This is a genomic window from Vibrio sp. S9_S30, from assembly GCF_014694455.1.
GTDB lineage: Bacteria > Pseudomonadota > Gammaproteobacteria > Enterobacterales > Vibrionaceae > Vibrio.
This window is the reverse complement of the sequence record NZ_JAAUWT010000024.1, coordinates 1-47,013: the sequence shown is the minus strand read 5'-3', so window position 1 is coordinate 47,013 and position 47,013 is coordinate 1. Positions and strand designations below refer to the sequence as shown.

Sequence of the window (47,013 nt, the reverse complement as noted above, 5' to 3'; positions counted from 1 at the left end):
TGTTCGAATAACGTTTGCCATTCTTGGTTGGTTCGTCGTTTGACCATTTCAAGTCTCCTTTGAGTTGGAGACTTGATCTTATTATTCGAGACGGATGATTAGAACGCGGGGTTCATGATGCGCTTACATTCATCGTACCCTCATGCCTAAACGTCGCTGCTAAACAACCCACTGGAAGTTGCACAAAAAGCCCTAATTAACCGTGGTTCAATTCTTTTCTGAGTGACGTCACCCAAGCTAGGATGATGGCAAGCTGGGTTTACATCGCCGTGACAGGGGGGTTGGGTTGTATTTCGGGGTGTTTACCTACCCAAATTAACCCGAGCATTGCCAAAATAGCGCATATAAGCATGAGGATGCCTAACGGTAATTGGTTACTGGCGGGAAGGATTGATGCCGCTAGAGTCGCAATACCGGCTCCAAAATTTTGCATTCCACCTAAGAGTGCTCCTGCCGTCCCAGCGTGAGACGAGTATGGTATTAATGCACCTGTTGTTGCTGCGGGAAACAAAATACCGGCTCCCAGAAAATAGACGGTTGCTCCACCGACTAAGGTAACTGCGGTAGTTTGGTCGTTTAGCCCAGGAAGCAATACAATGACGGAGCCAATCACCGCGGCAACCATCCCGTATATTAGAGCCTGATTTTCGGAGCTTTTTTGTGCAATGACGCTCGACAGCCCCGCGCCTGCTAAGTACCCGGGAATGGGGGCTATAAACAGTAAGCTAACAACGGTCGCGGGCAGTTTTAGGGTGCCTCCCAACAGCACGCCCGCAGCAGCTTCAAATACCGCAACCCCTGCGAACATAGCGATGAGGCAGGCTAAATAGCCTTGAAAGCGACGGTTTACCAATACGTGTCGATAGTTTTCCCAAACTGGTGCGGCATTTCGTCGTTCTTCAGGCAGTGTTTCTTTGAAACTTGTCAGCATGGTAATCAAAACGGCGGCAGCAAACAGAGCAAGAAATAAATAGCTGTTTCGCCATCCAGCCGTTTCTGTTAAGTAGCCGCCCAATAAAGGCGCAAGTAAAGGACTAAAGATAATGCACATGCTGATTAGGCTATTTGCTTTGTGTAAGTCTGTGCCTTCGAAGCAGTCTCTTGTTAGTGTACGCGCCATCGTTCCACCACATCCAATTCCTGCTCCTTGAATAAAGCACCCGAGTAAGAATAGCGTGTAATCGTGGGCAAACAGAGTCATGAGTGTCCCTATCAAATAGATTACGAGACCAGAGATTATGATGGGTTTTCTGCCTATTCGGTCAGATAGGGGACCGTAGATAAATTGTGATAGACCATAAGGAATGAGAAAGCACGCCATAACCGCTTGCAGTGCCGCAGGATTAACGACGAACTCTGCTGCCATGTGACCAATTGAAGGAACATACATGGTCTGGCTCATTTGACCAACAGCAACAAGAATGGCGATTAAAAACGTCAATCGTACCAAGGGCACTGGAGAAGACATCTTTACTACTCCTAATAAGAGAGGCGAAAAAATCAGGACGTAAAAGAAAAAAGGTCTTATTTTTTCTTATCCATTTCAATTTAGAGTGGGAAGCAATGTAGTATCCCGATTGGGTCGAGATGTTAAGAGTAAATTGCGTGGTTAACAAGAGGGAATGAAAGGGAAATACACGATACTTTTCTATGTATTGGATTAGAAAATATAATGAATAATGGGGCTGTGTAAGCGTTCATGGAGCAGGGTAAGCTCTCGGTATTCGCCAAACTACTCTGCCCACATGATTTCTATTGGGGTACCCACTTCTACGAGCTCCATAAATTCGTCCATTTCATCATCCGTTATGGCGATGCAGCCTTCTGTCCAATCAAATTGTAGAAGTCGATTCTTTGGGTTGTTTCCGTGAACCATGATGAATCCGCCGGGATCGACACCTAGCGCTTTCGCTCGGGCTTTGTCTTTTGCATTTGGATAGCTGATGTGCATCGAACGGTGAAAGGCCGAATCTTCTTTTTTGTAATCGAGTATATACCGTCCTTCAGGGGTTTTTTGATCGCCTTCTTGCTGCTTATGCCCTTTCGGTGAGCCTCCCAATGCAATGTGATATTCTTTGACGATCATCCCCTTGTTTAGCAGATACATTTTACGCTCCGACTTTACAACTTTGACAAGGTCAACAGCAGAAAACGCTATAGAAGAAAGAGTTAGACTTAAAAGAGAAAGACAGATAAGGGCGTATTTTCTGATCATTGCTGATGATGCAAGTTTGTGTATATTAAGCGTAATTTACTCCAAGTTTCTGAAGTCAGCGAGGAATATTTTGTACTCCTCGCAGGGTATATTCAATTCACATTCGCTTGTCAGTTTAAAGCTTTCTCGTTTAAGAGCCTTCTCGTTTCAGAGCTTTCTCCTTTAAAAGCCTTTTGTTTACAAATCTTTCGTTTAAAAGCTTTTGTTTGAAGAGTGTCCGTTTAAGATCGATCGAATGTAGGGGAAAAGGTCGCTGGCGAGCATGCCGACTTGCCCTTCTTTTTGTGCGCAGTGATCGGCTGCATTACTGTGTAACCAAACACCTAAGCACGCTGCGTCGATGATATTCAGTTTTTGACCAAGCAAACTCCCAATGATTCCGCTTAGTACATCGCCCATTCCGCCCGTTGCCATCCCAGGGTTGCCTTGGTTGCATACCCAAAATGTATCGCCACCATAAATAATCGTACCAGCGCCTTTCAAAACCACCACTCCGCCGTATTTTTCATACAGTTCTTTGGCGGCTTGGAATCGGTTATCTTCCACGTCTTGTATGGAGCAATTTAGTAGTCGAGCGGCTTCACCAGGGTGAGGAGTGATAATGCGTTGTTGATCTTTATTGGGTTGAGCAGCCAAGAAATGCAATGCGTCTGCATCCAGTACTTTCGGGAGCGCTAAGCGGTGGAAAAGGTGGAAAAGTTCATTCCCCCAAATATGCTGACCTAACCCCGGACCAAGCACCAATGTATCGGCCCATTGCAGTGATTCGTTGACGAGGTGTTTATTGCCCATATGTGGGTCGATCATGATTTCTGGGTAGGCTGCCAAGAGCGAAGGGGCATTCTCTTTATAGGTAATCACTTTGGTTAGCCCAGCCCCAGTACGGGCACAAGCCGCACTGGCAAGCGTGATTGCACCGCCCATGCCGTGTGCTCCTCCGACGAGCAGGACACGACCAAAGTTGCCTTTGTGGCTATTGGGCTTGCGGTGCGGTAACGTATCTTTCAATATCTGACCGCCAATCACCTTATATTGCGTAGGGACGCTTTGCTGGAAGTAGTCGTCTGTGCCTAGGCTGTCGTAAGACAGAGTGCCAGTAAAGTTTTTCCCTTTTCCTGTAATCAATCCATGTTTTAAACCGACAAACGTAACGGTATATGCTGCTTCGACAGCAGCACCCAGTGCTTCACCGGAGTCTGCGCACAGCCCAGAAGGTATATCGATTGAAATGACGGGGGCGGGGTGGCGGTTTATTTGATCAATAACTTCAGCATATTGGCGTCGCACGTTGCCAGACAACCCTGTGCCCAGCATCCCATCCACAATAAGATCGAGCTCTTTTGGGCATGATGAACTCGGCGATAATATTTCACCCCCTACGCCCAACCAACCTTGTTGCGCGGTGAGGGCATCTCCCGTCAACCTGTCTGAATCTCCGACATGCCATAACATCACATCATGACCAAACAACTTTGCTAACTTTGCGACAACATAGCCGTCGCCACCATTATTGCCTGTTCCGCACACAACCAGCAGTCTGCTTGCTGTTTTATATTTGTCGCTTATCAAACGAAATACCGCTTTACCAGCACGCTCCATCAGCTCGTACATTGGAATACCAAGCTTTTGTGCAGCCAGCCTTTCACCATCACGTATTTGAGTGGTGGAATAAATAGATATGTGATTATTATTCATTGTCCTAGCCTGTACTTTTAATAGGGGTATTGCTGTTGTGTTGCCAGAGTGTAAGCCATCCCTTGACGTCTTTATTATGTAAAATGCACTTATAATGAGACACCTAAGGTAGGCGATTAGAATTCCATCAGGTACTCGAACGCTATTATTAGAATAGTCTGTATTAGACAACTAAGCGGAAGTAAACATCATGTTCCATGGTGTCGGTTGCTATTGCTTGGATTACAGAGCCTTTAAACATTCAAAAGCCAGTAGGCTCACGCTACTGGCTTTTGAAAAATTATGCTGATCTCTAAGTAAGTACGCTTTTAAATACCTACTTCATATTCCAACGGTCGTCTATCCATCCGCCAGCTTGCTCGTCAAAATGAGCGCCAACGAATCGATGCTGTGATTCCATGTGTTTTTCTTTTTGTGGGTCTCTTTCTAGGATTTGTCGTATGTAATTTGCCATAGGATCATCATGTGGTTGCTCTTGGTTCCGTGTAGCGACTTCTTTGATCATTTGAAGACGGAAGGCTGAACTGACTCTTTTCATAATGATGGCTCCTATATTTAGTGTTTGACGAAGCGATTATTGCTAATCGGAACAACAACGGGTATAGAAAACTTTAGGAGCCACATAACAGAGCGTCAAACTTGTTTTTAGAACATTTCAGGCGAGCAATATTCCTGTATGGTCACTCTCTGTGATTTGAGCTCATGATTTTATTTTTAAAGCGCAAGAAGCTTTTAAATCGCCTATTTTTTGGGTGATACATCATGTTATGTGATGTGTTTTTCATGCCTTTCCATTGAGACTTAGAAACATTCGTTATGTGTTTGGTTTTCTACTAACGTGTTAATATCCCCCACCTAATCATCACTCCTGATGGGAATACCCCTTCAAATAGCAAGGTAACTATGCATACGCTCGATCAATTGAATGCCTTTGTTGAGGTATATGAAAGTGGCTCGTACAGTGCGGCGGCGAAAAAACTAAAAAAAGACAGAACGACAATAAGAGAGTTGATCAAAGCATACGAAGATGGCTTGGGCTTAGAGCTCTTTTCAATTATTGGGCGAAAAGCCGTTCCTACTGAGTATGCGGTTAAGCTGATTAACCAAGCTCGAATTGTGATTATTCAGAACCAATCTTTAGTGCAGTACGGGCATTCTTTATATGAAAAGGGGGTCGATGAACTGAAAATTGGTTATGAGTCCAGCTTCCCAACAGATTTCATTGAAAAAATAGAAGAGCTATCGTTGCTACATTACCCCAACCTTCGTGTGCATTGGATCGTCAGCAGTCGCCTAGAGTGCTTGGATGCTCTGATGTCTGGAGATATGGATTTTGCTTTGTTATCGAGCAGAGGAATGGTCTATGCAGAAAATCCCGTGCAGTTTACACACTTAGGCTATGTGCCATTTGGGCTGTATGTCGGGAAAGAATCCAAGTGGACGACGAAAAAACGGATATCCATGGATGATATTCACAACAGCATTCAGTATCAACTGGAAGAGCGAGGTAACGATAGTTTGATACAACCCTTTGCTAACCATACAAGAAAGGTGAATGATTTCAGCTTGTTGCTTTCTTTTCTGCGCAAGAATGGTTGGGCTTATCTACCGCAACATAGAACTCGATATTGGGTTGAAAAGGGAGAGTTAATTAAAAAGGAAAGCGCTTTGCTTGCCAAGGACTACAAAATTCCGTTCAGCGTATTTACTCGAGTGGGGTCTGAAAACTTACCTGTACACGTAACAGTCAATCGTTGGTTTTATGAATATGCCTCAATGTATCTTGACTAAGTGAAGGCACTTTGGATAGAAGGGCATGTTAGTTGGTAAAAACATAAGCAAGCCTATTTGGATTAAAAAAGCACACATAAATTGAATGTAGCCACCTCAATATGCGTGCTGATTTAACTTATTGATATTTAAAGGTATAACTTATGATTTTGGGAAGGTTAATCAACTGAAATGATTAACGTTCATCATTACTGTCCAGCAAACTTGTAAGTCAACCCCAATTCAACAGACCAGCCAAAGCTACGCTGAACAATTGGACTATCATCGTCGTGGCTCTCCATTCGAGCCTTGCTAATGATCACCAGTTTCTTGGAAAAATCATACAATCCAATGACCCCAGCCTGATACACATAGCTGCTTGATGCATCGTACTTCATTAAGCCGGAAGCATTGGATTCCGAAGTGCTAACACCATAGAGGTGCTGAGACAGTTTTTTGTCTCGCCAATCGAGTTCCACATAAGGCGTTAAAGTAAAACGACGCATCGGGGTGTTGAATGTTTTACCTAGATGAACTTGAATCTCCTTACCACCGTGTACCGACATGACGTCTTGCAAGTAGGTGATCCGAGCACCTGGTGTCCCCAGTGTGATGCCAAGCTCCAAATTACCCTCTCGTTCATTGATTCCATTTGGAATCGTATCGAACGTATTGGAAACTTGGGCAAAACGCCAATTTCCTGATACACCTACATATGGCAGTAGCTGAAAGTTAGCCAAGCTGCCATCAATAAAACCACGATCACCGTAGTAAAATAGCGTAGGTGTGACACCTAATTTCGCTGAATCTTCTGTCGAATAGATCGACTGCCCAAACGTTCCGCTTGCGCCAATAATTCCATACTCCTCGACGGGCTCCATGGCTAGTGCAGAACCCGATACCAATGCTAATGAGAGTGCGACAATATTTTTCATAATTTACATCCATGGTCTTTTAACAGGCATATAGAACCGTTTTTTGCTTATTTTCTTTCACAAGCGGCAAATGAATTGTGTATTCAGGCAAGTTAAGCAAAAACAATGCCTAGAGTTTGATAATTGACATAAACATCTTGATGTAATGTGAGTATAGAAGTGAAATGAAATCGAGAAACCATTCACTCCTCATATCGACCGTTTGTCGCATTCTAAAGAACCGATTGTCCGAGCGCATTAAAGTAGCTGCATCAACAACAGAACGGATATTGGTTATGAAAGTCTTGAAAACTGCACTTGTTATTTCGTCACTTCTTTTTGCGGGAATGCCGCAAGTTGTCGCCAACCCATCCAATGAATTAATTGATGAATACAATCAAGCTGCCGAAGGCGATACCGACAAAGTGGCGCTTGTCTATGAGCAGTTAAATCAATTGATTCAAAGTGAAGGCGCAAAACCTTTAAGCCTTGTTTACCTAGGCAGTACACAAACCTTGCAAGGGCGTGATGCGTGGATGCCATGGAACAAAATGAAATATGTGGAGCAAGGATTAGTCACGATAGATAAAGGATTGAATCTAATCGCTTCACAATCTATCCCACTCGATTCTCAGCCAGTGATTCAAGGACTGCCAGATACCTACTTAGCCAGAGCCTTGTCTGCGGCAACGTTTAGCCAACTGCCGGATATGTTCAACCATTTCGACCGTGGCTACGACTTGTTTATTGATTTATTGGATGAGCCTCAATTTCAGCAGATGCCATTTGAAGCCACGTCTTGGATTTACACGTTTGCCATTGAAACCGCCATTCGTGCTGAAGATATCGACCGTGCAAAGACATGGTTGGCGCTGATGAAGCAGAAAAATGCTTCTGATCCCGAAACCCTAAAAGCCCAAGCTTTGTTACAGAAAGTGTAAGGGGGATAAAGTGATTCGTTTTAATCAAATAAAGAAGAACTATCAACTTGGATTGATCGATGTTCCGGCTTTAAAAGGCGCGACGGGGCGTATTAACCAAGGTGAGATGCTCGCACTTTGCGGTCCCTCAGGCTCAGGAAAAAGTACGTTGCTTAATATTTTGGGTTTGCTTGACACCGATTACTCGGGTGAGATTGAGTTTGGTGGTGAACCGTTACCAAAAGCAATGCAAGAAGCCGCCCGTATTCGCCGCTTTGAAATGGGGTTTATTTTTCAGCGTTTTAACTTGGTTCCTGTTATGACCGCACTGGAAAACGTCATGTACCCTTTGAGGCTGGTGGGGTACGCCAAACACGAACAACATGAATTGGCGACGAACATGTTAGAGAAGGTCGGGTTGGCTGAGTTCATTCATCATCGTCCTGATCATCTGTCTGGCGGACAACAACAGCGTGTGGCTATCGCTCGTGCGCTTGTGAACAAGCCCAAACTCGTTATTGCGGATGAACCGACCGCCAGTTTAGACAGCGAAAGTGCCACGCTAGTGATCGATATCATGAAGTCTTTAGGCAAGGAGTTCGGTACCACCTTTGTTATCGCCACACACGATCACAGAATGGCGGATCGCTGTGACAGGATCATTGCGTTGTTTGATGGAAACATTGAAGAGGAGGCACTCAAATGGGTCAGTTAGCCACATCGCTTTCAACATTGCGTATGTTTGAAGAGTTACGCCATGCGATTTTGAACCTTCGTCGCAATGGTCGTCGCAGCGCACTTTCTATCTTTATCGTTGCTATTGCTGTATTTGCCATGGTGAGCGCGGGCGGATTTGGCCTATTTACCTATCAGTCGCTCAAAGAGTCAACCGCACGGGATACTGGGCACCTCACACTGAGTCAGCCCGGCTATTTTGAAGAAGATGAAGAAATGCCACTGTCCAATGGGTTATCCGATACTCAGACGCTTGTCGGAAAAATCATGTCCCTAGATGAGGTACGTTCGGTTCAGCCACGTGTTTATTTTACGGGTTTGATTTCCAATGGAAATAAATCGACCATCTTTGTTGGTAATGGCGTGAATGAGAAAGAATTCGATCTGAAAGGGCCTTTTCTCGATGTTCGACAAGGCAGAACGCTGTCTAGCCCTCTTTCTAGTCGCTATAACCCTGAAGAGCCTCAAATTATGTTGGCGCATGAATTGGCTCGAAATCTAAAGGTAGACGTTGGTGATTGGGTGACGCTGCTTGCCACCACAAGTGATGGCGCGCTTAACGCTTTGGATTTTATGGTTCACGGTATTTACTCAACAGGCATACCAGAATTAGACAAGCGTCAGCTGTATCTTCATATCCATTCTGCTCAAGCGCTTTTGGTGTCTGAAAAAATCAGCACTTTATCGGTTTTTCTTTTTGAAACAGAGCAAACCTCATCGGTGCAAGCACAAGTGCAGTCCTTGATAGATAACACCTCATCCGAACAAGCCCTCCAACTCACACCGTGGCAGGAAAGGGCATTCTTTTATAAGAAAGTTAAAGATCTGTACGATCGGATCTTTGGCATTATGGGATTGGTGATGGGGCTTGTTGTGTTTGTTTCTCTGTTTAATACCATGACGATGTCGGTAACAGAAAGAACACGCGAAATCGGTACTTTGTCGGCGCTTGGTACGTATTCTAGCGAGATTATCTCTGGCTTCATAAAAGAGGCAGGGCTGCTGGCGCTCTTTGGAAGCATTTTAGGGGTCATTGGCAGCATAGCTATTTGGTTATTGCTCCTTGTTGTTGAGATTGAAATGCCGCCACCTCCTGGTCACAGTGAAGGTTACCCGTTGCAAATCAACCTTTCCCCTGAGATCGCAATATATTCAACACTTGGTGTCATGATCATTTGCATCCTTGCCGCCTATCTATCTGCTCGTAAGGGCGCAAACAAACCCATTACTGAGGCTTTGGCATATGTATAAGTTTACTTCTAGAATCGCATTGGTTGGCATGATCAGCGTGGCAGGGCTATTGCTTGTGACAGAAGAGGTGCTTGCGACAGATAAGGTAATTTCGACAGATAAGGTAATTTCAATGTCGGCAGACAAGCTACATGTGACCGATGAAGCACAGGCCAAGATTGACTTAGCAACAGTTGACGCAGCAACAGTTGACGAACAAGTCATTGGCGCACAATCACCGGACGTAAAAATAATGCTCAAAAAAGCGGATGAATATCGCATGGAAGACGAGTCATCCAAAGTGGTGTCTGTTGTTCATTTATTCAAAAACAATGAAAGGGAAAAGACGCACCAATACCACGTGTATACGCGCCCTCAACGGCAGTCTCTCGTGATTTTTAAATCTCAAGTAGAAGCGGGACAAAAAATGTTAATGCTGGAAGACAACTACTGGCTAGTGATGCCAAAGAGTCGTCGTCCTATTCGAATCACACCCATGCAAAAATTGTTAGGAGAAGCGTCTGTTGGCGATATATCAACTCTGACGTGGAGCGATGACTATCAAGGAGTATTCGAGCAAACGGAAAGCCTGATCAAGCCGGATGGCAATACCGTTGAGAGCAATAAGCTGTTTTTGACGGCCAAAACCAAAGGGGCGAGCTATCACACCATCGAGCTATGGCTTGAGCCTGAAACCGATTTTCCCATCAAAGCCAATTTGATATTAACGTCGGGGAAACTCGCGAAAGAAGCTTGGTTTACCAAAGGTGAGCGCAAAGGGACGGCGGCGGTTGTGGCCATGACGTTAATGGATAAGATTCAGCCGCACAAAAAAACACGGATAGAATACAAAGAAATTTCCGCTTTTGAGCTTGAAGAGAAATATTACAATCCGCCATATTTAGTGCGAAATAATGTGTCGGAGTTGTAACGTGACTCGTCTAAATCTCGTCTCGATCGCTTTTTTAGTCTCAGGTTCTTTGAACGCGTCTGAGCTTAGTGCAAATTGGGATTGGACAGTGAGTACAGATTCCATTTCGCCGCGTTCAGGCTCGCCGCTTTTTTCTGAGGAAGCCGCTAAAGAACAAAGCTTGGATGCCTTGCTGGCGTTAGAGTTAAATCGCGCTTCATTGACTGGTGCATTCGCGTTGCTGGCTGATGACCTTTATCAGTCCCAAAGCGCATCAAGCAATGAAAATCACATTATTGTGCGGGAGCTGTTCTGGCAGGGAGAATTGGAACTTGGTGGGGAATATTGGGATTTCACCATAGGGAAAATTCGACAAGACTATGGTGTGGCTTATGGCTACCGCCCTTTGGATGTCTTTCATTCTTATCGTCGCAACCCTGTTGGTATTCAGGTTGAAGAAGGGGTTGGGCTATTGAGCCTTTCTCATTATGGGGCGACAGGGGAGTGGGCTCTGCTTGCCACTACTTCCTCCATGGCTCAACAGAAAGGCAATGATCTGCAAGAAGCCTCTAAGCAAAATGGGGTTGGGGCTCGATTTTATGGTTTGAAAGGCGATAGTGAGTATCAGCTGGTCGCCTATTATGACACCGTGCGTCAAGGTCTTGTTGGCGGCAGCTGGGTGACGGTTTTCGGGCAAGAGTGGGAATGGCACTCTTCGGCAGTGGTTCAACGCAAACACATGACATACGTACAGCCAGATACGCATTTCTCACCTGTAGAAATTGAAGAAAAAGCCAGCGCCTATCAAGTGTTAACAGGGCTAACTTGGAGTGGTTATTCAGGTCATAGCGTGATAGCAGAATATTGGTTTGATAGCCGAGCTTGGAGTGGCAGAGAATGGCAAAACGCATTCGAGAGTGCGAGTTCTTTACGAAACGACTATGCCCAAGACGGGTTAGCAAACTCCTACGCTTTGGGTCTTTCAGGAGCAAACTTGGTTCAGCATAACGTGATGCTTCACTGGACATTGGATACCCAAAATTGGCAGGGGACACATTGGGATAATGCCCCGTCGTGGTTTGAAAAAATCACCCCTAGCTTCGATTTCATTGCTTCACCAGAAGACGGTGGCGTGATTGCCACACCCAGAATTGGTATTGAGTGGTATGACGACGGTAATACCCGTTTTGAAACAGAACTAGCCGCCCGTTTTTATGACGGGAAATCGGGCTCGGTCTATAAGAATTTACACACTAGCCATATGATTTTGTTAAATTTGAAGGGAAAATTTTAATGGTTACAGAATTCGGTGTGCTCCGAAATGAATGGGTTAAGAGCGTCACTTTTACATCATTATTTTGCTTGATGATCGCGACCGTCACGTTCTACGTTTGGGATGCGCCATTTTATAAACACCTATTGATCAGCTTTGGCTACGGCTACAGTGCGGTATTGGGAGCAAGAATCGTCACACTTATCGCGCCAGAGCTTTCACCACGGTTGGTGAATGTATTGTCATTAGTGGTTTCCATGTTGGGGGGGAGTGCAAACGCCTACTACTGGCTCAATGTATATTCAAACTTTTCTGCGTATGAATATTTAAAGCCCACGATTATGCTGGCTTTAGTCTTTTCCACGTTTTGTATTTATTTCTTTTATTTCTACGACCAAAACACTCAGACTAAGCACGAGCTCGAAAAAGCTCGAAGAATCCAAGCCGATCAAGAGAAAGCACTGGTATTGGGTGAGCTGAAACAACTGCAAAGCCAAATTGAGCCGCATTTCCTATTCAATACATTAGCGAACATTAACGTCTTGATAGAAAGTGATCCTGAACGAGCAAGGGAAATGCTTTCTCGTTTAACCGATCTGCTACGTGCAACGCTGCGGAAAAATAGAACGCAACTCGTACCGTTGGAACATGAGCTGGATTTGCTTTCTGCTTATCTAGGTATTCAACAAATCAGGTTGGGTGAACTCATGAGTTACAATGTTACAAAGAGTGAGTCTACTGAAGCGTTAATGGTGCCGCCCTTCTTATTGCAGCCACTCGTCGAGAATGCGGTTGTACATGGATTAGAACCGAGTATAAACCGTGGACATATTAATGTAAGTGCTACGCAAAACCAGTTTGAAATTATTCTTGAAGTGAGCGATAACGGAGTAGGGCTAGTCAGCAATAGCTCTTCAGGCGGACATGGGATTGGATTGCAAAATATTCGCGCTCGCTTGAAAACGTTATTTGGTGACGATGCGAAGCTCGCGGTCATTCAAAATGACCATCATGGTATCACTTCTCGAATCACTATTAATAAGTTGGCACTTGAAGCGCTTCTTAAATCGTAGTTTGGCGTTAGGATTGGGTATGGTAAAGAAAGTGAAAGCGGTTATTGCCGATGATGAACCGCTGTTGCTTCATCACCTTCAGAAAATGTTGTCCGAAGTGTGGCTGGAGCTTGATATCGTCGCGAAAGTCCAAGATGGCAACAGTGCGCTTGACGCCATACTTGAGCATCAGCCGGAAGTGGTTTTTTTGGATATTAGAATGCCAGAACTGGATGGGATATCGCTGGCAGCCAAACTGAATAAATTACAATATCCTCCTCTCATTGTGTTCACCACCGCTTATGATGAATATGCCGTTAAGGCGTTTGAACTAAGTGCTTCTGATTATTTACTAAAGCCTCTAAATGAAGAACGTTTACTCAAAGCCTGCCGTAAGTTGCAAACGAAGCTTGAGGAGCTCCAACCTTCGCAACCCGATCTGCGGTTATTATTCGAGCATCTTAAAGAGCATACCAATGCTACACCGAACTACCTGCATTGGATAAAAGCATCGCTAGGAGATGAGATCCACCTCGTATCTATTGATGATGTGGCGTATTTTAAGTCGGAAGACAAATACGTTTCTGTATATTGTAGAAAGGAAGACGATAGGTTTGATGAATATGTCATTCGGATGTCACTGAAAGAGCTCCTCGACCAGTTGGACCCGAATCGATTTTGGCAAATCCACCGCTCAATCATCATTTCAGTGTCTGCCATCGATAAAGTCAAAAAAGAGTTTTCTGGGCGAATGTTTGCCAAAATTGGTGATTGTGAACTTCCTATCAGTCGAGCATCTCAGCCGTTGTTTAAGGGGATGTAATCTCATTTACTGTCGGGTTATTAGGGCTGTGACCCTGTCGAAAAGACGTTTACTGAGTTCTGAAGGATATACCGCTAGGCAAGTCTGCTTTTCTTCATTATTGCCCTGCTTTTCGCATTTACTTTCTTGCCAAATACACTCAGGGAGTCGCCGATCTATCTGTTGACTATTGGCTGAGTCAATCTCTCTTCTTTAGGCATCAAAATAAAATATGGTTTCATGTGGTACAACTATTTTTTTAGCATGTTAATCATTGTTTTCTTGTAGTTTTATCTAGAAATAATTTGACACAATATTACGTGAATTATTTGGAGTCATCTAACAAAGTAAGGTGTCATCATAGAGCCAGACCGTTTAGCTTTAAAAATCAAATACCGTTGGGCATGTTGAACCTTCGGGCATGGTTTGTGGCTTATCAAGTAGGGTACTGGCATATCAAAGCCTTTGACCCGTGTCACGACGCCACAAGTTTCGTCAACATAACCACGAAAGATCAACAGACCTTAATAACCTGCATTTCAAAAATGGTAAATACATGAAAAAGAAATTACTTAGCTTGGCAATAGTCAGCTCATTAGTCTTGGTTGGATGTGGTGAAGCAGGAAATGGAAATCAACAAGCTGTTGCACCAAATGTTGTTGCAGTGGAATCAACCACAATTATGCACCAGCAAAGTAAAACATACATAGGGAGAGTCGAAGCCGTAGAAGATGCGAGTATCAGTGCACAAGTCTCTGGTTATTTGAAGGACCGTTTGTTTATTGAAGGGCAATTTGTCGAAAAAGGGGATGTGTTGTATCAAATTGACCCCTTGTCTTTCGAAGCTCAGGTTGCCACGGCAAAAGCCTCGTTATCTCAGGCAAATGCAGCGCTTAAAAAAGCAGAGCTTGATTTCAAACGAGGCAAAAACCTTCTCCCCAAAGGCAACATTTCACAATCTGAATTCGATTCATTGACCTCTGCAAAGCTGGGTGCTCTAGCGCAAGTAGAGGCGGCAGAAGCGCAATTAAAATTAGCGAATGTGAACTTATCCCATTCCAAAATTGTTGCGCCATTCTCAGGTCGAATCAGCAGTAGCAACGTGAGTATCGGCGACCTCGTTTCTCCTTCTACTGGTCCACTCACCACCATTGTTAGCCTTGATCCTATCCAAGCCAGCTTTAATGTCAGTGAACGCGAACGTTTAGACTTTGGTATGGATAAAGTCAATGGCGATGGAGCCGGTGCGGCGAATGCTTTGGATGTTGTGATTGAGCTGGAAAACGGTGAGGTTTATGAGCACAAAGGGAAACTCGATTTCATCGGTAACCGGATTAATCTGAATACCGGAACGATTTCTCTCCGAGCGAGCGTTGAGAATCCAGATCACGCATTGCTACCAGGTCAACACGTTCGAATTGCGATTCAAGAACGCAGCGCTGAAGAGGTTGTTGTGATCCCGAGAAAGGCGGTGCAAACCGATCTGGAAGGCAACTTCATTATGATTATCACGAAAGGCGATATCGCTGAACGCCGAAATATTGATATGGGACGCCAAACGGCGCAAGGCGTCATCATTACTCAAGGTTTATCGAAAAATGAACGCGTGATAACGCAAGGCTTACAACGTGTTAGAAATGGCATGCCCGTCAACGTAACCCACTCTGATACCGTTAACACTGGAGCCTAACCATGCTGAGTCGCTTTTTTATCCAGCGCCCAAAGTTTGCACTGGTTATTTCTATTATTCTGACGCTCGCTGGAGCGATGTCTTTACTGGTTCTGCCTGTCTCAGAGTACCCTGAAATTAGCCCCCCATCCGTGAATGTGACGGCTTACTACAATGGGGCGAGTGCAGAAGTCGTCGAGCAAGCCATTGCCGACCCGATAGAAACGTCGGTCAATGGTGTTGAAGACATGATTTATATGTCGTCCAAAAGTGCTAATGACGGTTCGTATTCTTTAAACGTCACCTTCGATATTGGCACCGACCCTGATATGGCACAGGTGAATGTGCAAAACCGAGTGACGCAAATAGAGTCAAAACTCCCTCCAGAAGTTCGAATGGTTGGGGTAACGGTGAAGAAAAACTCACCGGATCTTCTCATGGTTCTGAACTTCTTTTCTCCGGAAGGGAGATACGACGATCAGTTTTTGATTAACTACATTAACCTTAATGTGAAAGACCAGCTTGCTCGAGTAAAAGGCATCAGTAATGTGAGCGTTATTGGTGGTGGTGAATACGCTATGCGCGTTTGGCTCGACCCTGAAAAACTTGCAAGCTTGGAGATGACCACATCGGATGTGCATGCCGCCTTAGCGGAACAAAATGTGCAAGTCGCTGCGGGTAATATTGGCGCTGCGCCTTACGCCAATCCCCAAGACGTACAATTTAACTTAGTGACGAAAGGGCGGTTAGAAACCGTCGAAGAGTTTGAAAGCGTCATGCTTCGCGCGAACCCAGATGGTTCCGCCGTATACCTAAAAGACGTTGCCAGAGTGGAACTGGGTAAGAACTTCTACAACGGAACGGGGTTATTCCGTGGTAATGATGCGTCAATCGTTGTCTTGACGCTGCAATCGGGTGCTAACGCTCTAGAAAGTGGTGGTTTGGTAATGAGTCGTTTAGGGGAATTATCAAGAACGTTCCCTGAAGGTATGGTGTATGAAACCAGCTACGACACAACGTTGTTTGTTGAAGAGTCGATAAAAGGGGTGGTGAAAACACTCATCGAAGCCATTCTTTTGGTGATCGCCGTAACCTATTTATTCCTTGGCAGCGCTCGCGCAACGTTGGTGCCAGTTATCGCGATTCCAGTATCACTGATCGGTACGTTTGCCATTATGCTGGCGACAGGTTTCACGATCAATACAGTGACGTTATTTGGTTTGATTCTGGCCATCGGCATTGTGGTGGATGACGCTATTTTGGTTATCGAAAACGTCGATACCATCATGAAGCGCGACCCGAGTTTATCGCCGAAACAAGCGACGTTAAGAGCAATGAAAGAGGTAACGGGTCCAATCGTTACATCGACATTGGTTCTGTTGGCGGTGTTTATCCCGGTAGCGATGCTTCCCGGCATCACGGGCATTATGTATCGTCAATTCGCCCTTACGATCTGTATTTCAGTGGTGATTTCATCCATCAATGCACTCACATTGTCACCGGCTGTGTGTTCGTTGGTATTGAAGCAAGGGGGCGGCAATACGGCGAAATGGTTTGAAGCGTTTAATCGTGGTTTGGATAAGATCACCCAACAGTACGGAAAAGCAGCCGGTTTCTTAGCAAAAAAAGCGATCTTGGCGTTGGTGTTGTTTGGTGTGGCCGTGGGTGCGGTCTCTTATCTGGCGAAAACAACCTCGACCGCTTTTGTTCCTCAAGAAGACAAAGGCATCATGCTGGTCAACGTTCAACTTCCCGACTCTGCTTCATTGTCTCGTACAGAGGCTGTTACAGAAAAACTGTTGCGCCTCATAGATGAAGAACCCAGTATAGAAGGTGTGACTGTAGCAAATGGCTATGCTTTCCTAACAGGGGCAGCGGCTTCAAACGGTGCATCGTTATTCGTTAAGCTGAAAGATTGGGAGTACAGAAATGGCATGGAAGGCGATCATTCTTCCTTTGCTGTTACTGCGAGAATTAACGCTCGCGCAGCGCAAGAGATCCCCGAAGCGGTTGTGTTTGCAATGGGGGCACCAGCTGTACCAGGCATGGGAGCGGGGTCTGGTTTTGAGTTTGTGCTTGAAGATGCACTGGGTCGAGACCGAAGCGATTTAGCTCAGGTGATGGGAGAGGTGATGGCGAAAGCCAATGCACAGCCAGAGATCCTATACACTTACAGTACATTCCGAGCGAATGTCCCTCACTATTATCTGGATATCGATCGCCAAAAGGCGAAGCAACTTGGTATTCCTTTAGGAGAAATATTCCAGACACTCCAAGGAAACCTAGGATCGATCTACGTCAATGATTTCACGATGTTTGGTAAAAACTTTCGAGTGACGTTGCAGGCTGATGCCGAGCATCGTACTAACATGGAAGACCTTGGTCGTTTTCATGTTCGTAGCCAAACGGGAGAAATGATTCCGTTGAGCACATTGGTTACTTACGAGCAAGTCTTTGGACCGGATGTGGCGTGGCGTTACAACATGTACCGTTCTGCAATAATTCAAGGTGAAGCGGCTCCGGGGTATTCAAGTGGTGATGCGATTGCCGCAATGGAACGTGTTGCGGCAGACGTATTGCCTCATGGTTATCAATACGAATGGACAGGTTTGGCGTATCAAGAAAAATTAGCCGGCAATCAAGCGATTTATGCCTTCGCCCTTGCTCTGATTTTCATCTACCTGTTTATGGTGGCGCAGTACGAAAGTTGGACAATCCCTCTCGCGATTATTCTGGTGGTGCCTGTGGCAACATTGGGTTCCTTCATTGCTCTGAATGTAACGGGGATACCACTTAACTTATACGCGCAAATTGGTTTGGTTCTCTTGATTGCGCTTGCGGCTAAGAACGCCATCTTGATTGTTGAGTTCGCCAAATTGGAACGGGAAAACAAAGAAGTCGCGATTGAAGACGCCGCCGTTAAAGGTGGGGAATTGCGCTTTCGTGCGGTCAACATGACGTCTTGGTCGTTCATATTTGGTATCACCCCACTGATATTTGCTTCTGGAGCGGGTTACATCAGCCAGAATTCACTGGGTGTTTCTTTGGTGGGTGGTCTTCTTTGTGTGCTGCTTGCGGGCACGTTCTTGATCCCTAGCTTCTATACAATGGTGCAGAGAAAGCGCGAGAAGTTTCATGGCGGTAGCACCAAGTTGGTGGAGCTAAAAGACGAGTAATGCGAAACGCTGCCTGTTCATTTGAATAGCAAAAGCAAACTGAACAAAATCGAGCTAAGTGAGCTAAGTGAGCTAAGTGAGCTAAGTGAGCTAAGTGGACTAAGCAAATTAAGCAAACTAAGCTCACGTTAAACCCAATACCCCAGACAAGTTCTGGGGTATTTTTTAGCGATTCCCTTTGCAGACGTTACCCTGAACTAAGAGGAAGCGATGGGAGCAGTTACGGTTGGCGACGGAAACGATGCTGGTCATTATGGGTAAACCTTGCAATTGATTAAGGATTAATCGCGCGAACGTTTGCGTTAAAAAAATGTGATGAACTTCTCAAATATTTCTCTATACTCCCTGCTCGGTTATAAGCCGAGGCTGATTCATTCATCGTTTGTGTGTTCAATTCGGTGAATGGTAGATAACCAATACAAGCCGTCACAAGGAATGCTCGTTAAAGCATGTGAATGACCCCAAGGACCGGACCAGCTATTTTTAACTGCTTGTAAAGGTAAACATTCAATGACTTTTATGTCCTATTCTTCCTTGGGTTGGTTTCACTCCATGCCCTCTCAAACTTGCTTTCTATACTCTGCTCTGCAATTCAATACTGCCACTTTTAACGGTTGTTAATAGGAAACCTCATGACAATTCTATTTAGCCTTTTGGGTGTATTGACCCTGTTACTTTGTGCGTTTCTTTTTTCTGAAAACCGCAAAGCCATAAACTGGAAAACCGTGTCGCGCGCGTTGATGTTGCAGGTGGGTTTTGCTGCATTGGTGCTCTATTTCCCATGGGGACAAAGTGCCCTCACCAGTTTGAGCAGCGGCGTGTCGAGTTTGCTCGGTTTTGCCGACGAGGGGATTGCCTTTTTATTCGGTGACCTTGCCAATACGGGTTTTATATTCGCGATTCGAGTGTTGCCGATCATTATTTTCTTTAGTGCTTTAATATCGGCCCTTTATTACCTTGGTATTATGCAGAAGGTGATTACATTTATTGGTGGGGGCATCCAAAAGTTCTTAGGGACAAGCAAAGCAGAATCGCTTGTTGCGACGGGCAACATCTTCTTGTCGCAGGGAGAATCGCCACTTCTTGTGCGTCCATTTCTTTCTAGGATGACCCGCTCGGAATTATTCGCCGTGATGGTCGGGGGGATGGCTTCCGTTGCGGGCAGTGTCTTAGGTGGCTATGCAGGGTTAGGTGTTGAACTAAAATACCTCATTGCAGCCAGCTTTATGGCAGCGCCGGGCAGTTTGCTTATGGCCAAGATCTTGGTTCCGGAGCAAGGAATACCCGCTCAATACCTAGATGTGGAAATGGATAAAGCCGATCAAAGCAATGTGATTGATGCCCTGGCGAGCGGCGCAATGAACGGCATGAAAGTCGCCGTCGCCGTCGGCACCATGCTTATTGCCTTTGTCAGTGTGATTGCCATGGTGAACACTGGATTAGAAGCGTTGGGCGACGGGGTTGGATTGGGTGGCATGACGCTTCAAGCTATTTTTGGCTACCTTTTTGCACCTTTAGCTTGGGTGATTGGCGTACCGGGAAGCGAAGTGCTTGCAGCTGGTTCCTATATTGGTCAAAAAGTCGTGATGAATGAATTTGTTGCTTTTATCGATTTTGTGGCCAACAAGGATGCGCTTTCAGAACATACGCAAGTGATTGTAATATTTGCGTTGTGTGGTTTTGCTAACATTGGCTCAATTGCTATTCAGCTTGGTTCTATTGGTGTTATCGCACCGGAGAGACGCTCAGAAGTTGCTAATTTGGGCTTTAAAGCGGTATTGGCTGGTACGCTGGCAAACTTGATGAGTGCGTGCTTAGCGGGTCTCTTTATTTTACTTTAGTTGAATAAGAAGGCGCATAAAGCGCTCCAATGACCATTGTTAAAGGGCTGGGGTTTTCTCAGCCCTTTTATTTTTGTATCTTGAGTGTGAACGCCATGAATAGCGTTCCAATTGGTCAGGGAATGTGTGACTTGAATAAAAGGACGAAAATGAAAATACGGACATTTAAGGGCTCGGATAAATCGAGAATCATAGAATTATGGAATGCTTGTGGTTTGGTTGTGCCATGGAATGATCCAAGCCAAGATATTGATATCAAAACCGCTCACGGTCGCGAACTCTTTTTGGTGCTAGAACAAGATGGACAAATTATTGCAAGCGTGATGGGGGGATATGAAGGGCACCGAGGTTGGGCTAATTATTTAGCGGTGGATCCACCGTTCCAAGGCTCTGGAGCAGGGAAAGCGCTAATGGATGCATTAGAAGAAAAACTCAAGGCGAAAGGGTGCCCTAAAATTAACCTTCAAGTTCGAACTACAAACACGAAAGTGATCGCCTTTTACACACATTTAGGTTATGTCGTGGATGAAACGGTGAGCATGGGTAAAAGGCTGGATGGCCTTTCCAAGGCTTAAGGCTCACCGATGATTGGAACGAAAAGCCTCGGTCATAGGCACTATCACGTACCACGGATTCTACCTAACGTAACGTCAGGTTATTGAGATGGCGTGGTGACTGGCTCTAGGCCTTTAGGCTCAAGCCCATAGGGGAGAGAAGAAAGAATGGACGTATGCTGTTGGTATTTCGGAGCAGCGTTAGTGCCTTTCCAATCCAGCAGCATGATGGCCAAGACATTCCGATGCTCACCGCCAGAAAGAGAAGCGTCACCTGAAACGGACGGAATCAGCCCAGCTTCTCGATTGATGGAAGCATTGATGGCTTGCCTCGTCTTTTCAACAACCGGATCATCATCCAAACCCGCGAGTAAGAATGAAATCCCCACTTCGGCTATCACGTCTTCTTTTGCTCTTTCAAGAATAAGCGATATGTTGTTTCTAAAGTAATCGTAGATCCACTGATGCTCTCGTTCCGAAATCGGGTATTGGTAATAGCCTGAATCTGCAAGGATAATATGGGTCATGCCGTACAGCTTGTTGCCAAATTGCTGTTTAGTGAGTGTGGCGTCTTTTTCGTCTGGGTAGGTGGCTCGAAAGCTTTCGATGAATTCTGCGACAACATCTTGTTCGCCTAGCTGGCGAAGCCAATATACTTGATTTGCGAGCTGCGCTGCCCACGCCTCAATCATGGTGGGATTGGTGGTGTATTTTTTGAAATCAAAACGGCGAATAATGGATCTAAGCTTGGCATCTGCTTTGTGTTGCAATCCATACTCGTTTACCCGTGCCATAGAACCAAGAAGACCCACACCAAGGTACATATATTCAGGCATCATCTTGGTGGCATTAAATCGACGCAAACTGCGTTCATCGCGATCGTCGAGGTATTGAGCAAGCCTTTGAATGGAGTATTCATGGATCTGTTTTGGTGTATGCACTTCTTCACTAAAGCTATTGAGTTTGCTCGCCACACGAGCCAGATCGCTCCATATCGCGTATTTGTATTTTGGATCCAATGTTTGGCGATACATTCTCAGCCCAAAATGCCCTTCTTTAAACGGTGGTAGGGTATAGAGCTGATTTTGAAAGGTATTCTTAATCAGTTCTGCTGAGGCAGAATAGCTTTGATCGTGAGAGTAGCTTTGATCGTGAGAAGAATTTTGGCCAAGAGAAGAGCTTTGATCAAGAGAATCGCTCTGAATGTCTGCGCTATTAATCCGCTCCAACGCATCGGTTGAGTGTACCGGAGTTGCGAAAATGAACGATGTTATCAAGAGGGTGGGAGCAAGTAATTTCATGTCGCATTGTTATGGTGTGGGTGATATTGAACGAATATACCGCTGCTGTGATTGATATAAGTCCGGTGAATGTTAGTTTTGTCTATTAGGTTGAGTATATGCAGTTTGGATATTGGCCTTTTGGGTATACCAGATATCGCAATATTAACTTGGTGCTATTGCAAGGCTTGATAGCCTGAAAGCAGAGAGATTAGAAAGGAGTTTTCTATGACAAGTTTTCAGGTTCATCCGTCTTTACATGAAGTATTGGGAGAGGAACAAACTTACTTTGAAGTGGTTTGTATCGCCTTGTTTGCCACACTGGGAACTTGGCTCATTTACACGTCGTACTATTTGCCGAATATTGCCGAGGGTAGGGGACTCATTGCGACTATCGTTGGCTTCATCATCGTGGCTGATGTTCTCGCCGACTGTATTGCTAATTAGCCACGTTCACATCCTGCTTATTGCTTGGTTGTTGGCAGGTTTTCTTATAGAAGCGGGCATCGTCTGGGCATTTACCATCGGTTTCGCCACGGTCGTGAATCGCTATGCTGGAAGCTCGCATCAAACATTTATTGGTGCCACCGTCATGTGTGTGGGGCTATTGTTACTGCCGCTTCTTCAACTTCCAAATTGGATGGCGATTGTCAGTGCTTTGTTTATGTTAAAAGTGGTGTATAGCTTTGGTGTGAACCATTACGCGAGATTTAATCAGAGTGCTTGATCTTAACTCTGTGACAACGATCTGAGAAAAAAGGCCATTTGTCCTATTTTGTTTCTGAGGGAGTTGTCACTGTTGAAGTTATTGAAACAATGATTCATACAGCAGACAAAAAATTGCAATTTTTAGAAGGGAAATAGTATGGCAGATACGGTAACGGGACCAGATGGATTACCTCGCTGCGGTGGTGCAGTGCCGACAACCGCACCTGCTTTTATATAGGCAATGGGGTTAATTAATGATCACGCATTAGAATGTTCGAAGTGCCTAGACGGTGCTTCTTGAGTAACTTAGAGTAAGAATGACGCAACTGTAATAGAGACTGCTGCGTAAACCGCTTATAAGGATATCCGATGTACACACTTTACTATTACCCGAACAATGCCAGTTTAGCGCCGCACTTTTTACTGCATCACATGCAATTACCTTACGAATTGGTTTTGGTCGATAAAAAATCCAATTTTCAAAAGTCAGCGGACTATTTAAAGCTAAACCCTGCTGGGCGAATTCCAACCCTAATTGACGATGGACAACCGATTTTTGAAAGCCCAGCTATTTGTATGTACATAGCCGAGAGTCACCCAGAACACCAGTTGATTCCGCCAGTCGGAGATAAAGCCCGCCCTGTCTTTCTTCAATGGCTTGCTTACCTGAACAACACGTTGCAAGCAGAGCTTATGGTTTACTATTACCCGCATCGCCACACAAATGATGAAAGCACAATCAAACATGTACGTGCTGCGCAAGAAGTTCAAATAGCGAATGCATTGTCGGTGATTAATGATCAATTATCGAAGCACAAATACCTGATTGGCGATAGCATATCGGTTTGTGATTACTTCTTGTTTATGTTGGCTGAATGGTCGCTGCCAGTTGAGAAAAATCCGATGACATTTCCTCATCTCGCAGCGTATCTTCAAGCATTAAGCCACCACCCTACGATTAAAGCGGTGTGTGAGATAGAAAAGATAGACCTAACGCCTTTTCGCCTGGTTAAAACTCAATAGTCATGTCGTACCACCGTGCGCCACCATGTGACGACTCAGACTGACCTTGTGAAGTAAATCCATGGCTTTGGTAAAAAGGAATGAGGTGCTCTTTACAAGTCAGAACCATGCCAGTGAGGTTACGCTGTTTACAAACCTCTATTAAATGCTTTGTGAGTTTAGACGCGTAGCCTTTACGCTGGTGGGAAGGAGCGACTGCCAAGCCAAAAACGGTTTGGTACATGCCATTTGGATTGTGAAGATTGGCGTTTTCAAAAAGTTCGTCGGGCAATTCGGCTTTGTGGTATCGACATCCATTGATGTGCCCAGCGATTTCTCCATTAACTTCTAGTACAAAAAAGCATTCAGGAAAAACTTGGAATCGTTCGGTAAAGCTCTTGAGAGAAGCGGCTTCACTTTCTGGAAAGCAAAGGGATTCGATTTCAGCGATTTTCTTTATGTCTTCTGATTTTGCGGGTCTGATGTTGGGCATGAACATTCCGTTATTCTGTAAAATTTCAATTAGTTATATTGGGTAAGTTTTAAGGGAAAGCAATAAGTGCGAGTCATTATATTAAAGAAATTCGATCTCTTATAGGGAACAAGCCGCTGTTGATTCTTGGTGTTGCCGCTGTCATTTTAGATGAACGTAAACGCCTACTGATTCAACAAAAACAAGACGGGTCTTGGAGCTTGCCTGCCGGGATGATAGAGCCAAGTGAGTCGCCAAGCGCAGCGATAAAGCGTGAAGTATTAGAAGAGACAGGGTATACGGTCTCGGCAATGAAAATCTTAGGTGCATTCGTTGGCGAAGGGTTCTCTGCACTTTGCTTACTGTTCGTCTCTTTATGGCTGATAATAGATAACCCGATTTGGTGAGAGAAAAGCGCAGATTAGTCTACGCTTTTCATCTTGTGAGCCACCGTTAAGTAATCTTTTTATTAAGTAATCTTTTTATTAAGTGATTGGTCTAGCGCTAGTTTTCCTGACCCTGATATGGTCAAAGAAACAGAGGCAGCAAGTAGTGCTAAACCAAACTCATAACCGTTGTTTGATAAGAACAAGCCGTTTTCAAAATGCACTGAGAATATCGCGATCACCATTGTAAACGCGGTAACCAATGCGGCGGGGCGTGTAAGCAAACCCAATACTAAAAATAACCCTCCGAAGAATTCCGCACTACCAGCAAGAAATGCCATTAAAACGCCGGGTGCTAAGCCTATTGAAGCCATCCATTGTCCTGTTCCTTCTAATCCATAGCCGCCAAACCACCCAAACAGCTTTTGCGCCCCATGAGCGATAAGGATGATCCCAATAGGGATGCGTAACGCCAACGTTGCGAAACCTGCGTTGCTATCGGTGATCTTCTTCAGGATAGTTTTCATGGTTACCTCAATATATTTGAATAAGTTACTTAGTGGCTAACTTCTTTTATTCGCTGTTGAAAGTGATCATATTGGGAAACCGATGGATGAAAAATACGTTTTCATTGACTATTTTGTTCGAAAAATTTGAATCTATGTTGAGTCCATCTTCCTGCATAAAGAAATGGTACTTAATGCCAAACATCTGCGTGACTTGGGCATATAAGCTGAACGCATCACATTGATGTGATAAAAGAAGGAATAGACATGGTAATAGGAGGAAGGCGTGGATATGGACATTAGGTATGTAAATTCACAGGATATTGAGGCGATAACAAACATCTACAATGATTTTATTGTAAACAGCACTGCAACGTTTGAAGAAAAGCCGATTTCAACTGAAGAAATGAACCAAAGAGTAGGTAAGATCCAAAGTCACAGCTTACCTTGGATCGTCATAGTGGAAAATGAAGCGGTTCTTGGTTATGCCTATGCAGGGATGTGGCATGCTCGAAGTGCCTATCGTTATACTGTTGAGTCTTCAGTTTATGTTGCCCCAAACGCGTTAGGTCAGGGCATTGGAAAAGCGCTTTATTCTCACTTAATCTCCATTCTCGCAAAACGCGGTATTCGCAACATAATGGGGGTAGTAAGTTTACCCAATGACGCCAGTATCGCGTTACATCAATCTTTAGGGTTTCAAAAAGTGGGGGAGTTTAAGAGCGTCGGGCTAAAGTTCGGCAAGCTGATCGATGTGAGCTATTGGCAATTGGAGTTAAGAGATTGATTTGTCAAGAGTAAGCGGTGGTTACACGCCCATCCGCATTCACATAAAAAATTGTTAAGGGTATCGCGTGTCTATGCAAATTTTTCTGAGTTTTCGCTCATACCCGCTATATTATTCTTCGCGATAAAAAGCCTTGTTTGGCGAGATATGTGTTTGTACCTGGTAGGCGTTGCTTTTTTATAGAATGAATATTTATGCGAATGATACAACTTACACTGGCAAGTGAATAACCGAGTGCGTTTGCTACCAAACACTCAGTCACGCAAGTAGGTTCGTTTGCATGGGGTTGAGTATCATTTGCTTATTCTTGCTATTGCAAACCTTATTTCCTGACCCTGAACAAGAAAAGTTGGCTAGATAAAAACATAAAATCAGGATAAATAATGACGGAATCAGAGTTACTTCGTTCCCCAGATATACCCTTAAAAGAAACCAAACCTCAGTTTTACGAGCTAAGAGGTCGGCTAAACCGTGCAGAGTTTGCTTGTTGGGCGACGGCTTGTTTGCTATTGCCTAATGTATTGGGTGAGTTTGGCTTTCTTGTTGTGCCCATCACTTTCTTTTTCTATGTTCTCTTCATTGTAAAAAGGCTCAAGGATATAGATTTTTCTCCTTGGTTGGTATTGATTGCGTGGATACCTGTGCTTAATTTTCCTCTTTGCCTTGTTCCCGGCGATATGGATGACAATCGTTTTGGTGAAGTTCCTTTTGCCTCTAGCAGGGGGATCAAAGTGCTGTCGGTGTGTCTTCCCTTTTTGTATACCTCGATCATGTTGACTTCTCTTATGTCAGTGTTGCCAGAATTCACAGAAACGGCTCACCAATACGAAGTGAAAACAGGGAACACATTTGCGGATCAAAGTACAAAAAAGGAGTAGCGAATGGAATGGTTTATTGGCTTAGAATACATAGAGTACTGCGAGTTTATAAACGACATGACACCATGTGTTCACCAAACTGTCAGTGAAATCACTCGGCACATTATGCGAGTTTACGTTGCACTGGGGTCTTTGGTTACGCTTTACGTTCTAGGCTTTTTTGTCGCTACAGGTGTCACCGTATTTGACGATGGTGTGAAGCAAAAGATGTCTTTGCGACTTAAAATGAGTTACGTATTGGTTATGGGGTGCCTATTTCCCATCTTTTACGCCCCATTTTTAAACGATGTTCGTCAAATGAAAAGTCGTTATGCCGAAAGACGCTCAAAGCATACCGTTATTTTGGAAGGTAAGTACTAAGATCAATGAGGGTAAGTACTAAGATCAATGAAGGTAAGTTAAACTCATTCTGAAGGAAAATGAATGCCGACATGAAGTCGGCATTTTTAATATTCGGTATCTAGAATCGCAGTTGGAACTCTGCGTACATGGATGAAAGTTTCGATTTCGCATCATAGATCTTATAGCCAGTGTTAACCGCGATATTTTGTGTTAATCGCAAGCCTATTTCCGCTCCGTACGAAATACCAAATGTGTTGTCTTTATCGATACGACTTTCTTGGAAATAATAGTTCGTACCAAATACGCCAGCGATGTGCATCGTATCGCTAAGTGGCAATGTAGGTTTTAGGTTCCATGCAATACTAGAAAGTTCGTAGTGATTATGTTTGCCTAGATCGGTATAAAGCCATTCTGAAGACATCATGAAGCGACTTCCTAGTGGGTATGTGTGCCCGAAGCTCGCGCTTAATCCTACTTTGCCGTCGTTGTGTTCTGAAGTGGAAATGTTATAACCCAGCCCGAAGTAGTAACCTTCTTGTGCGTAAGCGGCACAAGACATAGCCAGCAGAGCCAGTGGTAATAGGGGTTTTTTCATGAGTATTGATATCTAGATGATTCAGGAGAGGCGTATATTGGCGATGAAAGAGCAAAAATGCGAGAGGTTTAATAAAATCTCTCGCATTTTTTGTATGTTGTGGCAATTTAAGAAGCTTGCTTACTCAGATCAACCAACAAGTCGGAGGAGATATCTGAAATACTTTTTGCCCCAGTTAATGTCATAGCTACGCGCATTTCCTTCTCATACAAATCGAGTAGGTTTTCTACCCCAGCACCGCCTTGTGCTGCCAACGCATAAACGAATGAGCGGCCGAGTAACGTAAAATCGGCTCCCAGTGCCAGCATGCGTACAACGTCTAGACCGGTTCGAATGCCAGAATCAACCATGATTTTTAAATCCCCTTTAACGGCATCAGCAATATAGGGAAGGGCACGAACCGTTGATAGAACGCCGTCCAATTGTCGGCCACCATGGTTGGAGACCACAATACCATCAGCACCAAACCTTACGGCATCTTTGGCGTCTTCTTCGTCTAGAATCCCCTTTATAACCATCGGACCATCCCAGAAATCTCGGATCCACTCTAAGTCTTTCCAGCTAATTGACGGGTCGAAGTTTGCACCTAACCAGCCGATATAATCTTCAAGTTTGGTTGGTTCACCTCGATAGGTAGAAATGTTCCCTAAATCGTGCGGTTTTCCTAAAATGCCAACATCAAGCGCCCAACTTGGGTGGAGCATCGATTGGAATACTCTGCGCATAGCGGCATTAGGACCACTCATTCCAGAATGCATGTCGCGATAACGGGCGCCAGGCACGGGCATGTCTACCGTAAAGACCAACGTTGATACGCCCGCTGCTTTCGCTCTTTCAAGCACATTTTGCATAAAGCCACGATCTTTCAAAACGTACAGCTGGAACCACATCGGTCGTTCTATTGCTGGCGCCACTTCTTCAATCGGGCAAACCGACACCGTTGACATGGTAAAAGGGATGCCTTTTTTGTCGGCGGCTTTAGCCGCTTGAACTTCCCCTCGGCGCGCATACATGCCGCTTAAACCGACAGGAGCAAGCCCGATAGGCATGGACATCTTTTCGCCAAACAATTCTGTATCTAGGCTGAGATCGGACATGTCCCGTAAAACACGTTGGCGCAATGCTACGTCAGAAAGATCGTCGGTATTGTGCCTTAATGTGTGCTCGTTGTAAGAGCCACCATCAATGTAATGAAACAAAAAAGGTGGCAGTTTTGCTTTTGCTGCAGCGCGATAATCAGTCGATGCGGAGATAATCATAATTTCAATCCTGATTTTTATATTTAACTCTTAGATTCATGGGCGTTGTGCCTTTTTGTCCAACCAAGCCTACCGTTGTGGAAGCCGCGATCAGCAATCATATTACCCGCCGCAGATTCAACCGCTTGAAGTACGACAACGACTGCACTGGATATGTAAAGCGCCTGTGCTTCTTCATATTGCCCCTTTCATGTGTCACGAATTAAGCCGAAGCTGAGTGATGTTTAAACCTGTGTTATTTATGTTAAATCTGTGTAAATGTAGCGCTTTCGTTTTTATTGATATAGGGAATAAATGAAAATGATTAATTCCAAAAGTGACATAATTTGTCCATTTTATGCGATTAGAAGTCGTCGTTATATGTGACAAAAACTAAGGGTTTTGTTCGGTTTTTTTGATATAAACACATGTAAAACAAAAGGATAGAGTGCTATTTAAGATCTAAAATGAACGCGGAAGCATCGATTGGATTGTTGCTCAGTATGCTGAAATTCTAGGTGTAGCAAGCTGATAACAACTCGTTACCGATTTTTGATACTGTGAGGTGGGTCGTCTCGTGTTACTCCCTCTTATTATCACCTCTTGCCTCAGTAATATTTGGTATCAACGACTCTCTCGCATCTCTCGCATCTCTCACATCTCTCACATGGAGAAGAGAGTCTATGTCCCCAGTGCTACCCAGTTAGTCCCCGATAAGCACACAACAACTTGGCCGCCTATTGGACAACCCTCACGCTATATTAGAAAGTGACACCAAGACACAGTGGAAATGGCTCGTGAAGCCGAAATCGGGTTATTGCCTACAAGAGCGGTTACTCGGTGTATGTTGGGACACACCGCCCCATTGTTTGAACACTGAATATCTCGATCTCAATGCTTTTTCAAAGGAAGCGCCAAAGGGTAGTTTGTTGTATCTAGAAAGTGCTGAGATGCCATGGCAAAGATTAGTTGGGATACTGGCGCTTAACTTGATCACTAATGAAGTCCACAGCGGCTTTAATCTTGGGAATGGAGTATTCGAGCTTTTGATAAAGTAGGAAAATGGCAAAGTCCCCACCATGGCTTATTTGCAAGGGTTGATCAAAAACTAACTCTTGCAATACGCCAGAATCAAAACTCGGTTGGAGTGCCCACCTAGGCAGCATTAATATACCTTCACCTTGTATAGCCTTATTTAGAAGCCATTGCCCGTTATTACTGACCAGTTTCAATGTTCCAGATACATCTTGCCACCGACCATCAATTTCACTTAGCCAAGGCGTTGGACCAACAGGCGTTTTAAAAAACAGGCCTTGATGATGAACGAGCTCGGAAGTGCAGGTAGGTTGCCCATTTCGCTCAATATAAATGGGGGAAGCGGCGGCAACGAAGTCATTGTTCATTAGCTTTTTGGCGACAACGCGTTCGTTTGGTGCGTAGCCCCCGCGAATGGCGATGTCCACGTCGTCCTTTTCCAGTTTTGAAAGCTCATCACTTAACACGACATCTAGGATCACGTCGGGAAAGAGTTGAGAAAAGTCGTCGAGAATGGGTAAAAGGATGTGTTCACCAAACCCCACCATTGCGCTGATTTTTAAGACACCTGTTGGTTTACTTTGATACTGCTTAACAAGCTGATCAGACAGGCTCACTTGCTCAATAATGTGCTGTGCTTGTTGGAAGTATTGTTTGCCCACCTCAGTCAGTGAGATGGAGCGAGTGTTTCGCACAAGTAGCTGCGCACCAAGCTCTGCTTCGAGATCGGCGATTCGCCGTGAGATGGAAGAGGCAGGCACATGGTAACGGCTCGCGGCGGAAGAGAAACTGCCTCTTTCTACCGTTTCTACGAAGTAGGATAGTGCTTTTAGTTTGTCCATATTATTGCCTTTAAAGCAAAGGTGATTCGCTCAATGCAGCCTATTGGGAAATGAATCATTGTGCAATACTGCTGGTACGATCTAAGGAGAAAACCATGACGCTAAATACAGAAATTTTGCTTACCGCACGTCCAGACGGCAGCCCTATCGGACCGCATCTGTTTACAGTTGTTGAGAATGAGATCCCAGCGCTCACCGAAGGTCAATTCCTGATTAAACAGACACATATGTCGATGGATCCCGCCATGATTGGTTGGATGATGGCCGATGAGGACAGCTATATTCCCCCTGTGGCGTTAAATTCGCGTATGCGCTCTGGCGGATTTGGTGAAGTCGTTGCGTCTGAAAACCCTGAGTTTGCTGTGGGCGACAAAGTGATGGGGATGATGGGTTGGACTGAATACGCGCTAACCAATGGTCAGGGTATCAACAAAGTGGCGAATAACATCGATGCAGAAATGGCACTTTCTGTTTTCGCTCTGCCGGGTTTAACGGCAACGCACGGGCTATTTAATGTCGGTCAGCCTCAGTCTGGGGAAACATTGGTGGTCACTGGTGCGGCTGGCTCCGTTGGTTCTATCGTCGGGCAACTGGCGAAAGCGGAAGGCTTGCGCGTTATTGGCGTGGTTGGAAGCGATGAAAAAGCGAGTTGGATAGTCAATGAACTTGGTTTTGATGGCGCGATCAATTACAAGAAAGACAATTTGAAATCTCAGCTTGAATCATTAACCCCAGATGGCGTGGATGTCTTTTTTGAAAATACGGGCGGGCCGATTCAACACCACATATTTGACCGTATGAATGCCCATGGAAGAATTGTTGTATGCGGCATGATCGCCGACTACACCACTTCGGAACCCTTGGCAGGACCTAACTGGATACCTTTAATTAAAAAACGGATCACGGTACAAGGCTTCGCTATACCTGATCACTTTCACCAAATGCCTCAATTGCTAGAAAGGCTCACACCGTATGTGATGAATGGTCAAATTAAGTTCAGAACACACGTATTGGATGGGCTTGAAAGCGCCATGTCGGCAATGAACCTTTTCTTTACAGGCGAAAACAAAGGCAAACTTCTGATCAAGCTTTAGGATCGGTTGACCTGTTTAGGGGGGATTTTGTTCGAGTTTCTGGGCTTTAATCGCGACGAAAGATCCGTAGGCAGGCAGTGGTTGGGTGGAAAGGCGAGCTGTGAAGCTCGCCTATCCTTTTTGACTTTTTTTATTTTGTCTGAATCTGTTTCAGTGCGGTTGCAATTGCCGCATCAAGCTGACTATCGATGCCGCGCTCTACTTCTGAAGGTCGGTTGAATACCTGAACGTCTGGAATAAGTTCTAGGTTTTCATAGTAGCGACCATCCGCTGTTTTAACAGGCAAAAATGGGTAGGTGGAACTGATGTCTGGGTAGACTGGCGAACTTGCGGTATTAACAGCAGTTCCTGTCCCCGGAACGGGTTCACCCACAATAGGACCAACATTCATATCCTGATAGTACTGGCTGAACGCTGAAGCATCGGAATACGAAGCCGCATTCGCAAGAACGACCGACTGTTTTAACCAGCTACGGCGACCGGCATCTGAGGATGGTATGCCTTTTCTAGGCACAACGTCAGCAACCTTCTTAGCGGTAAGGAATTCAATGAGCGTGTTGGAAAGGTCACCGCCAGCATTAAATCGTACATCAATGATCAAGGCTTCGGTGTTGCGTAATCGCCCTAACGCCTCAGCGAAAAGATGTTCAAAGCTGCTTGAATTCATTTCTGGTATGTAGACATAGCCAACTTTACCGTCGCTTTTCTCCAGAACATAATTTCGGCGCTCCAGTTCCCAGCGCTTTGCTATGATCGAGTATTGTTCATTGAGGCTGATGGGGGTGATTTCTTGATGCCATTGGTGCTCTTCACCTCGTTGTAAGGTTACGGAAACAGGCATGTTTGTCTTATTATTCAACTCTTTGGAAAGGCTTGCTAAATTAGAGACTGGGTTACCATTAATTTCGATGACCTTATCTCCGGGTTTAAGTACGATGTCTTCAACATCTGCTGGGCCACTGGGTAATATCTCCCGGATAACCAGCCCTTGATGGTTGGGTGTTCCCTCCACAAACTCAGTGTTACCTGCAATGTTTTCCGCGAAGATTAGCCCAAGCGATGCCGTCTCGTCGTAGCGCATGCTGTACGCAGGACTCCCGAAAGCATGAGTATGAGAGGCATTGAGCTCTCCGTAGAGTTCACTGAGTACTTCCGCGAAGTCTCGGTTATTGTTGATGTGTGGCAGAAATTTTCTATAGCTCTTGCTGTAAAAATCCCAGTCCACATTGCCCATGTCGGGGCGATAGTATTGCTCCTTGGTTTGACGAACTATCTGATCAAATGCGGCAATTCGTCTTGGCTCTGCTTCAAATTCAACTGGCAGTTCAATGGTGTAATAGGTGGGGTTCCCAGAACTCGTATCCATTTTGATAATGTAGTATTCAGTGAGTAGATAAACGAAATCCTGATCTTCTGAAACGTATACTGCTTTCGCTTCTGGCTGGTCAGAAAATACCGAGCGAGTCTCCTGAGTTCGGATATTGTAGATAAATGCGTTAGTTCTATTCTCACCAGAAAAGTTAGGCTCGACATCCACGACCAATAAATGGTCACCCAGCAAGTGTGCCACCAACACTCCTTTTGAAAATGGCAAATGGAATGCTTTTCTGTATTCGGTGTTGTTTTCGTTGAAAGCGTAACTTGGTAGTGGTTCGCCTTCGTCTGGCCATTCAATATTATCTTTGAAGTCTTTCTTCGCTTTACTGTTGACAAACACACCACTTATTGTCATGTCAAGATCATCTCCCGAGACAGATTTCATACCGTATTTAGTGGTCGCCCAATAAAGGACTCGTCCATCGGCACTCCAATTAGGTGCCGCGTTAATAAATCCGCTTTGTGAAACATTCACGGAAGGTTTGCTGCCATCAGCTTTGACAACGTGGATCTGGTGGGAATACGGATTGGGGATGACTTGCACCGCCAGCTGAGAAGAGTCCGGTGACCAAGAGTAATGGATGCCAAATAATAAAAGACTTATCAGGTCGGGAGAGATAACTTCTATTCCCAGATCGACTGATTTATCCTCATCCAGCGTCGTCTCCTTGACTTGTTCACTAGAGGGCTCTTCTTCGCTTTTGTTTAAGGTAAGGACGTGAAGGGCTCGTCCATCTACCACAAAAGCGAGTTTGTTTCCGTCTGGGGAATACTTGGGGAATGTGATGTCGTGGTCATCCGATACCAGCAGTGGTACTTCTGTTCTAGTAATGGCATCAGACAAACGCTCTTCTTGCGTAACAGAATAAGTCGTGTACAAACCCCATCTTCCATTTCGTAACGCACTGTAGACTGCGCCGTAACCGTCTGGAGTGAAATTAACGTGTTTCTCTTCTTCAATAGTTTTGGTCAGCGCTTTAACAGCCGATGTATCACTGTTATAGGCATAGACATCACCATACGAATTTAGAAGTATTTCGCTTTGATCCGATTCCGAAGTGGCAAACCCCGTCGTTGTGCTGGCATACAGTAATTGGCTTTCCATTGGCGAAAAATCATGGATGCTAATGTTTATCTTACGTGCCTCGGATTCTTCCTTTTTGAGGGTGTATATTTCACCATGATAAGAAAACGCGAGGTTATCACGGTCATCAACCGTTAGATGACGAACCGGATGCGTATCGAAATGCGTAATTTGGGTTTTTTCAGCGGTGGCTAAGTGATATAGCCAAACGTTGAAATTGCCGTCGGCTTCACTCAGATAATAGAAACCTGTTTGGTCACTGTTCCATATTGGGTGTTGAGCTGCCACTCTGTTTTCTGTGAGCTGTTGGTGTTTTCCTGTTGCTCGATCATAAAGCCAAACGTTTGGCACAGAAAAAGAGCGCTGATGCTTACGAAATGGTTGATCTTTGTGAGGAGAGTTATAAATCAACTTGCTTTCATCTTTATTCCAAACGGCATGTTTGGCCGGTACCGCAAGGGTTGCCGAGGCATTTTGAGACTCCAGCTCAACACGGTATAGGTGGTTCCCCAACGGACTCAGTGACCACTCAGGCAAGCTGTAAAAATCCTGTTCCTTACTGGATATACGGGTTGTACTGAAAAGCAGCGCTTCACCATTCTCTGTAAACGAAGTGGGAATGTCCGGTCCAGAATGGTAAGTGTGACGAATCATCTTTCCGCTTTTGAGAGAGACGGTAAAGACGTCATCGTCACCATAAGGGTTGGCGGCAAATGCCAAGGTTTGATTGTCTGGTCCCCACACTAAACTGTGAGGATAGAAATCACCGTTTGTAATAGCGCGGGCTGCACCCCCTTCACTGGGCACCAAAAAGATTTTACTTTTGTAGGTAAAGGCCAGTTGCTTGCCATCCGGTGATAATGCTGTGTGTCTTAACCATAGTGGTGCATCTGATTGAGCAGTGTCGGCTGACACAGTTTGCATCGCGTGAGCAGGCGAATAAGCGCCAGAAATTAAAGCAACAAGAAGCACAAAGTGCCGAGATTGACCCATATCGGTTCCTTCTGTTTACAGAATGAATAGTTATCAAGATATGGATAGTTATTGTTTATTCTGGGTGATTGGTCAACCTTATAAGCGCGTTTATTTACGGAGTTCGCATGAGCATCACTGTTGCATTAAGTCTAGAGAACAAGCAAAAACAACAACCCGCGCAACTAGGGCTGTTTTGTTAAAAAAACAGTAAAAGAAATAAGTATAAAGAAACAAAGACAGGCAATTTAAGAAACTATTGAGTGAGAGCTATTGAGTGAGTGTACCCTAATTTTATTTTTGAACTCTTTTGGTCGTGTTAATAATGAAATACCGCCCCAAAAGGACGGTATTGGCGGCGGAACGAGTTTAGCTATTACTTCTTTTCGAACCAATAACTGTCCATTTTTGGTATCCACTTTCCATTGTCATCTTTAGGTAAAACCCCAGCCCATAAAAGGTTCAACTGTCTATTAAACGTACCAATGGAATGACCTCCTTGTGCACCTTCAAAAGATAAGACCATCGGACCTTGATTTTTAACGCCAGCTTGACCTTCATGGCAATATATTTTCGCGATGCTCTCGACTCCTGGAGATAACGAATATCTCATAGTTAGTGTAGTGCAGTCAGATCCGCAAGCCTCTGATTGGGGATCCGTAACATGCATTTCTAACTTGGAAGCGTCCGTTGCAACCCATCGACCTTCGATGTGAGAACAATCGATATCCTCCAGCTCCGTCGCGTATACATTGGTGGCAAAAACAATGCCCAATGCAGCGAATAAACATTTATTCATATAAAACCTCACATTCATATAAAACCTCACAATTTCAATAATTATTCGCAGTTAATATGCCACATTGGAGCATAAGGTGCTATGTAACATTTTCGAAAAGATCGATCATTTTACAAAACATATGCATTCATGAGCCAGATAGGATGACTATTTGAAATGAGGTGGACGTGAGACCAGATCACGTGTCCCAGAAGAAAATCGTTATCGATCAGAACATGCAGATTGGTTTTCTTAAGTAAGGCGTTATTGAGTATTTCCCTTTACCTCGTTGCAGCTCGGCATTCCTGCATATTATTGCGATCAGATAACACAGACTCAGTCTAGGTGTAAGTGATGGCTACTCTTTAGAGACGTTTTTAATTCTGCTGCTGACTAAATCATTGACCAAATTTGTACTATACCGATGGGCTTCCAATAATATGCCCATATTTTTACCTCTAATTTTTATCAGAACAGCGTATATTATGGCCGTTAAAAGCATAAATGGAGATAAGTATTTGAATGAAAGTATATCACTGATAATTGCAGCTGATTTCACGACGCCAGGATCGAACCATTCTTTACCGTGTATTAATGCGGCACAAATAATGGCAAGGACAAAAGTATATTCAACAACCATTGACAACTTATTAAATCTAATTTTCTTTTCTAATCTTACAATTTTTTGTCTTTCTTTCAAAAGTGACTTGTCAAACCTGGATATATTTTCTTCATACGCACTAATGACAGAAGAAATAGAGAGTCTCTCACGTTTTCCAAAGCCATTAACATATCTATCAATGGATTTCTTCTTATCCTTCCATACAAAATACCCACCATATTTTTGTACTTTCAACATGTCTTCTGTACTAAGAAGATGTCGTCCAAATCTGCTAAATATTGCTATTGGAAAATCAACGTCAATGTCAGACGAACAAATTAAATACTCAATTTCTTCTAACCCTGTAGGGTGGCATTTTCTTTTTAGGACTCTTCGAGCATATTGTCGAGTGGCTTGTAGATCTAATAGTGCTAGCTCAACATCACACTTTGTATCATCCAGCTCTTTATGAACAATGAGATCTTCATAACACGCGTCAGATTCGGAGTTAGAAAACAAATCGAATAATAGGATATCGGGTTTTCTCTTTTTAAGACCTTTTAGAAGCTTCTCTCTATCATTGAAAAGATGAGTTTCAAATCCATTCTCAAAATCAACGTGGACATCTTTCTTCAAGACAGGGTAGTTTTGCCACGAAAAACACCGTCGACACCAATTCTTAAAACGTTTAGCGTAACTTGCCTTATTCTTATTCGATGCTTCCCTGTCGTAATCAAAATCAAGAAGGTAAACTAGAGTCATGAAATTCCTTATATTTTGAGTCATTAAAAAACTTGAGAATACATGGATTCTCTGTAACGAATACTTGCTACACTGATGAGATATCCATCAATATTGAAGATGTCATGTCTACTTTTCTCATGTAAATGGTATCGATTTAGCCAAAAATCACTTTATTATCCATGCCGTTAACTCTGTCAGAAAAGCCATTATTCAAAAATCCGTTATCCTCTCTAACCTGCTGACTACGTATCGCTGGCGTACAAGCCTTCGTTACGTCTATACAAAGGCGGTAATACTTCCCAAGTTCCGCCAAAATTTTCATAAAGAAAACAAAACAATACTCTTATTTTGATTGTTCTACTTCCAAACTATCAAGCTGATATCACAGCAACAATATCGCTCGTCTGCATTTTGTAAATGACTCGCAAAATAACGTAACTTATTGATGGGTTGTTAAATGCTTCAGTGACGTGGGTTTGAATTGACGATTTTTTTAACTAACTTGTCTTCACATAGGTATCTGGGGCAATTCTGCTGAGTTATTGAGGGAATTCTTGGTGTTTTTTAACGTTTTCTGTCTCTTTACTCTTCATATCTCCTTAACTCTCTGTATCTCTTTAATTCTCAGTATCTCTATTAACTCTCAATATCTCTATTAACTCGAAGTGTTTCTTTAACTCTTTGAGTGAAATATGCGAGACTCACTACTTAATGTAGAAGATGATCAATTATGGTTACTTTTCATTCAGTTGCTTGGGGATGTGGCGTAATCTTGTCAATATGAGAACTTACTAACACGCCGTTTGTAACACTTAAGGTATTCTTAGTTCAAGCGAAGAAGAGGATTCTATCAATGGCAAAAAGCGCTAAGCTTCATAATGAAGATAAACTGGTTAAAAAGGCACTTGAGATTGCTGGCAAGATGGCAAAGATGCAAGGCTTTGACCTTCCTCAGTCACCGCAACCCCTCAGAGTAAAAGCGATTTACCTATTTTTGGTCGATGCCAAACAGATCACCCCATTACCCGACAGCAAGCTTGACGGCGCAAACATCAAACACAGGCTGGCACTTTGGATTCATAATGCGTTGCCAGACAACGACCCTCTAAAATAAAAATCATGCTCAAACAATCACAAGGCGAATCGAATGGTTCGCCTTGTTTGATCTTGACGTTTGTTGTTTATGGCGTGTGTGCTATTTGAATTACGAAATGGGCAAGCGACATCTTTGTGGATTTAGGCGCAACTCGCTGTCATTGAAGGGTTTCGTATTTTCTTAGAGTGAGTGTCCTTGTGATTCATTTTATCGAGTCAATTTAAACACCCACTATTTCGCCATTCATACCTTCCTCATTGTAAGTTAAGTGTCAGTATTTTGTTTTCTGACATTTACCTGAAATTTAAGCCTGTTTTTTAAGGCAATATCCCGCTCCTAAAGAATTATATATGGTTTAGGAGTGAACAAATGAGGCGACAAAATTTATCAGCAACAGTGCTAATTGCACTGACAATTTCAGGATGTGGTGGAGAAAATCCATCGGGAGAGGGCAGCATAGATGCCAAGGCCAGTCATTCGGATATACCCAGTATTCCAAGTAGTTCGCGTATTTCCAGAAGTTCATCAACCATCATTTCCCAACAGCCAGATAGTAAGGCGCTCAAGAGTGGTGTGATCTTTGCTATTGAAGGGCTTGTCGAAAGAGATGGGGTTGTAGAAAACTATTTATCTATTCCTATTAAAGCCAACCTTCCTGCATTTAATGGTGGAGATACTCAAAAGGTTGATATAACCATCCCCACGCCAACAATCATCATCGATAACGACAGCAGATTAGTTCAAGACTGGCATTGTTACGAAGCCGTTGGATTAACTGCACAACGGAAAGACCATCAGCTACTTGTTGATGGAACTCTTTCTGAATATCGATACGATATGAGAACTAACCGCTGCACTAACGAGAATTTAGGAACGTATGTATTTAACCATGCTGTATTCGATAGCTCTTTAGCGTTGGCTACCGCTGGAAGTGTGGTGACGAGAGATAAGAGCGGAGTCGAGACGAATGTACCCACTTACCACTTTATAGCAATGGCTTATCGTCATCAGTCAATAGAACGGTTTGGCAATGCATGGGAATTGATGCAACGAAACTATATTGATGCGGCCGCAAAAGAGGTTGGCGCTTCCATCTTTGCGTTGGATGCTTCATCTGGAAACATTCGTTTGGATTTAAGCCAGCTGAATGATGACACAATCATCGACTTTGCAACACTGGATAAAGACCAAATACTGAATGGTTCGATTTGGGGCATGCCGGGTCAAGGTGTCGCAGACGAAAAATGGTGTCGAATTGTGAACATTCCGGATGATTTGAGTCAGGACAGTATTAAGTATCAATCGGTAATTTCGACCAATTGCGCAAGGTCGACAGAGCGCTACTGTGATTCATATGGTTCGTTATTTTCTAGTGGAACATTCCCACCGGCTCCCCCCGTCGCTTGGGACGACAACACTGCCAGCAATGCACAATTGAACTCAGACGTGCAGTACCAAAGAGAGGCTCAAGGTCATTTCATTATGAATAGCATGGGTCAAAATGCATACGTTTTATCTTCGAACACAGCCATTATCCCTGTATTTGGACACAGAAATACGAGAAGTGATGGCAAGGTTAACAATGCGGGCCAAAACAGCTGGGCGGGTCATGCGGGGCACTGTCAGAACGTGATGAGGAGTAGGCACACCAAAATGGGTATTGGGTACAAACCCAGTAAATCAAATTCGGAAAATATGTCTTATTGGACTCAAGATTTTAACTAAGCTCGCTTGAGACAGCGGAGAAAAAAGCAAGCAGAAAAACAAAGACAGGCAATGTAAGAAATACTCACAACGATGTTCAACGCTCCATCTTTACATCGATACCTGTTTCACGTTTTTCGAGTGACTCGGTGAGTTTTTGGTGTTTACGCTTTTATTCGATTACTTTTCGTATTTTTTCAGGTAAACGAAGCTGTCAAAGTCTGCTGTGAATGAGGATTGGTGTGTGGAAGGGCTGGGGTAGTTCTTGCGATTATCTATCGGGGAGTCGAAAGCCCGACACACGCCTTCGTTTTAGCGCTGGCAGAGCATGTTTTATCGATTGTTCTTTACCCATCACATTCCCCTTTTCCAGTTGAGTGCAGGCGTTTAACCACGTTTCATGGCTAATGCCCAATCGATTAATTCTAGGTAATTCATTAACCTAAAGAGGGGAGAGAATTATTTTTCTTTTAACTGTTTTCTTAGAGTGAGTGTCCTCGTTATTTCGTTATTCTATGAAATGAAGTGAAATAAAACGAGAGTAAGGAATGGGAGGTCAAATGACCGATGCCTTCCTCACTCTCTGGCATAAACGAATTATGATTACAGATCTGAGGTAATGTGGGTATTAAGGGGTTGTGTTGGAGCACTGATGTCCAGTGATGCCAACAAATGTCCGTTGCAGTACACTTCCGCTGAGTATGGTGATAACGCCTGCTCTACATTGACATGGAACTTGTTCATGGAATTCGCGTCCAGTCTCCTCGCATAAAGGTTGAACGTTTTGGTGCCGCTATCTTTGGTATGGACGTTCAACTGACAAGAAGATGACGCAAAGTTATCCTGGTAAACGGCTCCGAACGAGCCATGGAGCGCTGGGTATATGTGACCGTTCAGTACCTCGTCCGGATCATAGTAACCTACGATTGTGGTGACGGGGACTCCTTGTTTATACGGGACTTGAGCTTTGGTGGCGGAGCTCACTTGCATCAAATCGTCTTTAATCTTGTTAGTCCATGGTTGCATCGTTTTTGTCTTCGCATCCCACTTTCTGAATCCACTAGGTGAATCTGGAGAGAACACGGCTTTGCTTTCAAAAAACGCCTGAATTTTATTGAGTTCATAAGGCGTGTGGAGTGTGTAACGATTGTAATGGACATACAAAGGTCCGCCACCTGACATAGCCCCCGACCCAAATCGATGACCTAAAAATGGCGCCGCACACTCGTCTTGATAGCATTTGTTCTGATGCGTCACTGCCTTTTCTATATTGGGTAAAAAATGGTTCAGATCGGCATCCCATCCCCACGTTGAGTTGCGGTATTCGGCTGACTGATTGATGGCTCCTGAGAACCCTCCAGGGAAGTGCCTCAGATCGAAGTTATGCCCAAATTCATGACTTAACTCATTGCCTTCTGAGTTTTTGAGAGAGACTATTCCGTCTCGTGCCGACATACCATGTAACTGGACACCATTGGCGTAACGCCCTATTGCGTTGTGGGCGGTGATCTGTGCAGCAGAATAAGGGTGCCATAAAAAACTGGTGCCTCCCGAGGAACTGATGCCATAGTTGGCGTTGTTTATACCGTAGGAAACGAGACCTTGTGCGATCTGCTGACGCATGGTGCCTTTGTGTATCCCGCCTTGACTCGGATCAAAATCCGTCAGTCTTTCCCCATTGGGCAATACAATTTCTGTAAAGTGCTGCGGCTCATAGACAGAGACGGTTAAACGTTGGATGGGTAGCTGTTGGTAGTACTCCCGATGTAACTCTGAATCGGACTGAAAGGTAAACTGGTTGCGAGGCGGTGTCAGTAGCCCAAGGTCGATCGTATGAATGAGTAACTCGTTTGGCGCGCCAATGTGCAAATTGACGACATCACCCACGTGCTGACCATCGCTGAAATGCAGTGTCAGCCCAGGTTGTATGATTTGAGCGGGCAGGGCAATGGAATACGTATTCGCACTGTACTTTATCCGGTTAAATTCGGCGTCCACGTCTGCGTACCAAGTGCCATTTGCGTTTTTTAAGGTGAGCGTATCGCCGTAAGTGAGTTTACGTACATTATTCGTGTAATGAATGCTAGAGATATACCCCGCATTTGATGAGAAAGTGATCCGTTTTCCATGGTATTGCTCCCCACTAGGAAGGTGGAAATGTTGCGTCCAATGCCCATTGCGGGTTTTAATTAGAATTGTGTTGTTGGTTGAGAGGAGTCCTGCAAAATATTCCCCTTTTGGATCGTTCGCAAAATTTGCGAGGGTGGTGCCGTCTGAAATCGTTTTTTCATATTGAGAAGGGCGCTCAATATGCTCCTTGAATAGCGTCTGACCGGCAATAAGAGGCAGATTATCGGGTGACTCCATTTGCCCTTGGTAGACGGTTTCCCCTGCGGCGTTTTTGACCGATACATGGACTTCTCCGCCTACAGGTATTGGGGTCTTGGGTTGAAACAAGACCATTGTCCTTCGGTGCGAGGTTAAATGAGGAGTTACATCATCCACCACACCGTGGTGCGAAGGCATAATGACATTTTGCGCCAGCCAGACCGAAGCTGGGAGGTTGCCCTGTGTGTCTGATTCGAAATTGTTTTGATTGAAGTATTGAAAATTTGAGCTAATTTCTAAACTTTGAGCGGGATAGGATATTGCCATGAAAATCGCTGTAAATAGTACGGTATTTTTCATTATTATTATTCTCTTTTAATGATGATGAGAGATGAATTGAGCTAATAATAAAAGTGGGTTTTCATTGTGAACAAAGTTTGCTGCTTCAAAATGAGAGCTGCGTTCATAGAAATTTTCTGGATTTGGCTTTGTCCAAGTTTTGTTATTCACAAAAATCTGTTTTGCCCAAACTAATAACAAGAAAAACAAGGACAGGCAATTTAGGAAAGAGTCACAACGATGTTCAACGCTCCATATTTACATCGATATCTGTTTCAAGTTACTCGGCGAGTTTTTGGTGATTACACACTCGTTCAATTACTTTTCGCATTTTTCAAGTAAACGAAGTGGTCAAAGCATTGGTTTGGCTGCGAATCGTAACCGCATAAGAATGAACGCCGAACACAGCATGAAGCACAGTGGTAATAGGGTGCTGCTTCTAGGCAGATTAACTGAGCGCGGGCTTTGGTTCTCTATTTAGAAAGAAGAGAATCCACCATACGCTAAAGCCAAAGAGCGCAAAATGGGAAAGTGCAACCTTGGTGGAATTAGGTGCAGCTCACTGTAATTGAAAGGGGGGCTTAGAGTGAGTGTCCCTTTGAATTCTGAGTGTCCCTTTGAATTCTGAGAAGGCCAGCTTTGTGTTTGATGATTGGATTGCTAGTATGAAGCATGAGAGTTACCTCTTATTGTCTTTGATTAGTGATTAAGCACCTTTAATCAAAGTGGGTAACTCTCTTCTTTTCAAATTGAAGTGTCAGATCTAGTCGGAACTAATACAGCTAAGTATCTCAACTTAAAATATCCATAGTTTCATTGATATACTGGTCGCATTCCCCTCGGTATTCCGCAAGAAATGATCTTTGCTTAGTATTCTCTCCGATACAAATCAGGTTCGCGTTACCCTCAAAATGTTTCATGTTGTATGACTTAGCAGAATGTGCATTACTTTTTGAGTCGGCTATTGAAAAAATGAACTGTTGATCTGATGGCGTATGACTTTTGATAAAATGAAGAATTTCATCCTTGCTTTCATCCTCGAAATCACCTTCAAATATGGCATCAAGTACGAACGGCAACACATGTACATACTCAGTTTTTTTGATCGTCTCTACAAAGGTGAAATTGTAAGCCAGAAGAGTCTTCAACAATTCAACGCCTTGTCTTGGAAATGCAGGTATATCATAGAGTAAGTAGAACCTATCGTTTTCGAAAGGTTTCACGTGCAATTCAGACACATACTTTTCAAAAGTAGATTTGAATGAATAACTTGCATTTCTTCTTTCTTTCTTAACGGCTTCATCGGTTCTGAATTTGCTAAGTTCTTCTTCAATAGACAGTATTCTTGATGTTATTTCACCAAGCTTACTATTGAGCTCTCCTGATACCTCTACGTTGACTTTATTTTTTAACCATGAGTCTAAGGTTACATCGTCAACCTTATACTCTAAGAGTTCATAATAATCCTGTTCAACAACCTGGCGTTTCTCGTCAATGTCATTGATTATTGAGTTCAATTTTCCTTGAGAAGATTTGAGTGCTTTAATGTTCTTGTTTAACTCTTTTATTTGCGTTTCAGTATCATTCTTGTCTTGGAGAAAATTATAAGTGTCTTCTATTGAATGAGATAGTGTGTGCGAGCACGTAGGGCACTTTTCAGCGGCCAGAACATTTGTCTTCAGGTTACGCCTAACCCTAAGCAGAGTTTTTCTACTTTCCTCTAGTAGCGTTATCTTGTTGCATATGGACAAGTATTCTTTTTCTAGCCTAATCAGCTCAGATTTATTCTCTTTATATGGCTCAATGTATTCGTTAGTTTTAGCTGTAAATGCTTCATCCTTCATTTTAGCTAATTTGAACTTCTTGTTGTTTTGCTCGATCTTGTGAAGAAGCCTATATTCAGCTTCTAGTTCTTTCTTTTCCCGATCGAGGCGAGTTTTTTCAAGGCGGTCGTAATTATTTGTAATACCTAGAAAGTAGTCAAAAAAGTCGTTCTTAAAGTTCTTAACAAAGTCCAAGCCTCGGAATGATTTGTGGCGATAAACCCAGCCAACGTCTTGTGCTATGTAGTAAGGCAAAAACATCGCTTCTAGCGATGCTGGTTTATATTCATTGTCATACTCTAATTGTAGGGTAAAGCCCAATAGCTCAGACAAAAACACTTTCAGCTTAACATGTTCTCGCGAGTTATTACCGCCAATACCTATGAACTTAATTGGTGGTTGTTCCCCAACTTTAATAGAAACGATCTCATCATCTCGAACTATCGAAACATTGGTAGGCGCAGGGTTGTGAATAGTTAGATCTAGTCTAAATATCACGTTCTCTGTCAGCAAATCGGCAAGTTTCCTTTTTTCATCATTGATTCCAAAGGTATAGTGCAGTGCCTGAATAAATGTACTTTTACCAGACGTATTCTTACCATGAACAATATTAATTCCCTTAGAGAAGGTAGAATCGAAATATTTTTCTGCCTTGCTGCTATATGCAAAGAATTTATTATACTCTACTGAAATTCCCATTTTTAATCGTCCATTTTATTTATAGATTCAAAGTAAGCTGCATACATGGTGGCCTTTAAAGTTTGCTCGTCCAAGTTGGAGTTATGCTTTCGATTGAACAAATCTACTAGTTCTTCTATACAGTCATCTTCATTGAATCCACTACACTTACGATAATTAGATTTCACAAATCCTAGGATCTTCTGATGTTCTGCTTCATCTTTGCTCTTAAATAGGTCAAATGCTAGGCTGAACTTCATTTCAAATGAGTCTCGCTCAAATGGTTTAACTCCTAGTTTTTGGCTAATATCTCTACTATGGTCTCGCCAAAACTGGAATGCTTTTGATTTGGTGGTTATGATTTCGATGGCATTGTTGATATCTTGACTGTGTACTTGTTTTGACTTATCTGACAGCCTAGCCACACTCTTCTGGTTGTATGTTAATTCAACATCTTTGAACAGCCTAAAGATCGAATCCAGTGCAGCCTTAGAGTCACTTATTTTCCTATCAAAGATATCTTCGAGTTTGGTTCTTAACTGATTTTCTTGTTCTTTATTTGTTCGATTGAAGTCGATGTACAAGAATTTTAAATTGTTTAGTTCTTCATACAAATTTTCACTGTTGTATGAGTCATGCGTTGTAAGTTTTGTGGTTAGAGCATTTTGTATTATAGGATCTAATTCTGAGTAGATTACTTCTGAGTCTGCTTCACTTACGATTTGGCTGTAGGTTTTGGTTGTCTGCTTTCTATCAGCGCCACATTTTACTTTCGTCGTTAATTTCATACTAGAGTTAGAAGAAAAGTAAAGGTCGTGACTATAGTTGCTGCACTTAGGGTGGGGGTCTGCTATTAGTGTTTTCCCTACCTTAAGTATTTTTACTATTATCTCGGCAAGTTCAGCATCAATAGACCAATTGCCAACGGACTTCTTTTTCGATTGATATGTCTCTACTTTGACAGCCTGACCGTGATCGTCTAGATGACAGAATAATATATCTTCTAAATGTTCTAGGGATAGAAAGTACTTTGAGCCATCAAATTTACTATCGTAGTTGTCCAGTATTAAGAAAAGAGCCATATTCCGCTGTAAGGCAAAGCCCTGCTGTGCAGTAACACCTGCATTTACACTTTGATCGACCAACACCACTTCCTTGAATATAGTTTGTTCTAGTTACCTAGTAATAAATAGTAACGGATTCACTAATTACATGAAAAATATGCTATTTAATAGCCTAATTAGTTGATTCTTAACAACTGAGTTTGTTTTTTATACAACAGTAGAAGATTTCCAATATTATATCAGTCTCATATTTGATAGGCTATTGATAATATTTGATTTCTGAGAGTCGGCGCTTCTTGGGAGGGAGGTTTATGAAGAGCCTTATTATATGGTCCGAATCCAGTTAACTTTTTACAGAAACCGAGGTTGGTTTCTTGATCGTAAGCGTCCCATGAACTCACGGGGCGACATAACTAATGCTTGAAGTTCCATGGCAGCAGTGCATCGATATCAGGCTCAGCTTTCGCCAACTCCTTCATGCACTTGATCATGTAGTCGTAGAGG

39 protein-coding genes and 1 pseudogene are annotated in these 47,013 nt (G+C 43.7%); 22 read left to right on the top strand and 18 right to left on the bottom strand.

Features of this window, described 5'->3' with window-relative positions; genetic code table 11:
- Window positions 1–259: 259 nt before the first annotated feature.
- From emrD to HC752_RS21200, 4 genes are all read right to left on the bottom strand, one after another.
- Window positions 260–1,468, bottom strand: a complete 1,209-nt coding sequence (gene emrD, locus HC752_RS21215; protein WP_190337202.1) for a multidrug efflux MFS transporter EmrD — start codon at window positions 1,466–1,468, stop codon at window positions 260–262.
- A gap of 264 nt (window positions 1,469–1,732) precedes the next feature.
- On the bottom strand, window positions 1,733–2,215 hold the full coding sequence (locus HC752_RS21210; RefSeq protein ID WP_190337201.1) for a L,D-transpeptidase family protein: 483 nt from the start codon (window positions 2,213–2,215) through the stop codon (window positions 1,733–1,735).
- 192 nt (window positions 2,216–2,407) lie between these two features.
- Window positions 2,408–3,910, bottom strand: a complete 1,503-nt coding sequence (locus HC752_RS21205) for an NAD(P)H-hydrate dehydratase (protein WP_190337200.1) — start codon at window positions 3,908–3,910, stop codon at window positions 2,408–2,410.
- Between the two features lie 316 nt (window positions 3,911–4,226).
- Window positions 4,227–4,448, bottom strand: coding sequence for a hypothetical protein (locus HC752_RS21200; RefSeq protein ID WP_190337199.1), 222 nt, complete (start codon window positions 4,446–4,448; stop codon window positions 4,227–4,229).
- A gap of 365 nt (window positions 4,449–4,813) precedes the next feature.
- Here HC752_RS21200 and HC752_RS21195 point away from each other — a divergent pair, with 365 nt between their 5' ends.
- Window positions 4,814–5,701 carry a LysR family transcriptional regulator gene (locus tag HC752_RS21195; RefSeq protein WP_190337198.1) on the top strand — a complete coding sequence of 296 codons (888 nt, stop codon included), beginning with the start codon at window positions 4,814–4,816 and terminating at the stop codon, window positions 5,699–5,701.
- 188 nt (window positions 5,702–5,889) lie between these two features.
- Here HC752_RS21195 and HC752_RS21190 read toward each other — a convergent pair whose 3' ends face one another.
- Complete coding sequence (locus HC752_RS21190) at window positions 5,890–6,615, bottom strand: MipA/OmpV family protein (RefSeq protein ID WP_190337197.1); 726 nt, start codon at window positions 6,613–6,615, stop codon at window positions 5,890–5,892.
- Between the two features lie 275 nt (window positions 6,616–6,890).
- Here HC752_RS21190 and HC752_RS21185 point away from each other — a divergent pair, with 275 nt between their 5' ends.
- From HC752_RS21185 to HC752_RS21135, 11 genes are all read left to right on the top strand, one after another.
- Window positions 6,891–7,535, top strand: coding sequence for a hypothetical protein (locus HC752_RS21185; protein WP_190337196.1), 645 nt, complete (start codon window positions 6,891–6,893; stop codon window positions 7,533–7,535).
- Window positions 7,536–7,545: 10 nt separating this feature from the next.
- Window positions 7,546–8,229, top strand: coding sequence for an ATP-binding cassette domain-containing protein (locus tag HC752_RS21180; protein ID WP_190337195.1), 684 nt, complete (start codon window positions 7,546–7,548; stop codon window positions 8,227–8,229).
- Window positions 8,217–9,500 carry an ABC transporter permease gene (locus tag HC752_RS21175; protein WP_190337194.1) on the top strand — a complete coding sequence of 428 codons (1,284 nt, stop codon included), beginning with the start codon at window positions 8,217–8,219 and terminating at the stop codon, window positions 9,498–9,500. Before HC752_RS21180 ends, HC752_RS21175 begins: the two co-directional genes overlap by 13 nt.
- Before the next feature lie 112 nt (window positions 9,501–9,612).
- On the top strand, window positions 9,613–10,410 hold the full coding sequence (locus HC752_RS21170) for an outer membrane lipoprotein-sorting protein (RefSeq protein WP_190337205.1): 798 nt from the start codon (window positions 9,613–9,615) through the stop codon (window positions 10,408–10,410).
- Between the two features lies 1 nt (window position 10,411).
- Complete coding sequence (locus tag HC752_RS21165) at window positions 10,412–11,683, top strand: hypothetical protein (RefSeq protein WP_342029502.1); 1,272 nt, start codon at window positions 10,412–10,414, stop codon at window positions 11,681–11,683.
- Window positions 11,683–12,735 carry a sensor histidine kinase gene (locus tag HC752_RS21160; protein WP_190337192.1) on the top strand — a complete coding sequence of 351 codons (1,053 nt, stop codon included), beginning with the start codon at window positions 11,683–11,685 and terminating at the stop codon, window positions 12,733–12,735. Before HC752_RS21165 ends, HC752_RS21160 begins: the two co-directional genes overlap by 1 nt.
- Window positions 12,736–12,754: 19 nt before the next feature.
- Window positions 12,755–13,537 (top strand): LytR/AlgR family response regulator transcription factor, encoded by a 783-nt coding sequence (locus HC752_RS21155; protein ID WP_190337191.1) that lies wholly within the window; start codon window positions 12,755–12,757, stop codon window positions 13,535–13,537.
- Between the two features lie 535 nt (window positions 13,538–14,072).
- Complete coding sequence (locus HC752_RS21150; RefSeq protein WP_190337190.1) at window positions 14,073–15,206, top strand: efflux RND transporter periplasmic adaptor subunit; 1,134 nt, start codon at window positions 14,073–14,075, stop codon at window positions 15,204–15,206.
- A 2-nt stretch (window positions 15,207–15,208) separates the two neighbouring features.
- Window positions 15,209–18,361, top strand: coding sequence for an efflux RND transporter permease subunit (locus tag HC752_RS21145; RefSeq protein ID WP_190337189.1), 3,153 nt, complete (start codon window positions 15,209–15,211; stop codon window positions 18,359–18,361).
- Window positions 18,362–18,993: 632 nt separating this feature from the next.
- The gene (locus HC752_RS21140; protein WP_190337188.1) at window positions 18,994–20,202 is read left to right on the top strand and encodes a NupC/NupG family nucleoside CNT transporter; all 1,209 of its coding nucleotides are present in this window, start codon (window positions 18,994–18,996) and stop codon (window positions 20,200–20,202) included.
- Window positions 20,203–20,351: 149 nt separating this feature from the next.
- Window positions 20,352–20,777 carry a GNAT family acetyltransferase gene (locus tag HC752_RS21135; RefSeq protein ID WP_190337187.1) on the top strand — a complete coding sequence of 142 codons (426 nt, stop codon included), beginning with the start codon at window positions 20,352–20,354 and terminating at the stop codon, window positions 20,775–20,777.
- 80 nt (window positions 20,778–20,857) lie between these two features.
- On the opposite strand, the gene HC752_RS21130 is transcribed toward HC752_RS21135, so the two are convergent.
- Window positions 20,858–22,057 carry a DUF3541 domain-containing protein gene (locus HC752_RS21130; protein ID WP_190337186.1) on the bottom strand — a complete coding sequence of 400 codons (1,200 nt, stop codon included), beginning with the start codon at window positions 22,055–22,057 and terminating at the stop codon, window positions 20,858–20,860.
- A gap of 207 nt (window positions 22,058–22,264) precedes the next feature.
- Here HC752_RS21130 and HC752_RS24850 point away from each other — a divergent pair, with 207 nt between their 5' ends.
- The 3 genes from HC752_RS24850 to HC752_RS21120 all read left to right on the top strand — a co-directional run bounded on the left by HC752_RS24850 (window position 22,265) and on the right by HC752_RS21120 (window position 23,767).
- On the top strand, window positions 22,265–22,483 hold the full coding sequence (locus tag HC752_RS24850) for a hypothetical protein (protein ID WP_238930587.1): 219 nt from the start codon (window positions 22,265–22,267) through the stop codon (window positions 22,481–22,483).
- On the top strand, window positions 22,455–22,763 hold the full coding sequence (locus HC752_RS24845; protein WP_238930586.1) for a hypothetical protein: 309 nt from the start codon (window positions 22,455–22,457) through the stop codon (window positions 22,761–22,763). Before HC752_RS24850 ends, HC752_RS24845 begins: the two co-directional genes overlap by 29 nt.
- A gap of 350 nt (window positions 22,764–23,113) precedes the next feature.
- Complete coding sequence (locus tag HC752_RS21120) at window positions 23,114–23,767, top strand: glutathione S-transferase family protein (RefSeq protein WP_190337185.1); 654 nt, start codon at window positions 23,114–23,116, stop codon at window positions 23,765–23,767.
- Here the strand turns inward: HC752_RS21120 and HC752_RS21115 are convergent.
- Window positions 23,754–24,239 (bottom strand): GNAT family N-acetyltransferase, encoded by a 486-nt coding sequence (locus HC752_RS21115; RefSeq protein ID WP_190337184.1) that lies wholly within the window; start codon window positions 24,237–24,239, stop codon window positions 23,754–23,756. The two genes, HC752_RS21120 and HC752_RS21115, sit on opposite strands and share 14 nt — an antisense overlap.
- Window positions 24,240–24,358: 119 nt before the next feature.
- On the opposite strand from HC752_RS21115, the gene HC752_RS21110 reads away from it, so the two are divergent.
- The gene (locus HC752_RS21110; protein WP_238930585.1) at window positions 24,359–24,625 is read left to right on the top strand and encodes an NUDIX domain-containing protein; all 267 of its coding nucleotides are present in this window, start codon (window positions 24,359–24,361) and stop codon (window positions 24,623–24,625) included.
- A 62-nt stretch (window positions 24,626–24,687) separates the two neighbouring features.
- On the opposite strand, the gene HC752_RS21105 is transcribed toward HC752_RS21110, so the two are convergent.
- A complete protein-coding gene (locus HC752_RS21105) occupies window positions 24,688–25,131 on the bottom strand; it encodes a DoxX family protein (RefSeq protein ID WP_190337183.1) in 444 nt (147 codons plus the stop codon).
- Window positions 25,132–25,402: 271 nt separating this feature from the next.
- Between HC752_RS21105 and HC752_RS21100 the strand changes: the two genes are divergently transcribed.
- The 3 genes from HC752_RS21100 (at window position 25,403) to HC752_RS21090 (ending at window position 27,135) form a co-directional block, all read left to right on the top strand.
- Window positions 25,403–25,897, top strand: a complete 495-nt coding sequence (locus HC752_RS21100; RefSeq protein WP_190337182.1) for a GNAT family N-acetyltransferase — start codon at window positions 25,403–25,405, stop codon at window positions 25,895–25,897.
- A gap of 383 nt (window positions 25,898–26,280) precedes the next feature.
- A complete protein-coding gene (locus HC752_RS21095; protein ID WP_190337181.1) occupies window positions 26,281–26,775 on the top strand; it encodes a DUF805 domain-containing protein in 495 nt (164 codons plus the stop codon).
- Between the two features lie 3 nt (window positions 26,776–26,778).
- Entirely contained in the window at window positions 26,779–27,135 is a 357-nt protein-coding gene (locus HC752_RS21090; protein ID WP_190337180.1) for a hypothetical protein, read from the top strand.
- 100 nt (window positions 27,136–27,235) lie between these two features.
- Here HC752_RS21090 and HC752_RS21085 read toward each other — a convergent pair whose 3' ends face one another.
- The 3 genes from HC752_RS21085 to HC752_RS21075 all read right to left on the bottom strand — a co-directional run bounded on the left by HC752_RS21085 (window position 27,236) and on the right by HC752_RS21075 (window position 30,827).
- Window positions 27,236–27,712: an outer membrane beta-barrel protein gene (locus HC752_RS21085; RefSeq protein ID WP_190337179.1), complete on the bottom strand. Its 477-nt coding sequence runs from the start codon at window positions 27,710–27,712 to the stop codon at window positions 27,236–27,238.
- 107 nt (window positions 27,713–27,819) lie between these two features.
- Window positions 27,820–28,971 carry an FMN-dependent L-lactate dehydrogenase LldD gene (lldD, locus tag HC752_RS21080; protein ID WP_190337178.1) on the bottom strand — a complete coding sequence of 384 codons (1,152 nt, stop codon included), beginning with the start codon at window positions 28,969–28,971 and terminating at the stop codon, window positions 27,820–27,822.
- A 944-nt stretch (window positions 28,972–29,915) separates the two neighbouring features.
- Complete coding sequence (locus tag HC752_RS21075) at window positions 29,916–30,827, bottom strand: LysR family transcriptional regulator (protein WP_190337177.1); 912 nt, start codon at window positions 30,825–30,827, stop codon at window positions 29,916–29,918.
- Window positions 30,828–30,922: 95 nt separating this feature from the next.
- On the opposite strand from HC752_RS21075, the gene HC752_RS21070 reads away from it, so the two are divergent.
- Window positions 30,923–31,921 (top strand): NADP-dependent oxidoreductase, encoded by a 999-nt coding sequence (locus tag HC752_RS21070; RefSeq protein ID WP_190337176.1) that lies wholly within the window; start codon window positions 30,923–30,925, stop codon window positions 31,919–31,921.
- 130 nt (window positions 31,922–32,051) lie between these two features.
- On the opposite strand, the gene HC752_RS21065 is transcribed toward HC752_RS21070, so the two are convergent.
- The 3 genes from HC752_RS21065 to HC752_RS21055 all read right to left on the bottom strand — a co-directional run bounded on the left by HC752_RS21065 (window position 32,052) and on the right by HC752_RS21055 (window position 37,495).
- Window positions 32,052–35,375, bottom strand: a complete 3,324-nt coding sequence (locus HC752_RS21065; RefSeq protein ID WP_190337175.1) for a S41 family peptidase — start codon at window positions 35,373–35,375, stop codon at window positions 32,052–32,054.
- Between the two features lie 355 nt (window positions 35,376–35,730).
- Window positions 35,731–36,153, bottom strand: a complete 423-nt coding sequence (locus HC752_RS24695) for a hypothetical protein (RefSeq protein ID WP_202987908.1) — start codon at window positions 36,151–36,153, stop codon at window positions 35,731–35,733.
- Between the two features lie 337 nt (window positions 36,154–36,490).
- A complete protein-coding gene (locus tag HC752_RS21055; RefSeq protein ID WP_190337174.1) occupies window positions 36,491–37,495 on the bottom strand; it encodes a hypothetical protein in 1,005 nt (334 codons plus the stop codon).
- 835 nt (window positions 37,496–38,330) lie between these two features.
- Here HC752_RS21055 and HC752_RS21050 point away from each other — a divergent pair.
- Together HC752_RS21050 and HC752_RS21045 are read left to right on the top strand one after the other, a co-directional pair.
- The gene (locus HC752_RS21050; protein ID WP_190337173.1) at window positions 38,331–38,591 is read left to right on the top strand and encodes a DUF5062 family protein; all 261 of its coding nucleotides are present in this window, start codon (window positions 38,331–38,333) and stop codon (window positions 38,589–38,591) included.
- 351 nt (window positions 38,592–38,942) lie between these two features.
- Window positions 38,943–40,298 carry a CAP domain-containing protein gene (locus HC752_RS21045; protein ID WP_190337172.1) on the top strand — a complete coding sequence of 452 codons (1,356 nt, stop codon included), beginning with the start codon at window positions 38,943–38,945 and terminating at the stop codon, window positions 40,296–40,298.
- Between the two features lie 582 nt (window positions 40,299–40,880).
- On the opposite strand, the gene HC752_RS21040 is transcribed toward HC752_RS21045, so the two are convergent.
- The 4 genes and pseudogenes from HC752_RS21040 to HC752_RS21030 all read right to left on the bottom strand — a co-directional run bounded on the left by HC752_RS21040 (window position 40,881) and on the right by HC752_RS21030 (window position 46,590).
- Entirely contained in the window at window positions 40,881–42,965 is a 2,085-nt protein-coding gene (locus HC752_RS21040) for a M66 family metalloprotease (RefSeq protein ID WP_190337171.1), read from the bottom strand.
- 326 nt (window positions 42,966–43,291) lie between these two features.
- A pseudogene (locus tag HC752_RS24840) lies at window positions 43,292–43,393 on the bottom strand (alpha-amylase family glycosyl hydrolase); the annotation flags it as partial.
- 342 nt (window positions 43,394–43,735) lie between these two features.
- Complete coding sequence (locus tag HC752_RS21035) at window positions 43,736–45,466, bottom strand: ATP-binding protein (RefSeq protein WP_190337170.1); 1,731 nt, start codon at window positions 45,464–45,466, stop codon at window positions 43,736–43,738.
- Between the two features lie 2 nt (window positions 45,467–45,468).
- The gene (locus HC752_RS21030; protein ID WP_190337169.1) at window positions 45,469–46,590 is read right to left on the bottom strand and encodes a hypothetical protein; all 1,122 of its coding nucleotides are present in this window, start codon (window positions 46,588–46,590) and stop codon (window positions 45,469–45,471) included.
- Window positions 46,591–47,013 lie beyond the last annotated feature (423 nt).

Excerpts from the sequence above, each read along its gene's own strand:
- emrD (WP_190337202.1), bottom strand. The coding sequence starts at position 1,468 with ATGTCTTCTCCAGTGCCCTTGGTACGATTGACGTTTTTAATCGCCATT.
- HC752_RS21210 (WP_190337201.1), bottom strand. The coding sequence starts at position 2,215 with ATGATCAGAAAATACGCCCTTATCTGTCTTTCTCTTTTAAGTCTAACT.
- HC752_RS21205 (WP_190337200.1), bottom strand. The coding sequence starts at position 3,910 with ATGAATAATAATCACATATCTATTTATTCCACCACTCAAATACGTGAT.
- HC752_RS21200 (WP_190337199.1), bottom strand. The coding sequence starts at position 4,448 with ATGAAAAGAGTCAGTTCAGCCTTCCGTCTTCAAATGATCAAAGAAGTC.
- HC752_RS21195 (WP_190337198.1), top strand. The coding sequence starts at position 4,814 with ATGCATACGCTCGATCAATTGAATGCCTTTGTTGAGGTATATGAAAGT.
- HC752_RS21190 (WP_190337197.1), bottom strand. The coding sequence starts at position 6,615 with ATGAAAAATATTGTCGCACTCTCATTAGCATTGGTATCGGGTTCTGCA.
- HC752_RS21185 (WP_190337196.1), top strand. The coding sequence starts at position 6,891 with ATGAAAGTCTTGAAAACTGCACTTGTTATTTCGTCACTTCTTTTTGCG.
- HC752_RS21175 (WP_190337194.1), top strand. The coding sequence starts at position 8,217 with ATGGGTCAGTTAGCCACATCGCTTTCAACATTGCGTATGTTTGAAGAG.
- HC752_RS21170 (WP_190337205.1), top strand. The coding sequence starts at position 9,613 with ATGTCGGCAGACAAGCTACATGTGACCGATGAAGCACAGGCCAAGATT.
- HC752_RS21160 (WP_190337192.1), top strand. The coding sequence starts at position 11,683 with ATGGTTACAGAATTCGGTGTGCTCCGAAATGAATGGGTTAAGAGCGTC.
- HC752_RS21155 (WP_190337191.1), top strand. The coding sequence starts at position 12,755 with ATGGTAAAGAAAGTGAAAGCGGTTATTGCCGATGATGAACCGCTGTTG.
- HC752_RS21150 (WP_190337190.1), top strand. The coding sequence starts at position 14,073 with ATGAAAAAGAAATTACTTAGCTTGGCAATAGTCAGCTCATTAGTCTTG.
- HC752_RS21145 (WP_190337189.1), top strand. The coding sequence starts at position 15,209 with ATGCTGAGTCGCTTTTTTATCCAGCGCCCAAAGTTTGCACTGGTTATT.
- HC752_RS21140 (WP_190337188.1), top strand. The coding sequence starts at position 18,994 with ATGACAATTCTATTTAGCCTTTTGGGTGTATTGACCCTGTTACTTTGT.
- HC752_RS21135 (WP_190337187.1), top strand. The coding sequence starts at position 20,352 with ATGAAAATACGGACATTTAAGGGCTCGGATAAATCGAGAATCATAGAA.
- HC752_RS21130 (WP_190337186.1), bottom strand. The coding sequence starts at position 22,057 with ATGAAATTACTTGCTCCCACCCTCTTGATAACATCGTTCATTTTCGCA.
- HC752_RS24850 (WP_238930587.1), top strand. The coding sequence starts at position 22,265 with ATGACAAGTTTTCAGGTTCATCCGTCTTTACATGAAGTATTGGGAGAG.
- HC752_RS24845 (WP_238930586.1), top strand. The coding sequence starts at position 22,455 with ATGTTCTCGCCGACTGTATTGCTAATTAGCCACGTTCACATCCTGCTT.
- HC752_RS21120 (WP_190337185.1), top strand. The coding sequence starts at position 23,114 with ATGTACACACTTTACTATTACCCGAACAATGCCAGTTTAGCGCCGCAC.
- HC752_RS21115 (WP_190337184.1), bottom strand. The coding sequence starts at position 24,239 with ATGCCCAACATCAGACCCGCAAAATCAGAAGACATAAAGAAAATCGCT.
- HC752_RS21105 (WP_190337183.1), bottom strand. The coding sequence starts at position 25,131 with ATGAAAACTATCCTGAAGAAGATCACCGATAGCAACGCAGGTTTCGCA.
- HC752_RS21100 (WP_190337182.1), top strand. The coding sequence starts at position 25,403 with ATGGACATTAGGTATGTAAATTCACAGGATATTGAGGCGATAACAAAC.
- HC752_RS21095 (WP_190337181.1), top strand. The coding sequence starts at position 26,281 with ATGACGGAATCAGAGTTACTTCGTTCCCCAGATATACCCTTAAAAGAA.
- HC752_RS21090 (WP_190337180.1), top strand. The coding sequence starts at position 26,779 with ATGGAATGGTTTATTGGCTTAGAATACATAGAGTACTGCGAGTTTATA.
- HC752_RS21085 (WP_190337179.1), bottom strand. The coding sequence starts at position 27,712 with ATGAAAAAACCCCTATTACCACTGGCTCTGCTGGCTATGTCTTGTGCC.
- lldD (WP_190337178.1), bottom strand. The coding sequence starts at position 28,971 with ATGATTATCTCCGCATCGACTGATTATCGCGCTGCAGCAAAAGCAAAA.
- HC752_RS21075 (WP_190337177.1), bottom strand. The coding sequence starts at position 30,827 with ATGGACAAACTAAAAGCACTATCCTACTTCGTAGAAACGGTAGAAAGA.
- HC752_RS21070 (WP_190337176.1), top strand. The coding sequence starts at position 30,923 with ATGACGCTAAATACAGAAATTTTGCTTACCGCACGTCCAGACGGCAGC.
- HC752_RS21065 (WP_190337175.1), bottom strand. The coding sequence starts at position 35,375 with ATGGGTCAATCTCGGCACTTTGTGCTTCTTGTTGCTTTAATTTCTGGC.
- HC752_RS24695 (WP_202987908.1), bottom strand. The coding sequence starts at position 36,153 with ATGAATAAATGTTTATTCGCTGCATTGGGCATTGTTTTTGCCACCAAT.
- HC752_RS21055 (WP_190337174.1), bottom strand. The coding sequence starts at position 37,495 with ATGACTCTAGTTTACCTTCTTGATTTTGATTACGACAGGGAAGCATCG.
- HC752_RS21050 (WP_190337173.1), top strand. The coding sequence starts at position 38,331 with ATGGCAAAAAGCGCTAAGCTTCATAATGAAGATAAACTGGTTAAAAAG.
- HC752_RS21045 (WP_190337172.1), top strand. The coding sequence starts at position 38,943 with ATGAGGCGACAAAATTTATCAGCAACAGTGCTAATTGCACTGACAATT.
- HC752_RS21040 (WP_190337171.1), bottom strand. The coding sequence starts at position 42,965 with ATGAAAAATACCGTACTATTTACAGCGATTTTCATGGCAATATCCTAT.
- HC752_RS21035 (WP_190337170.1), bottom strand. The coding sequence starts at position 45,466 with ATGGGAATTTCAGTAGAGTATAATAAATTCTTTGCATATAGCAGCAAG.